Annotated in this window: 45 protein-coding genes (2 of these 45 only partly in view); 18 read left to right on the top strand and 27 right to left on the bottom strand. The window is 49.1% G+C overall.

The window, feature by feature from the left end; all coding sequences use genetic code 11:
* The 3 genes in view from O3276_RS08835 to O3276_RS08825 are tightly spaced (at most 6 nt apart) and all read left to right on the top strand, a layout consistent with a single transcriptional unit that may run on beyond the window.
* Nucleotides 1-166: the end of a transporter substrate-binding domain-containing protein gene (locus O3276_RS08835; protein ID WP_269675311.1), read on the top strand. Its footprint begins 644 nt before the window's first position; the window shows 166 of its 810 coding nt (coding positions 645-810); its start codon lies off the left edge, out of view; the stop codon is at nucleotides 164-166.
* A 6-nt stretch (nucleotides 167-172) separates the two neighbouring features.
* Entirely contained in the window at nucleotides 173-1,162 is a 990-nt protein-coding gene (locus O3276_RS08830) for an amino acid ABC transporter permease (protein ID WP_269675310.1), read from the top strand.
* Nucleotides 1,146-1,907: an amino acid ABC transporter ATP-binding protein gene (locus O3276_RS08825; protein WP_269675309.1), complete on the top strand. Its 762-nt coding sequence runs from the start codon at nucleotides 1,146-1,148 to the stop codon at nucleotides 1,905-1,907. Before O3276_RS08830 ends, O3276_RS08825 begins: the two co-directional genes overlap by 17 nt.
* Nucleotides 1,908-1,926: 19 nt before the next feature.
* Here O3276_RS08825 and O3276_RS08820 read toward each other — a convergent pair whose 3' ends face one another.
* Entirely contained in the window at nucleotides 1,927-2,391 is a 465-nt protein-coding gene (locus tag O3276_RS08820) for a VanZ family protein (protein ID WP_269675308.1), read from the bottom strand.
* Nucleotides 2,352-3,008, bottom strand: coding sequence for a pseudouridine synthase (locus O3276_RS08815; RefSeq protein ID WP_269675307.1), 657 nt, complete (start codon nucleotides 3,006-3,008; stop codon nucleotides 2,352-2,354). The genes O3276_RS08820 and O3276_RS08815 overlap by 40 nt, the downstream gene beginning before the upstream one ends.
* 89 nt (nucleotides 3,009-3,097) lie before the next feature.
* On the opposite strand from O3276_RS08815, the gene O3276_RS08810 reads away from it, so the two are divergent.
* Entirely contained in the window at nucleotides 3,098-4,546 is a 1,449-nt protein-coding gene (locus O3276_RS08810; protein WP_269675306.1) for a DASS family sodium-coupled anion symporter, read from the top strand.
* Between the two features lie 46 nt (nucleotides 4,547-4,592).
* On the opposite strand, the gene O3276_RS08805 is transcribed toward O3276_RS08810, so the two are convergent.
* Complete coding sequence (locus tag O3276_RS08805; protein WP_101748002.1) at nucleotides 4,593-4,790, bottom strand: DUF2788 domain-containing protein; 198 nt, start codon at nucleotides 4,788-4,790, stop codon at nucleotides 4,593-4,595.
* A gap of 269 nt (nucleotides 4,791-5,059) precedes the next feature.
* On the opposite strand from O3276_RS08805, the gene O3276_RS08800 reads away from it, so the two are divergent.
* Both O3276_RS08800 and O3276_RS08795 read left to right on the top strand, forming a co-directional pair.
* The gene (locus O3276_RS08800) at nucleotides 5,060-5,422 is read left to right on the top strand and encodes a hypothetical protein (RefSeq protein ID WP_269675305.1); all 363 of its coding nucleotides are present in this window, start codon (nucleotides 5,060-5,062) and stop codon (nucleotides 5,420-5,422) included.
* Nucleotides 5,423-5,474: 52 nt separating this feature from the next.
* Nucleotides 5,475-7,514, top strand: coding sequence for a hypothetical protein (locus O3276_RS08795; RefSeq protein WP_269675304.1), 2,040 nt, complete (start codon nucleotides 5,475-5,477; stop codon nucleotides 7,512-7,514).
* A 50-nt stretch (nucleotides 7,515-7,564) separates the two neighbouring features.
* Here O3276_RS08795 and O3276_RS08790 read toward each other — a convergent pair whose 3' ends face one another.
* From O3276_RS08790 to efpL, 3 genes are all read right to left on the bottom strand, one after another.
* Nucleotides 7,565-8,173, bottom strand: coding sequence for a DUF416 family protein (locus tag O3276_RS08790; RefSeq protein ID WP_269675303.1), 609 nt, complete (start codon nucleotides 8,171-8,173; stop codon nucleotides 7,565-7,567).
* A 74-nt stretch (nucleotides 8,174-8,247) separates the two neighbouring features.
* A complete protein-coding gene (locus tag O3276_RS08785) occupies nucleotides 8,248-8,628 on the bottom strand; it encodes a hypothetical protein (protein ID WP_269675302.1) in 381 nt (126 codons plus the stop codon).
* A 449-nt stretch (nucleotides 8,629-9,077) separates the two neighbouring features.
* A complete protein-coding gene (gene efpL, locus O3276_RS08780) occupies nucleotides 9,078-9,644 on the bottom strand; it encodes an elongation factor P-like protein EfpL (protein ID WP_269675301.1) in 567 nt (188 codons plus the stop codon).
* Between the two features lie 352 nt (nucleotides 9,645-9,996).
* Between efpL and O3276_RS08775 the strand changes: the two genes are divergently transcribed.
* Together O3276_RS08775 and ggt are read left to right on the top strand one after the other, a co-directional pair.
* Complete coding sequence (locus tag O3276_RS08775) at nucleotides 9,997-10,575, top strand: hemerythrin domain-containing protein (protein ID WP_269675300.1); 579 nt, start codon at nucleotides 9,997-9,999, stop codon at nucleotides 10,573-10,575.
* Between the two features lie 239 nt (nucleotides 10,576-10,814).
* Complete coding sequence (gene ggt, locus O3276_RS08770) at nucleotides 10,815-12,563, top strand: gamma-glutamyltransferase (RefSeq protein ID WP_269675299.1); 1,749 nt, start codon at nucleotides 10,815-10,817, stop codon at nucleotides 12,561-12,563.
* 234 nt (nucleotides 12,564-12,797) lie between these two features.
* On the opposite strand, the gene O3276_RS08765 is transcribed toward ggt, so the two are convergent.
* From O3276_RS08765 to O3276_RS08700, 14 genes are all read right to left on the bottom strand, one after another.
* On the bottom strand, nucleotides 12,798-14,675 hold the full coding sequence (locus tag O3276_RS08765) for a hypothetical protein (RefSeq protein ID WP_269675298.1): 1,878 nt from the start codon (nucleotides 14,673-14,675) through the stop codon (nucleotides 12,798-12,800).
* Between the two features lie 260 nt (nucleotides 14,676-14,935).
* Nucleotides 14,936-16,225 carry an ankyrin repeat domain-containing protein gene (locus tag O3276_RS08760; RefSeq protein WP_269675297.1) on the bottom strand — a complete coding sequence of 430 codons (1,290 nt, stop codon included), beginning with the start codon at nucleotides 16,223-16,225 and terminating at the stop codon, nucleotides 14,936-14,938.
* A 315-nt stretch (nucleotides 16,226-16,540) separates the two neighbouring features.
* The gene (locus tag O3276_RS08755) at nucleotides 16,541-18,529 is read right to left on the bottom strand and encodes a hypothetical protein (RefSeq protein WP_269675296.1); all 1,989 of its coding nucleotides are present in this window, start codon (nucleotides 18,527-18,529) and stop codon (nucleotides 16,541-16,543) included.
* A gap of 297 nt (nucleotides 18,530-18,826) precedes the next feature.
* Nucleotides 18,827-20,788, bottom strand: coding sequence for an acetoacetate--CoA ligase (locus O3276_RS08750; RefSeq protein ID WP_269675295.1), 1,962 nt, complete (start codon nucleotides 20,786-20,788; stop codon nucleotides 18,827-18,829).
* 56 nt (nucleotides 20,789-20,844) lie between these two features.
* Nucleotides 20,845-21,783 (bottom strand): hydroxymethylglutaryl-CoA lyase, encoded by a 939-nt coding sequence (locus O3276_RS08745; RefSeq protein ID WP_269675294.1) that lies wholly within the window; start codon nucleotides 21,781-21,783, stop codon nucleotides 20,845-20,847.
* 23 nt (nucleotides 21,784-21,806) lie between these two features.
* Complete coding sequence (locus O3276_RS08740) at nucleotides 21,807-23,789, bottom strand: acetyl/propionyl/methylcrotonyl-CoA carboxylase subunit alpha (protein WP_269675293.1); 1,983 nt, start codon at nucleotides 23,787-23,789, stop codon at nucleotides 21,807-21,809.
* Nucleotides 23,782-24,672 carry an enoyl-CoA hydratase-related protein gene (locus O3276_RS08735; RefSeq protein WP_269675292.1) on the bottom strand — a complete coding sequence of 297 codons (891 nt, stop codon included), beginning with the start codon at nucleotides 24,670-24,672 and terminating at the stop codon, nucleotides 23,782-23,784. The genes O3276_RS08740 and O3276_RS08735 overlap by 8 nt, the downstream gene beginning before the upstream one ends.
* A gap of 13 nt (nucleotides 24,673-24,685) precedes the next feature.
* Nucleotides 24,686-26,287 (bottom strand): carboxyl transferase domain-containing protein, encoded by a 1,602-nt coding sequence (locus O3276_RS08730; protein ID WP_269675291.1) that lies wholly within the window; start codon nucleotides 26,285-26,287, stop codon nucleotides 24,686-24,688.
* A gap of 17 nt (nucleotides 26,288-26,304) precedes the next feature.
* Nucleotides 26,305-27,474 carry an isovaleryl-CoA dehydrogenase gene (locus O3276_RS08725; RefSeq protein WP_269675290.1) on the bottom strand — a complete coding sequence of 390 codons (1,170 nt, stop codon included), beginning with the start codon at nucleotides 27,472-27,474 and terminating at the stop codon, nucleotides 26,305-26,307.
* A gap of 52 nt (nucleotides 27,475-27,526) precedes the next feature.
* Nucleotides 27,527-27,910, bottom strand: coding sequence for a MerR family transcriptional regulator (locus tag O3276_RS08720; RefSeq protein ID WP_269675955.1), 384 nt, complete (start codon nucleotides 27,908-27,910; stop codon nucleotides 27,527-27,529).
* Nucleotides 27,911-28,041: 131 nt separating this feature from the next.
* Complete coding sequence (locus O3276_RS08715; protein ID WP_269675289.1) at nucleotides 28,042-29,127, bottom strand: hypothetical protein; 1,086 nt, start codon at nucleotides 29,125-29,127, stop codon at nucleotides 28,042-28,044.
* A 134-nt stretch (nucleotides 29,128-29,261) separates the two neighbouring features.
* Nucleotides 29,262-30,017 carry a thiopurine S-methyltransferase gene (locus tag O3276_RS08710; RefSeq protein WP_269675288.1) on the bottom strand — a complete coding sequence of 252 codons (756 nt, stop codon included), beginning with the start codon at nucleotides 30,015-30,017 and terminating at the stop codon, nucleotides 29,262-29,264.
* 209 nt (nucleotides 30,018-30,226) lie between these two features.
* Nucleotides 30,227-30,472 (bottom strand): hypothetical protein, encoded by a 246-nt coding sequence (locus O3276_RS08705; protein ID WP_269675287.1) that lies wholly within the window; start codon nucleotides 30,470-30,472, stop codon nucleotides 30,227-30,229.
* 109 nt (nucleotides 30,473-30,581) lie between these two features.
* Nucleotides 30,582-31,604 carry a CobW family GTP-binding protein gene (locus O3276_RS08700; protein WP_269675286.1) on the bottom strand — a complete coding sequence of 341 codons (1,023 nt, stop codon included), beginning with the start codon at nucleotides 31,602-31,604 and terminating at the stop codon, nucleotides 30,582-30,584.
* Between the two features lie 276 nt (nucleotides 31,605-31,880).
* On the opposite strand from O3276_RS08700, the gene O3276_RS08695 reads away from it, so the two are divergent.
* Both O3276_RS08695 and O3276_RS08690 read left to right on the top strand, forming a co-directional pair.
* On the top strand, nucleotides 31,881-32,171 hold the full coding sequence (locus O3276_RS08695) for a hypothetical protein (protein WP_269675285.1): 291 nt from the start codon (nucleotides 31,881-31,883) through the stop codon (nucleotides 32,169-32,171).
* Entirely contained in the window at nucleotides 32,168-32,872 is a 705-nt protein-coding gene (locus tag O3276_RS08690; RefSeq protein ID WP_269675284.1) for a hypothetical protein, read from the top strand. Before O3276_RS08695 ends, O3276_RS08690 begins: the two co-directional genes overlap by 4 nt.
* A 47-nt stretch (nucleotides 32,873-32,919) precedes the next feature.
* Here the strand turns inward: O3276_RS08690 and O3276_RS08685 are convergent, their stop codons facing one another.
* The 3 genes from O3276_RS08685 to O3276_RS08675 all read right to left on the bottom strand — a co-directional run bounded on the left by O3276_RS08685 (nucleotide 32,920) and on the right by O3276_RS08675 (nucleotide 34,815).
* Complete coding sequence (locus O3276_RS08685; protein WP_269675283.1) at nucleotides 32,920-33,543, bottom strand: hypothetical protein; 624 nt, start codon at nucleotides 33,541-33,543, stop codon at nucleotides 32,920-32,922.
* A 273-nt stretch (nucleotides 33,544-33,816) separates the two neighbouring features.
* The gene (locus O3276_RS08680) at nucleotides 33,817-34,494 is read right to left on the bottom strand and encodes an START domain-containing protein (RefSeq protein ID WP_269675282.1); all 678 of its coding nucleotides are present in this window, start codon (nucleotides 34,492-34,494) and stop codon (nucleotides 33,817-33,819) included.
* 123 nt (nucleotides 34,495-34,617) lie between these two features.
* Nucleotides 34,618-34,815, bottom strand: a complete 198-nt coding sequence (locus O3276_RS08675) for a hypothetical protein (protein WP_269675281.1) — start codon at nucleotides 34,813-34,815, stop codon at nucleotides 34,618-34,620.
* Between the two features lie 47 nt (nucleotides 34,816-34,862).
* Here O3276_RS08675 and O3276_RS08670 point away from each other — a divergent pair, with 47 nt between their 5' ends.
* From O3276_RS08670 to O3276_RS08660, 3 genes are all read left to right on the top strand, one after another.
* The gene (locus O3276_RS08670) at nucleotides 34,863-38,009 is read left to right on the top strand and encodes a glycoside hydrolase family 2 protein (RefSeq protein ID WP_269675280.1); all 3,147 of its coding nucleotides are present in this window, start codon (nucleotides 34,863-34,865) and stop codon (nucleotides 38,007-38,009) included.
* 230 nt (nucleotides 38,010-38,239) lie between these two features.
* Nucleotides 38,240-40,945: an SEL1-like repeat protein gene (locus O3276_RS08665; protein ID WP_269675279.1), complete on the top strand. Its 2,706-nt coding sequence runs from the start codon at nucleotides 38,240-38,242 to the stop codon at nucleotides 40,943-40,945.
* Nucleotides 40,946-41,034: 89 nt separating this feature from the next.
* On the top strand, nucleotides 41,035-41,973 hold the full coding sequence (locus tag O3276_RS08660; RefSeq protein WP_269675278.1) for an LDL receptor domain-containing protein: 939 nt from the start codon (nucleotides 41,035-41,037) through the stop codon (nucleotides 41,971-41,973).
* 161 nt (nucleotides 41,974-42,134) lie between these two features.
* On the opposite strand, the gene O3276_RS08655 is transcribed toward O3276_RS08660, so the two are convergent.
* The gene (locus O3276_RS08655; protein ID WP_269675277.1) at nucleotides 42,135-42,362 is read right to left on the bottom strand and encodes a hypothetical protein; all 228 of its coding nucleotides are present in this window, start codon (nucleotides 42,360-42,362) and stop codon (nucleotides 42,135-42,137) included.
* Between the two features lie 513 nt (nucleotides 42,363-42,875).
* Between O3276_RS08655 and O3276_RS08650 the strand changes: the two genes are divergently transcribed.
* Both O3276_RS08650 and O3276_RS08645 read left to right on the top strand, forming a co-directional pair.
* Nucleotides 42,876-43,358 carry a hypothetical protein gene (locus O3276_RS08650; protein ID WP_269675276.1) on the top strand — a complete coding sequence of 161 codons (483 nt, stop codon included), beginning with the start codon at nucleotides 42,876-42,878 and terminating at the stop codon, nucleotides 43,356-43,358.
* Nucleotides 43,359-43,534: 176 nt separating this feature from the next.
* Entirely contained in the window at nucleotides 43,535-46,147 is a 2,613-nt protein-coding gene (locus tag O3276_RS08645; protein ID WP_269675275.1) for a hypothetical protein, read from the top strand.
* 118 nt (nucleotides 46,148-46,265) lie between these two features.
* On the opposite strand, the gene O3276_RS08640 is transcribed toward O3276_RS08645, so the two are convergent.
* The gene (locus O3276_RS08640) at nucleotides 46,266-47,177 is read right to left on the bottom strand and encodes an HAD-IIA family hydrolase (RefSeq protein WP_269675274.1); all 912 of its coding nucleotides are present in this window, start codon (nucleotides 47,175-47,177) and stop codon (nucleotides 46,266-46,268) included.
* A 250-nt stretch (nucleotides 47,178-47,427) separates the two neighbouring features.
* On the opposite strand from O3276_RS08640, the gene O3276_RS08635 reads away from it, so the two are divergent.
* Entirely contained in the window at nucleotides 47,428-48,933 is a 1,506-nt protein-coding gene (locus O3276_RS08635) for a S1C family serine protease (RefSeq protein WP_269675273.1), read from the top strand.
* A 12-nt stretch (nucleotides 48,934-48,945) separates the two neighbouring features.
* Here O3276_RS08635 and O3276_RS08630 read toward each other — a convergent pair whose 3' ends face one another.
* Together O3276_RS08630 and O3276_RS08625 are read right to left on the bottom strand one after the other, a co-directional pair.
* On the bottom strand, nucleotides 48,946-52,026 hold the full coding sequence (locus tag O3276_RS08630) for a DUF4116 domain-containing protein (RefSeq protein WP_269675272.1): 3,081 nt from the start codon (nucleotides 52,024-52,026) through the stop codon (nucleotides 48,946-48,948).
* A 230-nt stretch (nucleotides 52,027-52,256) separates the two neighbouring features.
* The gene (locus tag O3276_RS08625; protein WP_269675271.1) at nucleotides 52,257-53,384 is read right to left on the bottom strand and encodes a hypothetical protein; all 1,128 of its coding nucleotides are present in this window, start codon (nucleotides 53,382-53,384) and stop codon (nucleotides 52,257-52,259) included.
* 419 nt (nucleotides 53,385-53,803) lie between these two features.
* On the opposite strand from O3276_RS08625, the gene O3276_RS08620 reads away from it, so the two are divergent.
* Both O3276_RS08620 and O3276_RS08615 read left to right on the top strand, forming a co-directional pair.
* Nucleotides 53,804-54,559: an enoyl-CoA hydratase-related protein gene (locus O3276_RS08620; RefSeq protein WP_269675270.1), complete on the top strand. Its 756-nt coding sequence runs from the start codon at nucleotides 53,804-53,806 to the stop codon at nucleotides 54,557-54,559.
* A 520-nt stretch (nucleotides 54,560-55,079) separates the two neighbouring features.
* Nucleotides 55,080-57,671, top strand: the 5' portion of a protein-coding gene (locus tag O3276_RS08615; protein ID WP_269675269.1) for a hypothetical protein. It continues 921 nt past the right edge of the window; 2,592 of the gene's 3,513 nt are visible here — the first part of the coding sequence; it begins with the start codon at nucleotides 55,080-55,082; its stop codon lies off the right edge, out of view.

Below are 57,671 nucleotides of genomic sequence, written 5' to 3'. Positions count from 1 at the left end.
CACGCCTTTCACCTATGAGCCGCTGGCCTGGGGCGTTCGCAAGGGGGACCCGGACTTTGTTAATTGGTTGAATAACTTCCTGACCCAGATTCAGGGCGACGGTACTTACGATAAAATTTATGCCAAGTGGTTCGAAAGTTCCGCATGGCAAAAGACCCTGAAGTAACGGCTGATGCTGCAGGGTAAACCCGTGAAAGGCCAGCCTCTGCAAATGGAAAAGCCGCCAAACCAGGTTCTGTGGAATCTGGTTTTTGCGGCAATATTGCTGCTGTTGGGTCTGGGTATCTACAAGTCCAGTCAGGCGATTGACTATATCTGGCGCTGGGATCGAGTCCCCCAGTACATTGTTTATCAGGCCCGCGATGAACTTCGTGCGGAGTTTGATGGCACCATAGAAAGCAATGAAACAGGAGAGCTAATCCTCATCAATGATGTTGACGACAGTGAGCGTATGACTGTTGTCGGTTATCAGGAAATGGCTGTCAGTGACGGAGATCTGATCTTTGCCGGTGACCTGTTGGCGGTCAACTATCACTGGCAGCCTGGGCCGATGGCCAATGGACTCTGGATGACCATCAAGCTCTCCCTGGTGTCTATTGTTTTTGCCATTGTTCTTGGGGCTCTGGCTGGTCTGGCACGCATATCACCCAATCCGGCACTGCGTCACCTTGCGACTGTTTATGTGGAGCTGGTGCGGGGAACGCCCCTGCTGGTGCAAATCTTCATTGTCTACTTCTTTATTGGCACTGTTATGGATCTGGAGCGATTCACCGCGGGTGTGGTGGCGCTGTCAGTATTCACCGGAGCCTATGTGGCAGAAATCATCCGGGCCGGTATCGAATCTATCAGCCGGGGACAGATGGAGGCCGGACGAAGTCTGGGGATGAGCCGTGGCATGACCATGCGCTATATCATTCTACCGCAGGCGTTCAAGAGGGTGTTGCCACCACTGGCTGGCCAGTTTATCAACTTGATCAAGGACTCTTCGCTGGTTTCCGTTATCTCGCTGACAGACCTTACCAAGGCTGGACGGGAAGTGGTCAGTGTGACATTCAGTCCGTTTGAAGTGTGGTTCAGTGTTGCCTTGATGTACCTGGTTCTGACCGCCACGCTTTCCTGGCTGGTCCGTCGTTTGGAGGTGAGATATGCCGTCAGAGACTGAAGGTTCTTTGTCCTCAGCGGTCATTATCCGGGCTACCGGGGTTGAGAAGATCTATCCCAACGGGGTACATGCCCTGAAGAATATTCATCAGAATATTCAAGAGGGTGAGGTCGTTGTGGTCATTGGCCCAAGCGGCTCCGGTAAGTCGACATTTCTGCGAACCCTGAATCAGCTGGAAACCATTAATGCGGGTGACATTGTTATTGATGGCATATCCCTGACCACGCCCGGGGATGTGAATAAGCTCCGGGAAGAAGTGGGAATGGTTTTCCAGTCGTTTAATCTGTTCCCCCACCTGTCGGTATTGGACAATATCTGTCTGGCACCCATGAAGGTTCGTGGCATCAGCCGCACTGAAGCAGAGGAACGGGCAAAAGCCCTTCTGCGGAAAGTAGGGCTGTCGGATAAGGCCGCCAGTTTTCCTCCGCAACTGTCGGGTGGACAGCAACAGCGGGTTGCCATCGCCAGGGCACTGGCCATGCAGCCACGGATTATGCTGTTTGATGAACCCACCAGTGCCCTTGACCCGGAAATGGTTGGCGAAGTGCTGGATGTCATGAAACAGCTGGCAGGAGAGGGGATGACCATGGTGGTGGTTACCCATGAAATGGGGTTTGCCCGGGAGGTGGCTGACCGGGTCCTGTTTATGGACGGCGGTGAGTTACTGGTGGATAGTGAGCCGGAGGCTTTTTTTCAGGCACCGGAAAATGAACGTTTGCGGGTTTTTTTAAGTCAGGTAATTTGACGAAATCTTTGGTCGGTAATTATCCGTTGTTATCTCCTGGGCATGTTTCCTTAAACGCCCAGCGAACCCTTAAAACAGGCGTTCTTTTAAACGCAGGAATCAATAACCAGTACATAAAGATGCCCAAGCAGTTGGCGACGATATCCCAGAATGATGGGTAGCGATAGTCAGTAAGGGATTGCAGGCCTTCAATCCAGATACCGTATATAGCTGCGATAGCCACTTTTTTCAGGTTGAAACGGTCCTGGTAACAAAAGCCATCAAGCAGGCCGGAAATAACCAGAAAAGCAAGGCAGTGGGCTATTTTGTCAGCAGCCACCGGCAGCCTCCAGAATGTCAGGTCAACACTTTTGAAGTTATCTATAGGCAATAGAGACAAAATAGTGATGGCGGTCAGGGTAATGGCTAGTGCCGCTCTGCTGACCGGTAAATAGTGCTGAAGAATTACGTCTTCCAGTGACGGGGCTTTCCTGAGGTTTTCCACTTTACACGTTTGGATCTGTTTGTATTGAGTTTGTCTTTCAGTGAAGCAGGCATTTCCAGCTCACGCCAATGACCCGGCTGCAGGTCGTCAATTTTCCATGATCCTATCTGGCAGCGAATCAGCCTGAGTGTTGGATGGCCGATAGCCGCGGTCATTCTTCTTACCTGACGGTTTCTTCCCTCCTTTATAGTCAATTGAATCCAGCAATCCGGAATCGACTTTCTTTCCCGTATGGGTGGCACTCTGTCCCAGACATCAGGAGCGTCAATGATTTCTGCCCGGGCCGGGAGAGTAGGGCCATCGTTCAGAACTATTCCGGTGCGAAGATGGTCTAAGGATTGAGCGTCCGGGATTCCTTCCACCTGAACCCAGTATGTTTTCGGCATTTTGTGCTCAGGTGAGGCAATCAGGTTTTGCAACTGGCCATTATCCGTCAGCAGTAACAACCCTTCGCTGTCTCTATCCAGCCTGCCCGCTGGATAGATGCCGGGAATGTTAATGAAATCCTTCAGGGTTTGCCGTCCTTCCTGGTCCGTAAACTGGGTCAGGACACCGTAAGGTTTATTAAAAAGCAATAATCGGCTTTTTTTGGAAGGGCGTATAACAGAGGCCTGCATGGGTAATCACTGATGAGAAAAGTCAGAATTATAAATGCAGGAGAACCTGTGGACTAGACTATGGCCTTAATCATTTAAAAGGGGTTTGTGTGAGTACACCACCAGCAAGCTGTGATCACCCTCAGCAACGGGCAACTGATGTGAAATCAGTTATCAGTTATTTAGCTCCATTGCTATTGGGGGGGAGTCTGTGGGTGCTCCCTGCACCGGAAGGTCTGGATCTTCAGGGGTGGCACATGCTGATTATTTTTATCAGCACCCTGTTGGGGGTGATGGTCACTCCCATGCCCATGTCGGCAATCACCTTGATGGGGGTGACAGCCCTGGGGCTGACCAAAACCCTGACCCTCAAGCAGGCACTGGCGGGTTATGGTGATCCTGTAACCTGGCTGGTGGTGCTGGCGTTTTTCATCTCTCACGGGTTTATAAAAACCGGACTTGGGCTCAGAATTGCCTACTGCTTCATGCGTATCATGGGGAAGAAAACCCTGACCCTGGGTTATGGACTGACCCTGACGGATATGCTGCTTGCCCCGGCAATGCCCAGTACCACGGCTCGCGCAGGTGCCGTGGTATACCCCATTATGCAATCCATCGCCACTGTTTATGACAGTAAGCCGGGAGCCACTGCCAACAGGATAGGGGCCTTTCTGTTGATGATCGTCTTCCACGCCAATGCCATCACAAGCACCATGTTTCTGACTGCCATGGCGGGTAATCCGCTGGTGGTCAAGCTTGCTGGCAATCAGGGTATTGAGTTGAGCTGGGCGACGTGGGCTTTGGGGGCATTGTTACCCGGTATGGTCTGTCTTATCTTGATGCCAATTTGTCTGTATCGCATTACCCCGCCGGAATTGAAAGAAACCCCCATGGCCGTCAAGGTGGCACAGGATGAACTTCATCGCCTGGGCTCCCTGACCAGGGATGAATGGATTATGGCCGGTACATTCCTGGCGCTTCTGGTGCTGTGGATATTTGGTCAGCAGCTGGGCTTTTCAGCGACGCTGGTGGCTATGGTGGGTGTGTGCATTCTGCTGTCAAGCGGTGTTCTGAACTGGGATGATCTCCGTGGTAATAAGGGAGCCTGGGACACCATGATCTGGTTCGGGGCATTTATTACCATGGCTCATTACCTCAGTGCCTATGGCGTAGTGAACTATGTCAGTGATCAGGTTGGCGTTCTGTTCGACGGTTTGCCCGCCTGGCTGGCAATGATTACCGTCTGTGGACTTTACTACTTTTTCCATTACTTCTTTGCCGCATCCACAGCACAGATCAGTGCCATGTATGCCGGTTTTCTACTGATCATGCTCGGAGCTGGCGTTCCCCCTCTGGGAGGTGCCCTGATGCTTGCCTATATGAGTAATATTTGTGCTGTTATTACCCACTATGGGAATGGACCGGCACCAATCCTTTATGGTGCTGGTTATGTCTCTCTTTTCAACTGGTGGAAAGTCGGGTTGATCATGAGCTCGCTCTATTTGCTGGTATGGCTGGGGCTGGGTAGTGTCTGGTTGTCTTGGTTAGGCTATTTATAGCCAATAATTTGTAACTAATCCGGCCATCTGCCACGGTGCGTATGGCCTAAACAATCACCTCAACAAGAAATGTTTTGATCAGAAAACCCAGGACACCCAGGCCGAGAGCTCCAAAGAGTACAAATGTACCCCATTTTCCCGCATTGGATTTTTTGGCCAGGTCATAAACGATAAAAGCCATAAATAAAACCAGCCCGCTGATTAAGACCTGTAACATGATGGATTCGAACTCAGCAATATCCATAGAACCTCCAGAAGTTTTGCCGACTTTTTTTGGCAACTTTTTTTGCCTGCTTTTTTTCGCCAACTTTCTTATGCCGGTATTTTAGGCATTTTCTGCTGAGTCGCCAATATCGCCTATAAACACAGTACAACTCCCATCAGTTGATGCGGTATTGCCAAGGCGCTGCAATCCTCAACCGTCAACAGACCCTACACAGATTTGTTACCAGACCGATATAGGTATCCAGAGAGTTTCAAAATGATCTGGTCAAAGGCTATCCGGGGGTAGGAATGGCGCTCAAACTCAGGCTGGTAGATGTCACCAAATTACAAAAAACCAACTATCTGACGTCGGAGGCATCAAAGGCGGCCGTCCGGGAGGCAAAGGTACTGCTGGATAAGCAGGAAGAGTTTATGAAAAATGGCGGAATGGACCGGCAAAAGTTACGTGCTTTTATCAATAGTGACTTTTGGACATCTCGCCAAAAGCAGAAAGCCAGGGAAGAACTGCTCAATTTTCATAATGAGTTCAAAAGTAATATGGCCAATGAAGCAACGGCTAAGCGCAAAGAGCTGAATAGTGCCAGCCGTCTGCTCACGCAACGTAAAGTGAAGAAAGCAAGTACCGTTAAAAAGCGCTCCGGATATGTATAGGGCGTAAACAGATCCATATAAAAAATAACTGCTTTTCAGGGATGAGTTCAGCATGAATAACGTTAACGGCGTTTCCACGACGAATGACATAAAAACTCTAAATCCGGCAGATATGAGTCAGCAGGACTTCATTGCTGCTGTTTATCTTGAACGTGGAGAAATGCTGGACTCAGAAGTTCGACGAATTATTGGTGAAATTGATAAAAGTAATCAGTATGTAGATACCATTAATAAGTTGATTGGCAAGGCAAATGTTGCCGAGTATGGATCAACACATTATTCCTCCACCACATGGCAGGTTAAAGGCAAAAATGTTGTGCTTGATAATGGTTACGGGTTGAGTTTCCAGCCAGATGGTAAGGGTGGAAATACCTTCACTCTGCTTGACGGTGATGGTAATCAGTTAATCTACCAGAACCGGGCTCTGATACCTGTTCCTGCCGGCACCACGGTGGATGCACTGGAAGTTGGCATTCCCGTAATGAATGACATGACTTATATCCTGGATGATGGTACTGAGATTACCTTTCAGACCGGAACCCCGGATAAGGCATTCAACTCTTCAGACTTTTCCGGAGGGATGGCGGATATCACCTCGATTATCATTACCCGGGATAATCAGGGAATGAAAATCAGTGATGTCAATGTTGCCGGATCAATGACCATCGGATCCCCTACCATTGAGGGTGTAACTGACCCGGTAGCAACCCAGCCAAAGACAACCACGCATACGGTAAACGTTGCTGCTGACAGTCTGAAGACATTTGGGGACTACAATGGAAACGAAAATTACGACACCATTAGTGTCACCCATGCTGGCAAAGTACTCTCCATGTGGGAAGGGGTTATTAATGATAAATCGCCAGCGGAGCAGGCCGCCATAATGGCCCAGATACAGTCGAACGGCGGGATGTCTATTTTCTGGGGGCTCGGTGATGCGGATGGGGATAAGAGTAATTATGAGAAAGAGTTTACTTATCAGCCCTACGCCGGTGAAACGCTCTACAAATTTATTGAACGTGCCGTGAATCGCTCCAAACTGGATTTCCGAAACTATGTCAATGATCAGGAAGGCGAGATAGAAATACATGATATCGAAACCGCCATTAAGCTTCCTGCTTATAGTTATCAGGAAGTGATACCGGCAACCAGTAAAACAACGGGCACTGTTTCATCCCATTATATCAGAGAAGACCGGAATTTTTATGGCTCTGAGGATTATGGAAGTATTAAGATATTAACTGATGATTATCTGTTACGGTTAAAAAGTGACTTGGCGAAAATGGATTTTAGCGACGAAAAGATGAAGGGGTTTGAAAGAGAGTTGCAGACCAATGGCTATACCGTTACCTTGCACCTGGAGGATCTTGATGGAGAAAATAACACTTATAATCGGTCTTATAACTACAAAATGATTTCCGGAGAGAGTACGGATGAATTCTTTGACCGGGTGATGGAACAGTCCGCAACCCGATTTAAATCACATATAAACTACCATAGGGATGAGGGAGAAATTGAAATAAAATCAATGGCTGTCATAAGTACTCTGCCCGGATTCTCTTATGATAAGTATGCGGTACCTCAGCAGGTTCAGAATCCCACTCGCCCGAAAAACCAGCACAGCCTGGATACCAACAGTCATGATGGTCACATCCTGTTTGAAGCCGGAGGCATGCACCAGTGGGAGTATGATGGCCGGGGTACCCAGGCGATCAGCAAAACGAATCCCAATGATTCCAGCAGTCAGGTATCCGGTTTTTTTGCCAGGAAGCTGGCATTCAGCCAGGCAAGCAGTGATGATTTTAGCGGGACCACGCCGTTTATGACCGAGAAGGAGAAAGAACTCCTGAGTGATATATTGAGGATTACCTATCCCGATGCCAGCGGCAGTGGCAAGCTGACCCCGGAAGAGTGGGTCACGTTAAAGAAGAGCCTGATTAATGCCCGGGATAACCTCAATGGCAACAGTCAGATTCAGACCGTTCAGCTGCAAAGGGCGATGCAGACGTATAATCAAAACTTTGAGGCCATGTCCAACGCCCAGCAGAAGATCTACTCCCTGCTCAGGGATATCATTTCTAATGTGAAGTAATCCGGGGCAACCGGTAAGGCTGTGCAGCAGCGAATGCCGGTCAACCTGACTTAATCAAGACTGATCCCCAGTTGACTGACACCATCGTTGGCAGAAAGTAGCCGAAGCTCTTTGGTAAACTCTTTTGATGGTTGCTTTTGCTGACAGACCATGCTGATCAACTCACTGATAAACCGACGTTGAACCTCAAACAATTCATGCTCTTCAGTGTACTGCGCCAGCTCGGTTCCTCTGAGCTCTTGAGCTTCAGTGTATTTTATGAATTTACCAATGGTGCTGAGTGACACGGTTAATGCACTGGCCGTTTCATCAATGGATGCTTTCATGGCACAGTTGATGGCACAGTTAAGACCTGCCGAAAAGTCCAGTGCCGGTTCAACACCAAACATATCAAAATCTTCAGGGGCTGGCGTATTTTCATCCAGTCGTTCAAGCAGACGTTCGAAGTTTTTTGCCGATTGAAGTCCGGCAGTATAGTCCCAGAGCATGTTCAGACAGTGCCTCACATCGGCAGCATGGCCAAATTCTGCCAGCTCTGAAAACAGTGCAAAGTTGGGCCAGGCTCTCTCAGTGACAGCCGTAGCCAGTGTGGCCAGTTGCCAGGGAGCGAGTAATTCAATTTGGCGGGAATATTGAGCGTATAGTGTGCGGGTGTTCAATGATGATTACCATAAGGGTTGATGCCGCTGGCATTCTAGCATTTCTTATTAACAGCGACATCACTACTTTAAATTTACAGGGGCCAGGTAAACTGCAGTCGTACAGAGTTGAATTTATAATTGGAATTTAACTCAACAGCACCACCATCCGGTAAGCAGCTGCCCGCAGTAATTCTATTGGTCCTGAGCTGGACTTCCCCGCAGTCACTGAAAGAATAACGGGTGTTCTGCCTGATAAAGTAAATACTTTCTTTAACGCTTTCTCCAAGACCGATGCTCTCCAGTCCGTAAAGAATGGCTGAGCCTGCAACCCGGTCCCGGACCTTATCCGGGTCGTCAATGGTTTTGTAAATGAATGAGCCAATGCGCTCTTCATTGATCTCTATTGTCTGTTTGAAAATAAATTCTGCTTGTTTGTGGTCTGTTTGATAGGTCGGTGCCAGAAAGTCATTCATGGATGAAACATCGTTTAAAAACGGAGTCCTATCATTTGATTCCATCAGCAGGGAATGATCAGCTGATGAATAGGATATAAAGCCCATTGCCATAGATAAGTAAATCGTTCGAAAAATGTTTTGGGCAATATTAGTTATTTTCATAGCTTTAATCCTTGAGTTGATTTATGTCTGTTTGTTCTTTTTCTCCGAAAGAGATTTTTTGGTTTTCGATAGGAAGAGAATGTTTTTAATTCTATTTAGATAATCAAAAACCAAATGCTTAAAACATATTGTTTTAAATACATATCATCACATTAGACACCTTAGGAATGAAAATAACTTGAACAAAGGTATCATATTTCTATTTGATCTATGGTTTTGAGTGTTTTAATTGTTTTTGAGAATAAAAATATCTTTTTATATTTCGAATATGGCTTCCAAGGAACATCCCCGGAAACCAATGGCCATCAGGCGCGGGACATGAACTTCCCGGTTTCTGTATTGATTTTAATGATTTCCCCGTTACTGAGATACTCTGGAACCTGGACTTCCAGGCCAGTGCTGACCCTGGCCGGTTTTGTTCTTGCCGCGGCCGAGGCTCCTTTTATGCCAGGGGCTGTATCAACGATTTCCAGGGCAACGGATGCTGGCAGGTCAATCGCCAGTAGCTGGCCTTCAACCAGCAGGGCGGTCAGGCCTGCCATATTGTCAGCGATATAGAGAAGCTGGTCCTCAATCGTGCTGGCATTGACGAGATACTGGGAATAATCCTCAGAATCCATAAACGTACACTCATTGCCTTCACGATAGAGAAGCGTGACGGCTCTTCTCTGCAAGTCCACATCAGTGAGAAGAATATCGCCGGTCAGTGTCTGCTCAAGTTTCTGGCCGCCGGGAACAGAATTGAAACGAACCTTATACAGGGTCTGGGCACCGCGGGCAGATGGGCTTTTCGCCTCAACCTGACGAACCTGATAATACTGGCCTTCAATGTCTACAATCTGGCCTTTTTTCAGTTCTCGAGCGTAAGGCATTGGATTCCTCGGAATAGCTGGTGTGCAGATAAATACGGTTGGAGTGATGATTGTGCTCTGGTCTGAACTGCTTTGACCCGGACAGCCAGAGTAAAGCATCCATCGGGGCATTTTAAATTGATTATGTCTGCTGATAAAGAGAGCAGTAAGTGAAGTACTGCGCAATACTAGATTGAGGTTTAAAGTTGAGTCTTACCAATGCAAATGTCGTGGGTTACTTGTTGTCTGTCAATTTCATGAAAAATATTGCATCGCGCTCGCTAACATAGATAAGTTTGACTTATATCAATGCTTGAAAAAGGCTGGGCCTATAAAAAAGATTATTAGAATAAATATCCAAGGGCGATGCCATATGACGACAGTGATTGACCGAATCATCAAAGACCATCAGCATATGGCACGCTTGCTGGACTACCTCGATTACGAGGTCTCTGGTTACCGGGAAGGCAGTGAGCACAATCCTCAGCTGAACATTATTATTGAAGCGCTGGATTATATGCATAACTATCCAGATGCATTTCACCATCCTCTTGAGTCCAGGCTGATGGCCCGGCTTCGTCCACGGTTGGCCAGTAAAGAAGAACGGATTCAGTTTGATATGATTGAGGATCAACACCGGCAGATTACGGCAATGACCCAGAAGCTCGTGGAGGCTTTCAATACCGTTGTTTCTGACCAGGTTATCCCGATCAATCTGCTACTGGCTGAATACACGCTCTACAGTGAATTGCAGCGGGAGCATATGGAACTGGAAAACCAGTATATGATTCCGGCGATGCAGTCCTTATTGAGTGTTGATGATCTGGTACTGGTTGATAATGATCTTAAACAGATGTCTGATCCACTTTTTGGTTCTCATTTATGGGAGGTATACCAAAATCTGTACCAGTATATTACTGAGCGGGAAAACGGGGTTGAGCCAGTTGTTTGATATTCAGCTCTACCCATAACCTTTACTCTCCAGCAAATTGAGTGTTAAGAATTTGCTGGGAGTCCTGTCCAGACCGTAACTCAGTTTTCTGCTTGCCTCTTCGCCTTTATCTTCTTCATCCAGCCTGCAAAGTAATAGCACTGATATTCATAAAGTGATAATTGTATAGTGCAGTTTTTTATTTCGCTATCTATCAGCGTACAGTGTTGACATCTGAGTCATGAAAGAGAGGATGGAGCGTGGGTAAACCAATAACATGGATTGTTGCAGGCATTTTCTGGATACAGGCTCATTTCGCTCTTGCTGATGCCATTCCTCCCGGAGAGATTGCGCCCGAGCCGGGGACAGGTAATAAGGAACAGGAACTGGTCAGGGCCTCTGACTATATGGTGGCTACTGCAAACCCCTATGCGGCGAGAGCGGGTTATGAAATTCTCAAACAGGGCGGTTCTGCTATTGATGCTGTCATCGCTACACAGCTGGTGCTGAACCTGGTGGAACCGCAATCTTCAGGTATTGGGGGGTCGGGATTAGTCGTTTATTTTGATAATAAGGCCGGGCAGTTATCCTCCTGGGAAGGGCGTGAGACTGCGCCGGGGCAGGTAAAGCCGGATCACTTTCTTGATGAAACAGGAGAACCCCTGGCGTTTTATGATGCGGTTGTAGGAGGGCGATCCGTAGCAACCCCCGGTCTGCTCAAATTGATGTATGAAGTGCATCAAAAGCATGGAAAACTGGCTTGGAAAACCTTGTTCAAGCCAGCGATAAAACTGGCCCGGGAAGGGTTTATTGTGTCGCCAAGACTGGCCATGCTTGTTGCCATGGATCAGACTCGTCTGGGGCGTTATGAAGACACGAGAAACTACTTTTATCCTGATGGACGTCCTGTGCAGGAAGGTGATCTGCTGAAAAACCTGCCATTTGCCAATACTTTGTCTCTTATTGCCAATCGTGGGATTGATCCGTTCTATCAGGGAGAGATTGGTCGCGATATCGTCACAACGGTGAACTCAGTAACCGATAATCCTGGCTTACTGACGATGAGTGACCTGAACCGTTATCAGGTTCAGGAACGTGACCCTGTCTGTATGGACTATCGGAGGTATCGGGTGTGCAGTATGGGACCACCGAGTTCGGGTGGGCTGACCATGGGGCAGATTCTCGGGATGCTGGATCACTACAACCTGCCTGAACTGGGCAAGGACAACCCCATTAGCTGGCAACTGATTGGCGATGCAACGCGTCTGGCTTTTGCCGACCGTGGCATGTATATGGCGGATCAGGACTTTGTTCATGTGCCGAAGGGTTTGCTGGATAAGTCCTATCTTCTTGAGCGAAGTCGGCTGCTGCAAACCGGAAAGCCGTTGCAAGGGGTTGCTCCGGGCTTGCCACCGGGCATAGACGAAATACGTCAGGCTTCCGTTGAATCACTGGAACTCCCGGCAACGACGCATATCAGCATTGTTGATGGTGATGGCAATGCGGTGGCAATGACCTCCAGCGTAGAGAATGCTTTTGGTTCACGCCTGATGGTCCGTGGTTTTCTATTGAATAACTCCATGACGGATTTTTCCTTCCGTCCATTCATTGATGGCAAACCGGTGGCCAATCGCATAGCACCAGGAAAACGACCAATGTCATCTATGTCTCCCTCTATCGTGTTACGTGAAGGCAAGCCCTATATGATTCTTGGCTCAGCCGGTGGCAGTCGTATCATTCTTCATGTTGCCAAAACGGTCATTGCTCATCTGGATTGGCAGTTACCCGTGGATGAAGCCGTTAGTCTATCTCATCGAATCAATATGGAGGGCTCTTATGAACTTGAGTCCGGAACGGATGCGGAAAAGCTGGTAAAACCGCTAAAAGCAATGGGGTATAAGGTCTCTGTCCGTGATCTGAACAGCGGTCTGCATGCCATTGTTATAAAGAAGTCAGGTCTGGAAGGGGCTGCCGATCCACGGCGGGAAGGTCATGTTATGGGGGACTGAATACCCGTATTTTCCTGATGAACAAGATCAAAGTCTGAGGCGGTGCAACCACTGGTACCCTGAAAAGCACTTTTTCGGAACTTCCAGGTTTAAAGCTTGATCTCCGTTCATCCTGAAGCGGAGTCGAAGGGTGACTGGTACAATCCAGACTAAATTATTCCACGCACTTTATCCCTTTTTGGGCGCGAGCTGCGTTCTGAAGTATATTGCTCGCAGAATTGCCGCCGCTGGTGGCTATACCGACCGGAGTAACGGCACCAATTCATCATCATCGCTTTCTTCGGCAATATCGGGCAGTGAGTTCACGGAGCCTTCGGGGGATCTGTTCACGGGATTGTCCCCTGCACTCCCGGCCAATATGGGGCTATAACCAGCCGCCGATGATGCCCGGTTGCGACAGTAGCGGTAGATGCACAAAACCCCCACCAGCACAAAAAGCACACCGCCCAGGGCAATACCGGCTATAGCGGCTTGACTCAGGTCCAAAGCTCTTGAGCTGCTATTGCTGGAAGTGGTTGGGGTTGTTGCCGGGACGACAGGGAAGAACCCACACTGACGAACAGGATTGTTTGCCAGTGCCTCACCAGGCCGACAATCTGGCGTCAGCAGACCAGGGTCAATACCTGCACATAAATTATCCAGCCAGGGCTGACAACCAGGGACGGTATTGTTTTCCCAGTGTCCATTGATACGGACATTACAGATATCAGGGTCAGAACCACCCGTGACAGGAGACACTGCATATTCACTGTCGATTTCGCAATTTATCGCTGTGGTGCTGGCAACGATGGCTTTAGAATCTAATATTCCCGCTCCGATGCCAGCACATGCGTCCTTTCCGGAGGATGCCACGGTACAGTTCAGTGCGGTGGTGTCAGCAATCTTGGTAGAATCAAGTCCAGTTAAAAGCGTGCCCGCCCCGATGCCGGCACCCCCGCGAGTGCCGGAGGTTGTCACATTGCAGTTTACCGCTGTGGTGTTGGCAACAGTTGCCAAACTAAAAACGCCTCCCCCCACGCCGATGCCTGCACTTCCATCCAGGCCGGAAGCTGTCACGTTACAGTTCACGGCTGTCGTGTCGGCAACCATACCAAAAAAAGCAGCTCTGCCTGCGCCAACACCTGCGTAGCCATAATCTCCGGAGTTTTCGACTGTGCAGTTCACCGCCGTGGTGTCAGCAAGCGTGCCAGTCCCAGAAGCCACACCCGCGCCGATGCCTGCACTTCCATCCCTGAGGGAAGCTGTCACGTGACAGTTCACCGCAGTGGTATCGACAACATTACCATTACCACGAAGTAGCCCGGCACCAATACCTGCGTTCCCGTTCCCGCTCTCTTCGCCACTAGCGGAAGTTGCCACGGAGCAGTTGACTGCGGTGGTGTTGAACACCGTTCCCCGGACATCCCCGCCGGCAATTCCCGCACTGTCACCCAGGGCTACTACATTGGCATTGTTAACGCGGATATTTCTGACCATGGCCTCGTCTTCAATGGTACAGGCCGCTACCGCGACCGGGCCTTTGTCTTTTATATTGGCACCGTTAAAGCTCAGGCCATCGATCTGGCCTGTAGCTCCCAGGGTTTGCACCAGACAATGGCTGAGATTACAAATGGTGCCGTTTTCGCCACGGAGGCTGCCGGTAAACGGATGAGTATCATTACCAATGGGCTGGCTCAACTGGCTGCCATCAATATCCCCGGTCTGCCGGTAAGTACCATTGAGTGGATAGTCAGGGTCGTGGCCGATCTTGCCCAGGGTTGCAGCATCCGGCACCGCTATCCACCGGTCGCTGTTATCGTCGGCTGTGGCTGTCCCATTGGCAGCAGTGAGGCAGGAAGGAGCACCTGGCACCACGGCCGGGTTCGGCAGCTGGCGAGTCTGGGGTGTTGTGCTGGCCGATTTACGATGTAGGTCTTGCTGTCTGTTTTTTATTGCACTGTGGTCGTTTACCGGGTTTGCCTCCCGGGTATTGTCCGGTAACAACGGTATTACGTCAGATTCTGAACACACACCCAGTCGTCCCCACCGTCCCTGTGGCTCGGCAGACTGGGTTGTTGCAGGTCGCGAGGCGCTGGCAGTAACGCTACCGGGCATGGCTGGTGGCTGTATCAAAATCACTACCTCATGATGGCGTTAATTATTGTGCTGGTTTCCTATCGCTCATATTCCCGGGACCGCCACAGGCAGTCATGGGTTTTTGCAATTTGATTGTCCGGTCATCCAGCATAATGAAAAACCTTTTCAACCTGGCGATAAATCCCGGCAGTACCAATGCGGACACCTCCCGGATTTAATACGGCATCGGCCCGGCCATGGAATAGCAAGAAAAGAACGGTTTTTTCTCTTGTCCAAACCAAAGCAGCCAATCTGGATCAGGTTAAAGAGCATTGTCTTCTATCGTCCAAAGCGTCTGCAGCATCTAATGGATTTAACTCCCAGCTGTACTTGGCTCCGGCTCCGATAAGTGCTCGCTTGCATTGTGCATCACTGGCAAAATCCAGCGCCGTCTTGTCCCTGTAGTTTTTGACGTTAAGATCTGCATTGGCATCAATAAGGGGCAAAATGTATCTAATATTGTTTTTTCTGGCAGCCGCAAAGAGTGGCGTTTCACCGGAGCAGTCTCTGGCATTAATATTGGCCCCAGCCCTGATCAGAGTTTCGGCACATTCTACATTGTCAGTCCGGCTGCCCAGGTGGAGGGCTGTACGGCCCTGTTGATCTCTGGCATTGCAATCCGCCCCAGACTCAAGGAGTTTTCGCAGGTAGGTAATATCATCAAGTCCAGCGGCGATATGAAGTGCGCAGTCGCCAAACTGGTTTTTAATATCGACATTTGCCCCGGCGAGCATAACTGCATTCATGAGCTTTTTGTCTTGACAACTAACCGACCGGGTAAGAGGCGTGTGATAAGCAACGTCGAGTCCTTTAAGTCTGCCATTAATGTCAGCACCTTCATCAATCAGAGGTTGCATGCACTGGGTGCTGCCATGCCTAATGGCGTTGAACAAAGCATCATTGAGATCAAGACGACCAACGAGTCTTAGTCCCTCCTCGAGCAAAACTTGCACACTCCCGGGTTGATTTTTGTCGATGGCGTATGTCAGAGACTTATTTAAAATCTCAGTATGTCGTTTACTGTCGAGGCCCTTAAAACTGTCACATGATTTCAGCAGAAATCGGATTGCATCAGTTTGGCCTTTTAGCGAGGCACAATGCAGAGCGCTAACAGCTGCGTTTGCCCCCTCTTTCAGCAAATACCGCATAGACTCTACCTGACCTTCTCTGGCAGCTTCACGCATTGCCTTATTAAGTTTTTCGGTAATGTAATCTCGGCTTATCCTGTTGACCCAGGTGCTTAATACCCACTCCATACACTCAATCCGGCCATTGGCAGCCGCTGCATAAAAGGCATGGTTAGGCTTGGGGAGTGACCCTTGCCCTTTTGATTTTTCCCACAATAATTGCAAGCACTCAACCTGACCGTATTTAGCGGCCATCCGTCCCAGGTCGCTAACTCTGCTCTCCAGATTATCGCCATAAATGGCTGCTGTGGGTTGTTCCCAGCCTATATTGTTGATATCAAGATCCAACACCTTTTCCAGTGCTTCCAGATCCCCATAACGACAGGCATGTTCAGCGACAGGCTGAGAGTCGCGAAGCAACGGCAGGACAGGTTGCTCCGAGCAGACAGTACAATGCAATTTACTCCGCCTGGCCCCAGCCCTGGCTTGATCAAGCAATGGTTGAAGAATGCAGTCAAGATGGAATTGGTGGGACTTGCTGCACGACGCGGTGACTACCGATCGCCCGCCAAATGAACTGGTTGTTGGGTCGTTACAGAGAGCACAGGTGGAAAAATTACTCAAATTGTTGATCGAATTTGTGACGCTATTCATGATAAACGCCCTTTCAGTAAGCAAATGACTTTCACCACCTTCGGTGGCTATACCAACCTGAGTAATGGCACCAATTCATCATCATTCATCATCATCGCTTTCTTCGGCAATATCGGGCAGTGAGTTCACGAAGCGTTCGGGAGATCTGTTCACGGGATTGTCCTCTGTGCTCCCGGCCAATAGGGGGCTATAGCCAGCCGCAGGCGATGCCCGGTTGCGATAGTAGCGGTAGATGCACAAGCCAACCACCAGCACCAAGAGTACACCGCCCAGGGCTATAGCGGCTAAAGCGGCTTGATTCAGGTCCACATCCCTTGAGCTGCTTTTACCCGAAGTGGTTGGGGTTGTTGTTGGGATTGTGGTCGGGATTGTGGTCGGGAAGAACCCACACCGTTGAATTTGATTGTTGGCCAGTGCCGTAAAATTATAAACATCGGGTTGATAATTCGGCGGCAGCAGACCAGGGTCAATACCTGCACATAAATTTTCCAGCCAGGGCTGACAACCAGGGGCGGTATTGTTTTGCCAGTGTCCATTGATACGGACATTACAGATACCCGCTTCAGGACCACCCATGACGCCAGCATCTCCATATTCACTGTCGACTTCGCAATTGATCGCTGTGGTGCAGGCACGATTGCCATGAGATGAAAATCTTCCCACTCCGATGCCGGCACCTGCGCTCTTGCCGGAGGTTGTCACTGTACAGTTCAGCGCGGTGGTACCTACAACTTTTTCAGATTCAAATCCGCCACCAACCATGCCCACCCCGATACCGGCGTTCCCGCCGGGGCCGGAGGTTGTCACAGTGCAGTTTACTGCTGTGGTGTTGGCAACATTTGCCAAAGCAAAACTGCCTCCCCCTGCGCCGATGCCTGCATTGCCAAGCAAACCGGAAGCGGCCACGGTACAGTTCACCGCTGTGGTGTTGGCAACCATGTCAAAAAAAACAGCTTTGCCCAGGCCAATGCCTGCGTCGCCATCCTCACCGGAGTTTTCCACTATACAGTCCACCGCCGTGGTGTGAGCAATCGTGCCATCATCAAAAGCCGTACCCACACCAATGCCAGCACCTCCATACCGAGCGGAATTTTCAACTTTGCAGTTCACCGCCGTGGTGTTGGCAACCATGCCATGACCATCACGACGCCCCCAGGCTTTGGAACCTGCCATAAACCTCCCTGCACCAATGCCTGCTGCCCCTGAATATTCAGAGCTGGCCGATGTGCAGTTCACCGCAGTGGTTCCGACAACCCTGCCATTATCACGAAGAAACCCGGCACCAATACCTGCTGCTCCAGCCTCTTCCACACCAGCGGAGGCTGCTACTGTGCAGTTCACTGCGGTGGTGTTGAGCACAGTTCCCCGGACATTTCCCCCGGCAATCCCCGCACTGCCACCCAGGGCTACTACATTGGCATTGTTAACGCTGACACTACTGACCCAGGCAGCGTCTTCAATGTTACAGGCTGCGACTGCGACCGGGCCTTTTTCTCTTATGTTGGCATCGCTAAACCTCAGGCCATTGATTTGCCCCGGACCACCGAGCGTTTGCACCAGACAATTGCTGAGATTACCAATGGTACCGTTTTCGCGACGGAGGCTGCCGGTAAACGGATGAGTATCATTACCAATGGGCTGGTCCAATTGGCTGCCATCAATATCCCCGGTCTGTCGGTAATGACCATTGAGTGGATAGCCAGGGTCGTGGCCGATTTTGCCAAGGGTGGCAGCATCCGGCACCGCTATCCACCGGTCACTGTTACCGAGGGTTGTCGCACCGGCGGCAGTAAGGCCGGAAGGAGCCCTAACGGCGGCGCTCGGCAGCTGATGAACCCGGGGCGTTGTGCTGGCCGGTTTACGATGCTGCGGCGATACGTCTGGCTGTCTGTTTTTTATTTTACAGCGGTCGTTTTTCTGCCGGGTATTGTCCGGTAATAACGGTCCGACGCGAGATTTCGTGCACACAGCCATTTGCCCCCACCGTCCCTGTGACTCGGCAGAGGGGGTTGTGGCAGATCGTGGGTCGTTGGCAGTAGCGCTGCCTGGCATGGTTGATGGCTGTATCAAAATCACTACCTCATGATGGCGTTAATTATTGTGCTGGTTTCCTACCGCTCAAATTCCCGTGACCGCCACAGGCAGTCATGGGACTTGGTAATTGGATTGTTCGGTCATCCAGCATAATGAAAATGCCACACGGGTAGTGAAGGCCTGTTCGTGCCTGACTCGGGGATTCTCACGCAAAGAGCAAACAACCCGCAGGGTAGAATAGTCCTGGGTGCGTTACTTTGCTGTGAAAATTCCCGAGAAGCGCATGACACGGGCCAGCCTGAAATGCGTGAGCCCTTCGGTACTTTGAAAAGCTCAGGAAAAAAGCTCCTGACGGTGTCTGAACTGATCCAGGGCATCCGGGTTGGCCAGGGCATCGGTATTTTTTACCGGCCGGTTATGAATAACTTCACGCACCGCCAGCTCGACGATTTTACCGCTGATGGTTCTTGGAATGTCGGTGACCTGCAGAACCTTGGCGGGAACGTGACGAGGCGTAGTGTTGCTGCGAATGGTATGGATGATTTTTCGGATCAATTGATCATCAAGTGTCACGCCATCACGAAGCTGCACAAACAACACAATGCGTGTGTCGTCTTCCCATTCCTGTCCTACCGCAATGCTCTCAAGTACTTCTTCTACCTTTTCAACCTGGCGATAAATCTCGGCAGTACCAATGCGGACGCCTCCCGGATTTAATACGGCATCGGCCCGGCCATGGATAATAACACCGCCATGCCGGGTCAGCTCGCCGTAATCGCCATGAGCCCAGACCCCGGCAAACTCGTTGAAGTAGGCGCTGTGGTACTTGTTGCCATCAGGGTCATTCCAGAAGCCAACGGGCATGGACGGGAAACTGGACTGACAGACCAGCTCTCCCTTGGCTTCAGTCAGCGGAGACCCTGTGGCATCCACAAAGTGAACCTCCATACCCAGCCCCCGGCATTGCAGTTCACCGCGATAGACCGGCAGTATCGGGCAGCCCAGGGCAAAGCAGGAGATGATGTCCGTGCCACCGGATATGGAAGAAAGCCGGACATCCGCTTTTACCTCCTGAAAAACATAGTCATAGCTTTCGTGCAGCAAGGGAGAGCCTGTCGATAGAATGGCTTTGAGATGTTGAAGGTTATGACTGCTGGCAGGTTTGACGCCGGCTTTTTGCAGGGCGGCAATGTATTTGGCGCTGGTACCAAAAATGGAAACCTTCTCCGCCTCTGCCATATCCATCAGGGTTGCAGGTTCGGGATAAAACGGTGAGCCATCGTACAAAACGACAGTGGCCCCAAGGGCCAGTGATGAAACCAGCCAGTTCCACATCATCCAGCCACAGGTGGTAAAGTAGAAAATCGTATCCTGGGCTTTCAGATCGGTATGAAGGCCCAGCTCTTTCAAATGTTGTAGCAGCGTTCCACCATGACCATGAACAATACACTTGGGAACGCCAGTGGTACCTGAAGAGTACATAATGAACAGTGGATGATTAAACTCGACAGGGATGATACTCACCGATTCATTGGATGGCTGGCAGAAATCAGCCCAGAGTATCGCATTGCTGTTTTTATTGAGAGTGTTGAGTTGCTCGATATCCGGCTCCGGATTGGCAAAAGGCACAACGACAGTGGTTTCCAGCGATGGGATGTTTTGCTGAATCTGTGTTGTTTTTGCCATACAGTCGATGGTTTTACCGCCATAAAAGTAACCGTCAACCGTGAGCAGGAGCCGGGGCTCAATCTGTCCGAAACGATCCAGAACGCCCTGAATACCAAAATCTGGCGAACAGGATGACCAGATTGCCCCGAGCGCTGTGGCGGCCAGCATCAGAATAATGGTTTCCGGGCAGTTGGGCATAAAGGCCGCAATACGATCCCCTTTTTTGACACCGGCTGCAATCAACCCCTGTTGAGCTGCGGCTACTGATTGATAGAGTTCCCGGTAGCTCAGGGTTCGGCGACGGCCATTCTCACCTTTGAATACCAGGGCTGTTTTATTATCTCTTCGTTGCAGCAGGTGTTCTGCATAGTTCAGTGTTGAGTCAGGAAACCATTGAGCACCTGGCATATTGTCGTTTATTAAGGGCGCGGAGGGTTGGGCATGAAATTGTACGCGGTAGAATTCTGCCAGCCGTTGCCAGAAGACCGGGCGCTCTTCAATGCTCCATTGGTATAGATCAGAATAATCCTCCAGTGGCAAACCTGTGACTTCTTTTATGCGGTTGATAAACGCCTGAAGATTGGATGATGTTATTGTGTTTTGATCCGGTATCCACAGTGCTGTCATTGGCTTTCTCTTTTGGCTTCTTTTCTGGGTTCTTCTCTGGATTCGCGAGTTTAAATTCAACCGGAAGAATGACTCGACCGGCTCAATGCCAACCCGGCATTTGATCTTGAGGGTATGCCCAGCTGGTCACAAATGAATGTAGCCGCTTTGAGCAGTTCCTTCATATTTATCCCGGTTTTTATGCCCATGCCGTGCAGCATATAGACTACATCTTCCGTTGCCAGATTGCCTGATGCTCCGGGGGCATAAGGACAACCTCCCAGTCCGGCAACCGAGCTGTCAATTACCGAAAGCCCCTCTTCGAGCAGTGCTAAAACATTGGCGAGCGCCTGTCCATAGGTATTGTGAAAGTGTGCCGCCAGGGCTGAGACGGGAATATGTCGGGAAGTGTGCTCCAGCACTTTTTTGGCGTTGAGTGGCGTGCCAACGCCAATGGTGTCGCCCAGGGATATTTCATAGCAGCCCATCTGCCAGAGTTGTTCGGCCACCCCGGCAACGGCAGAAGGGCGGATATCGCCCTCATAGGGGCATCCCATCACACAGGAAACATAGCCTCTGACGTTTAAACCGTGTTTTTTTGCCGCTGCCATAACCGGTTCAAAACGGTGCAGGCTTTCGGCAATGGAACAGTTGATATTTTTCTGACTGAAACCTTCTGAGGCTGAAGCAAATACCGCCACTTCATCAGCACCAGCGGCCAGGGCTGCCTCAAAACCTTTGAGGTTTGGGGTCAGGGCACCATAGGTGATCCCCGGTTGTCGATGAAGAAGATCAAAAACTTTGTGGGAGTCTGCCATTTGCGGAACGGCTTTTGGTGACACAAAGCTGCCCGCTTCAATGCGCTTCAGCCCTGTTCTGGCAAGACGGTTGATCAGCTCAGAGCGAATCCCGGCAGAGAGTATCTCCGGCTGATTCTGCAGCCCGTCTCTGGCACCCATCTCAACCAGCGTTACCCGGTCAGGCAGTTGCTGTGAATTGGCGGTATCACTGGACATCCCTTTACTCCGTGTCGTTGTTTTTATGGTTGTTCGATGAACGTCAGTAATGGTGAACCTGCCCCAACCTGGTCTCCGGCCTGATAAAGTATCCGCTCAACGGTTCCGGGCTCTTTGGCAGTGATGCAGTGTTCCATCTTCATGGCTTCCATCATCAGCAGCGGGGTTCCCTGCGCTACAGACTGGCCCTCATTGACCATCACGCAGGTGATGGTGCCACTCATCGGAGCAAGAGGTACATTATCCTGATGGTCTTCCTGTGCCATGGGGTGGCCGGGGAGTGCAACTTCATGGCTGATTTTTTGAAGAATGACTTTCAATAATTCCCCGGGTTGGGGAATGATACGGCAATTGTTTGGCTGTAATTTCTCTGCGTCTGTGGTGTCAAAACCGAGGCTCATTGATGCGCCGCAGGTTTCGTGGTTAACGTTGGCGGTTACAGTCAGTGATTTATCTCCGATACGCAGTAGATAACGGTTGGACTGTTTATCGACCCTGACCAGCCAGCGCTGTTCATCCAGATAAAGCTGAACCAGGGATTCTGTGCTGAAAGTGGAGCCACACGAGGTTGGCAGTAACTTGTCCGGTCTGGCGAGGTTGCCACATTCAAACTGATAAATAGCTGCAACCGCTAACAGCTGCTCTCTATGCTCCGAAGATAAAGCGGGAAAAGGGTGATGATCAATAAAGTCAGTACTGAGTTTGGCATCAATAAATGCCGGCGTTGCCAGCAGATGCGCCAGGAAGTCCCGGTTATCGCAGATCCCTGCCTGATAGTACTGAGCCAGCGCCGTCTGAAGCTGGGCTATTGCAGCTTGTCGGCTGGGGCCTCTGGCAATGATTTTTGCCATCATGGGGTCGTACCAGGCGGTGATGCTGTCACCGGCCTGAATGCCGGTATCAATACGCAGGTTGCCATGGGTCTCTGGCCATTCCAGGGCCAGAATGCGTCCGGAGGTGGGCAGAAAATCCAGCCTTGGGTTTTCTGCATACAACCGGGCTTCAATGGCATGGCCATGGCAGTGTAATGATGCCTGATCCAAGGGCAGAGGTTGGCCGGATGCCACGGTTAACTGCCACTCAACCAGGTCCAGATCAGTGACCATTTCCGTTACCGGATGCTCCACCTGGAGGCGGGTATTCATCTCCATAAAGTAGAATTGATCACCATCAAGCAGAAACTCCACGGTACCCGCCCCTTGATAGCCGATGGCTTTGCCGGCGGCGACGGCGGCATTGCCCATGGCTTCGCGCAGTTCGGGAGTCAGGCCGGGGGCGGGGGCTTCTTCAATCACTTTTTGATGTCGGCGCTGCAAAGAGCAGTCCCGGTCAAACAGAAAAACACCATTTCCCTGTTGGTCAAAGAAAATCTGAACTTCTACATGCCGCGCTGTTGTGACAAAACGTTCAAGCAGCAGTTGGTCATTGCCAAAGGCTTTTTCTGCTTCACGCCTTGCCGACTCCAGCTGCTGCTCCAGCTGCTCTGAATGTTCAACAACACGCATCCCTTTACCGCCACCGCCAAAAGCAGCCTTGATCAGCAGGGGGTAACCAATGTGTGCGGCTTCAGCCATCAGCTGCTGGTTACTCTGGTGCTCGCCGTGGTAACCGGGAACCAGAGGGACTCCCGCCTCTGCCATGATTTTCTTGGCTTCACTTTTTGAGCCCATGGCATCAATGGCCGAAGCTGGAGGGCCTACGAAGATAATGCCTTTTTGCTGGCAGGCTAAGGCAAACTCGGCATTTTCCGACAGGAAGCCATAACCGGGGTGAAGGGCATCCGCCTTTTCCTGTTCTGCTATGGACAATATGTTCTCAATATCCAGGTAACTCTCAAGAGCAGGGCTTGGGCCAGCATAGACTGCTTTAGTGGCCATGGTCGTATGGAGGGCCCGATGGTCGGCATCGGAATAGAGGGCAATGGTTTCCATACCCATGGCATGGGCGGTTTTTATAATTCGGCAGGCGATTTCCCCACGGTTGGCAATCAGCAGGCGTTTAATCATGGTGTTGCTCCTTTGCTGATGGCTTTTTATTGGCTGATGGCTTTTTATTTGCTAATGGCTTTTTATTTGCTAATGGCTTTTTATTAGCTGAAGGCTCTCCCCAGTCCGGAGCACGCTTTTCCAGAAAAGCGCTCAATCCCTCCTGACCTTCCGGTGAAATACGAATACTGGCAATCCGTTCGCAGGTCAGATTAATGAGGTCTTCATCAATCAGCTGATGATTGACGTCATCAATTAATCGTTTTGCTTCAGCCATGGCAACGGGGGCGTTCTGAATGATTTGGTCACAAAGTACTTCGACTGTCGACGATAAATCCTGCTCTTTACACCGTTCATGAATCAGGTTCAGGCGCAGCGCCTGTTTGGCTGCGATGGTTTCTGCACTGAGAAAATAGCGTCGTGCCTGGCGTGCTCCCATGGCTCGAACAACGTAGGGACTGATGACCGCAGGAATAAGCCCGAGCTTGACTTCGCTCAGGCAGAACTTTGCTGATCGACTGGCGATGGCGATATCGCAGGCGGTGATCAGCCCCAGGGCACCACCAAATGCTGCACCCTGCACCGCCGCTATAGTAGGGGCAGGGAACTGGTCCAGCCGTTGAATCAGGCTGGCCAGTTGTCGTGCATCCTGATGATTTTCTTCTTTGCTCAGTGCTTTCGACTGTTTCATCCAGTTGAGGTCAGCACCGGTACAGAAATGTTTACCATTGGCTTTGAGTATCAGCAGGCGGGTGGGCGTCTGCTCAATCTGATCAAACGCCTGGTGCATTTCGGCAATCAGCTCTTTATTCAGGGCGTTGCCGGTTTCAGGCCGGTTGAGACAGAGCGTAGCGATCTGACGGGCTTGGTCACTGATATCAAGGGTCAGGTTTTTATAGTTCATTGTGATGTGCACCTTACATCCTGAATATGCCAAAGCGGGTCTCTTCAATGGGAGCATTCATTGCCGCAGAAAGACCCAGTCCAAGGACGGTACGGGTATCCGCCGGATCAATCACACCATCATCCCAGAGTCGTGCACTGGCGTAGTAAGGGTTGCCCTGGTGATTGTAGTTCTCAAGAATGGGCTGACGGATGGCCCGGGCTTCCTCTTCACTTAATGCCTGCCCCTGTTTGGCATCACGTTTGACCTGGACCAGGACATTGGCGGCCTGTTCTGCGCCCATCACCGAAATACGGGCATTGGGCCAGCTCCAGAGAAACCGGGGATCGTAGGCTCTGCCACACATGCCATAATTGCCTGCACCAAAGCTGCCGCCGATTATCACCGTGAATTTGGGGACTCTGGCACAGGCAACGGCGTGGACCATTTTCGCGCCATGGCGGGCAATACCTCCGGACTCCGCCTGGGATCCCACCATATAACCGGTGGTATTCTGGAGAAATACCAGTGGCATTTTGCGCTGACAGCACAGTTCGATAAAGTGTGCACCTTTCTGGGCGGATTCGGAAAAGAGTATGCCGTTGTTGGCAACAATCCCCACCGGATGCCCATGGATTCGGGCAAAGCCACACACCAGCGTTTCCCCAAACAGCGCCTTGAACTCATCAAAATCGGAGCCATCAACAATACGGGCGATGACTTCCCTGACGTCATAGGGTTGTCTCAGGTTCGAAGGGACAACCCCGTAGAGCTCTTTGATGTCATACAGTGGTTCAGTACTCGGGCGAAGATCGTAATAACTTTTCTTTACCCGATTCAGGCGGGATACCGATTGTCGTATCAGGCGGATGGCATGGGCATCATCATTGGCGTAATGGTCGGCCACGCCGGATTGACGACAATGAACGTCTGCGCCGCCCAGAGCCTCTGCGCTAATCTCTTCACCGGTGGCAGCTTTCACCAGGGGCGGGCCAGCAAGGAAAATGGTGCCCTGACCGCGGACAATAATGCTTTCATCCGCCATGGCAGGAACATAAGCACCGCCGGCCGTGCAGGAACCCATCACCGCAGCAATTTGTGGAATCCCCCTGGCCGACATATTGGCCTGATTAAAGAAAATCCGGCCAAAGTGTTCCCGGTCAGGAAACACTTCATCCTGTCTGGGCAGGTTGGCACCACCGGAATCCACCAGGTAGATACAGGGCAGGTGATTCTGCTCGGCGATGGCCTGGGCTCTTAAATGCTTTTTAACGGTGAGTGGAAAGTAGCTGCCGCCTTTGACGGTGGCATCGTTAGCGACAATCATGCACTCACGGCCTGAAACCTGGCCAATACCGGCCACCACGCCAGCACAGGGTACTGCTTCGTTGTAGACCTTGTCGGCCGCAAAAAGCCCGACTTCCATAAATGGGGAGCCGGGGTCCAGCAACAGGGCAATTCTATCTCTGGGCAGCAGTTTGCCTTTGCTGATGTGTTTTTCCCGGGCTTTTGCAGATCCCCCCAGTTTCAGGTGATCAGACTTCTGCAGCAGTTCATCAACCAGTGCCTGCATTTGACGACGGTTGTCATTAAATTCTGCGCTGTCTATGGCTATTGTTGTGGTCAGTGCCACCATGACAATCCCCCCTCCGTTTAATGTCCGGTTTCCTGAAACAGCTCCCGGCCGATCAGCATACGACGGATTTCCGATGTGCCGGCACCGATCTCGTACAGTTTGGCATCCCTTAACAGGCGTCCGGTGGGGTAGTCATTGATATAGCCATTGCCACCGAGTATCTGGATGGCATCCAGTGCCAGTGCCGTTGCTGTTTCGGCGCAGTAGAGAATAACGCCTGCCGCATCCTTGCGGGTTGTTTCGCCACGGTCACAGGCGGCAGCGACAGCGTAGAGGTAAGCTTTGCAGGCATTCATCCGGGCGTACATATCGGCAAGCTTGCCCTGAATCAGCTGAAATTCACCGATGGACTGGCCAAACTGTTTTCGGTCATGAATGTAAGGCAGAACCACATCCAGGCAGGCCTGCATGATGCCGGTGGGGCCTCCTGAAAGCACCACCCGCTCGTAGTCCAGTCCGCTCATCAGCACTTCAACACCGCCATTGAGGTTACCCAGCACGTTTCGGGCAGGCACTTCACAGTTCTCAAACACCAGTTCGCAGGTGTTTGAACCCCGCATGCCCAGTTTGTCCAGTTTCTGGGCCCTGGAGAATCCGGGGAAGTCCCTTTCGACAATAAAGGCGGTGATGCCACGGGATCTTTTTTCCGGTTCCGTTTTGGCATAGATCACGTAGGTGGAGGCATCAGGGCCATTAGTGATCCACATTTTGTTACCGTTCAGGATAAAGCGGTCGCCTTTCTTTTCGGCCCTGAGCTTCATACTGACGACATCGGAACCGGCTTCCGGTTCACTCATGGCCAGTGCGCCAACGGCCCGGCCACTGATCAGGTCAGGCAGATATTGTTCTTTTTGCGCATCGCTACCCATGCGGAAAATCTGGTTGACGCAGAGGTTGGAGTGGGCACCATAGCTGAGCCCAACGGCAGCAGAAGCCCTGCTGATCTCTTCCATGGCGATAACATGGGCGAGGTACCCCATGGCTGAGCCGCCATAAGGTTCAGATACGGTGATACCCAGCAAGCCCATATCCCCCATTTTCTGCCAGAGGTCCATGGGGAACTGGTTGGTCTGGTCGATCTCCATGGCCCTTGGCGCAATCTCTTTTGCTGCAAATTGCCTGACCTGCTCCCTGAGCATGTCGTTGGTTTCTCCAAGGTTGAAATTCAGCTCTGAGTATTGGCTCATTGGGGCTTCCTCACTTTTTATTGTTATTGCTGTGGGCGTTTTATCTAACGGTTTACTGATCGCTTTCCTTCAGGGCTTTAACACAGCGCTTTCTGGCTTCGGTAAGTTCATCCTGCATTATGTGAATGTCCTGCAGCTGTTGCTCAAGGCGCATACTGGACGTATCAATGGCATCCAGCATTGCCCGGAGCTGCTTTTTATTTCGGGAGGTCGGGTCATACAGCGCAATCAAATCCCTGGATTCAGCCAGGCTTAAGCCAAGACGCTTGCCCCGGACAATAAGCTTAAGATGAACGCGGTCCTTCTTGCTATAAACGCGCTGCAGACCATTACGCTTTGGGCTGAGTAGCCCCTGATCTTCATAAAAGCGTATCGCCCTGGGAGTGAGGTCAAACTCCCTGGCGAGTTCTGAAATAGTGAACGTGCTCTCGGACATGGTTCTGTGCTCGTTATTGGCAGCGTGTTGAAGACGCTTCTTTCTAATCACAACTTGAGTGTAGCTTCCCCTTACGTAAACGTAAATCTATCTACCGAACCCACTGGCTTTTCCGGTTTGGTAGCTGTTTTTTAGCTTCGATTGCTTACCACTCTGGGTGAGGAGAGCTTCATCAGAAATGTTAATATTTCTTCAGTCAGGGGGGCTGAAGGCGGGGGAAGAGAGGGAAGTGATGATAATTCTGCTTTTTTTGCATTCGCTGCCAGCTCTCCTTTTTCCCTCGCTAGTTTTTCACTAAAGCCTTTTTTAATGGCTGCTTTATAGGCGTTTGATCTTGCATTACATATAGCTTTTATTTTCATCCCTTTAGCAGTTTGGGCGTATCTGGCTATGCATCTGGAATTACTGGCTCTGCCTTTTTGGGATTTGGCGTATCTGGCCCTGCTAGCCTTGCCTTTATCGGTTTTGGCGTATCTGGCCCTGCTAGCCTTGCCTTTATCGGTTTTGGCGTGTTTGGCTGCGCTTCTGGCCATGCTAGCCCTGCGTTCATTGGATGTGGGATATTTGGCTTTACTTATTTCCTGCTTTGGCATACTACTTGCTAAAGTGCAGTCATCTTTGGGTGAAACAAGCAGAGGTTCACCAGAACCGGATGGTTCAGTTAATTTCAACCAGCCAGCTTCTTTACACGCTTGCTGTTGTGTAGCTGTATTCAATGGACCAATGACAGCCACTGGACGCGATGATGACTGAGCAAAACTGACTGATGCATTTTGTGAGGGTAATTGCTGAGCTATTCGTTGAGAGCTTCTTGGGGTTAAATCCGTTTTTGTAAAATCATCAGCGGCTGTCCTGGTTACATCATAAGGGACAATGGCATCAAGATCTGCCTGTACATAGAATCCAGGAAACGGTGGTTTGTTTTCAGTGGGTGGTGAATAAGAAATAGAAAAATCATTAAGGAAACGTGTAGTAGGAGTTGGCATGCCCTGGTTGGTTATGTACTTATTTATATATCTGACATGGGGTGAATTGACTATCTGTACATAATTGCCAGCCATACCTCGATGTGTGCTGATAGCATAAGGGTCTGCTAAAGGCGTTCCTGACCAATCCTGAAAGCACGGATAAACAAAACCGAAATTTGGGCCAGCGTTGGAAGTGTTCATTGAATTAAAGAAATATTGAATTTCCGCTTGAGACTGTCCCTTCTTCAAAAAGTTCCTGCTTACAGCCCAATCAATCACAAAAAACGTGTGGATGGTAGATAAAAAAGTAGAGGTTAGACGACAAGAACCCGCCTGGTGATATCAGGCAGGAGAAGGGATTGGCATTGCTGGCCCGTTAGAAACTACTTCCGGTCAAGTTTGAAAACATGCTCCGTAATTACCTGCAAACCCTGAGCCTGTTTTCGTGGTGAGGGTTTGGTGTCCCGTGTCTCAATCAGATCGATCTCGAAGTGGTCACCGTAGAGTGCTTTTACCCGATTGGGTGGGATACTGAATGGTGGCGCTGCTGCGGCAGTATCATCATATTCGACCGTGATCAGCAGGATTTGCTCAACATCCGGTGCAATGCGCAGAAGTTGTTCTATGTAAGCTTCCTGCTTGCCGGGAGGGAGTGCAACCAGGGCTGCCCGGTCATAAACAAATCTGGCCGGAATACTCTCTTCTGCCAGGGTAAAAAAATCCCCCCGAACCAGGGCTAACCGTTCGCTGGACCAGTACTCATGTTCACCGGCGGTCTGCCTTGTGTAATCGCGGTTTTGCTCGGAAAAAAAGGCTTCCACAGCTACCTCACTCAACTCGGAGCCAATAACAAAGTGTCCCTGCTTATGGAGCTCAACCATATCCAGGCTCTTGCCACACAGCGGAACGAACACCATATCCTTTGGAACTGCACGTATTTTGGGCCAGTGTTTAACCAGCATAGGGTTGGCCTGATCAAGATGGAAGCCAATGTTATTGTTCTGCCAATGAGACTGCCAGTTAATCTCGTCCATTGCTATTGATATCCCGTTACCATGGTCGGACACTGAATTGGATGCTTTGCAATTATTAACCATACCGGCTGCCAGTAGGAAGATAAATAGCTGAGTGTAGTTCATGATCAGCCTTACTCTCTGAAGTCGTGTATACAAGGTAGCAGAATGCCACTGGTTGTGATTGAAGCGATGCACGGGGCAGGAAAATCTGCGCTGTAATAAAATGCCCCGGCAAAGAAACAGGAATGATTCACTGTTCGAATATGACCGGCCGCTCTCATTGATATCCGGTCTGCCAATATGATACGCAAGAGCCCGTTTGCGCAGGGAGGTTATTTATTGATCACCTGCTGACAAAACTTGTCCAATAAGTCGGGATCTAAAACTATTTTTAATTTATCACGCAGATCAGCTTCAGTTGAAGCGCCACCTGCTTGAGACAAATGAGTGTCAGCCGGGTTTGGGGATATATCTACACGAAAGGGGCCGAAATCGACTTGCCCGCTTTCAGTATCTTGAGAATTTGCGCTGAAATCATTGCCAGAATCAGGGCGGAGGTTTATTTTGTCGAAATTCATCACAACTACCCTCAGAATTTATTCTCAATATGAAAATATGTTGTTGACTCAATTTTTTTTTGCTAACAAATCCTAACTGAAATAATGTGAGTTTACTGAAAAAACCGGCTTATGCTGCCGGTTGGAAAATAATGGTTTCCTGTAGTCTGGTTTCAAAGTCATCCCAGTCCATAGGTGAGCTGCTGATGATTTCCAGGCGGCTATCTGACGTTTCTTTAATCTCTATCACACTGACAATGCCATCCTGCATATTAAAACCTTTCACCCCCCGGTCTGTTTTTGCCACCGCTTTTAAACGCTGGGCAGTTTGCGCATGAATCAGTGAAAACAGCCGGTCAAATGAAAACGAAGTGCTGTCAGAAAACAGCCAGCCACAGCTGAAATGATGCTGGCCGGTGTTTTCCTTGCGGAGGAAAAGCTGGCCTTCAGCTAGCTTGAGGCCCATGGCTTCCGTGGTCTGGAGCTGATCAGAGCCCTTGTGGTGTGCATGGTGGGCATTGGGGTTAACCGCCACACGATCACGGCGAGGAAGGTCCAGCCACTCTACGGAAAGTGCCCCCTGCTTTACCCAGGCCGTTTCAGGTTTTGGCAACGGTAGCTGGTCTGCAAACTGCTCAAAACGCCTACGGTCAGTTTCGCTGGATAAGTCAGTTTTGTTGGCTACCAGAACATCGGCCAGATGAATCTGATCCCGAAAATTGTCATTCTCAAGGTATCGGGTATCTTCAAGGTTGCGCGGATCCACCAGGCAGATACTGGCTTCCAGGCTCAGAATCTCACGGTAATACTCTCCTTGCAGTGTGTTAATAATTTCCTGGGGATGGCCCAGCCCGGTGGGCTCAATCAGCAGCCGGTCCGGTTTGCTGCGGGCGATCAGCATATTAAGGCCAATCTGCATGGGGAGCCCGGCCACGCAGCACATACAGCCACCGGGCACTTCTCGCACGAATACATCATTACGTGCCGAGGAGCCCTGTAACAGGGCACCATCAATACCGACTTCGCCAAACTCATTGACCAGCACAGCCCAGGTTTCGTTTTCCGGTTTCTGCCTGAGTAAATGCACAATGGCAGTGGTTTTACCGGAGCCCAGGAAGCCGGTGATCAAATTGGCAGGAATTTTTTTCTCCATTGTAATAACACAGCCTTGCAATTTTCTGGAACTGGAACTTGAAATAGTATCGTGAATTATAAATGTAAATGAATAAATTGGTGGTGATATCTGCACGTTGGCTTTTTGCAGAAGAGCTTTCACTTTTACAGGAAGTGCTATCTTGGTTGCTCAGAAGCTTATTGATCAGCCTGGCGTTTCTGATCATGGGTTCCTGAAAACCAAAACAGGACTTCTAACAATGATTAACACCGGTGTGGAAGCTGGAAGTTGTTGTCTAGGCATTGCTCACCATGCTTGAATGGTGAGTGGAAAGACACTGGAGGGGCTTTCGGACGGACAATAAGATTAAAGACAGATGCAGAAGCACATATTGCTAAAGAGAAAGAGATCGAGGTGCAAAGCGATATAGAAACAGAGCTTTTTTCAAAGAAAATCATCTATCGAACTTTTGACAGACTAAATGGACAAAAAATAAAACCCGCTTTTCGAGACAAACTGGATGAATTTAAAAAAGATCTTCATGTTTTTGATGATAATCTGGCCGATCTTGTGGGGAGTAACTCCGGCCCTTCCGAATTACGATGATGCCAAGCGAAGATAATGGTAAAAAATACAAAGAGGCGATGAAGGCTGCTGTTGATGCTGTTATTGCTGATATTCGAGGCACCTATGAAGAGTGGGTCGTTGAAGGCCTCGAAACGATATCCTCCGATATTGATGAGTTAGATTCTTATTTCTTTGCACTCATGCTGCAACGAATAGATGAGGGGTGGCAGAACCTGCCAGATGAGGATAGTTTTTTTGTCAATCCTGAGCTGATTGACAAGTATCCGGAAAAATATCAGATACAGCGTATGGGAATGCAAGTAAGCCAATGGTTGTTTGGCGTAGGGATCGTTGCTGCAAGCTCATACACCCTTGGGGCTAGAGGGGTTATGCAGATGGATAAAGGAGATACCAGCAGCCTTTTTGGTTGGCTGATAAGTACAGCAATGAACCGGTACAATATCAGTCAGGATGAAGCTATTGCAAGAATTCTATCTCAGCCGACATTTGTCACGTCGTTAAATGATGGTCATGAGCCTAAATTCGACGGATCGATTCTGGGGAATTTTGAAGGAGGTGGAAAAGTCCTTTATATGTCAGCAATAGCATTAGCAAATCGGTTTCATCTTAGTGAATATGCGGGTATGGCAACGGCCATGTTTTTAGCAAGGGTCAAAAGAGCTGTTTGCTCCCTGCCTGAATGTTTTTCTCAGGTTTTTTATCGTCATGTTGATCGATAAAGTAATTCGTCAGTTTATTCAAGGTTCGAGACCTGAAACCGGGACGTTCACATCGCATATAATTCATTAATAAAGTTTTCTGTGAACAAACCTGCCGCAATGCATTGGCGAATAAATGGTGTCAGTGGTTTTAAAGATTGGCTAAATAGCTGTGAAAGTTCCAGAAAATTCGTGCACTCCCGAACTGAGCCAAGACTGAATTGATCCAATACATAAGGTATATTTTGACAGTTTGTAAATGATTTATCGAAGCGTATTTGATCGTGAAGTGCCAGTATAACTTTATTGACCTTCTCCTGTGATAGTGGGCAGTAGCAGTCTTTCCCCGACCAGGAGGGTCTATAATGTTTCTCTTGCCATAGGTCCCATCTCCAATCATCGGGTTTATTGGGGTTTCTTTCAGCGGTACTGGCCTGCAGACGGTTCGGTCCAGGCAGTTGAAAACGTTCTATAAGATGATCAATCAGTGGGCTGACAATCTGGTCTGCCTGACATTTATTCTGCTCAGCGGCTTGTAAAACAAGAGTAACTACATTCTGTTTAACGGTTGTTAATGACTTATTAAATGTCGCACTTTCCTGTGCCATTCCTGCCATGGCAGCATTGCCAGTGGGAGGGTCGGACAATTGCATGGTATAAACAGTTTTATTATTTCCTATTGGATCAAGCATAAAAGGACCTTTATGTTGAGACGTAGATATTGCTGTTCATAGGGGCTGAATAACTTAATCACTCTGCACAGACAGAAAACTTATGCTGTCAACGTATAGTCTGTTTAATCCGCCAATAGTTCCCTTCCTGACCAAATGAAATATACAATTCCATTTCACTCACTACTGAAAGCCACTAATCACGACGGGTGAACTCCTTGTTTGCCAGCCAGATAAACCGGCTGTGACATGGCAATGACTTATGCGCTGTTGCTGTCACAGCGGCAAAGGGCTTTATACATCGTTTTGAATATAGTTACGTTGCGCTTTCTGGTAACGCCCGGCCTGAATAATCATCTGCATATTTTTCAGTGTGTGATACGGTGTATCAACCACAATACTGTTGGATAACCAGGCCGGGAGAGCGCCGCCCGGCTCGGCATGCACCTGATAAACAACATCAATCTGGCCGTCTGCTGCTGGCGTAAACAACCAGAAGCCATTCATTCTGGTAATACGTACATAATCGTTATTTGCAGGTACCTGATCATTTTTGGCCGTCAGGTCAACACGAACAACTTTGCTGGTTGCATCCTGACGGGTACGGGAGTGTACTACGGTATCACGATCCGATACTGGCCAGGGGGCTTTGGTGATCATATAAGTAATGGCTTCACCGCGATCCTGGTGGTATTCGAGAGCATCAATGCCACCGCAGTTATGCATCCACTCTGTTGCGACGGCAACATCTTCAATCAAGGCTACCGGCGCTGTCAGCGTGGATGAAATGGTCATTTCACCACGAAACTCCCGCAGCTCTGAACCGGCAACGTTTCGGGTAAAAACTTTAATGCCTGAATCACTGTCGTCTTTTACCAGCTGCCATTCGAAGTGCTCGCTTTTCTCTTCGGCCAGAGCCAGAGAAATCCAGGCTAACAAAAGCGAGATACCACAGGTAATCAAATGCTTCATTCATGTTGCTCCATGACATTATTATTGGTGGAGAAAGTGCAACCTGTTCACGACAGGCAGCACCATTGTTGCAAAGTTAATCCACTCTGACACGGACAAAAAATACCAAACGTTCAGGCTAAATTATAAAAAACCGTGAGATAAAAAGTCACACACCGTCATCCGGGCTTCAATTGGTTTGAGCAGCACCTGCCATTCAAGATCAATTATTGGTCGATGCGGTAAATTGCTGATCATTTTTTCAACTTGTGTGTTATCTTTTTTAATTGGTCCGACATCATGCTTGACATAAGTCAGTATGATGTCAGGCCAATGGCCCATGATGCGCCTTCAATATCTCATTCCGCTAACAATAAAGGAATAATTGAGTGAAGAAGCATCATTTGTTGATCCCGGCTCTATCGCTGGCCCTGATAGCCGGGTGTAACAACGACGATAACGAGGATACTTCCCCTCCAGTAGTCAATCCCGAGCCCGGGTTTACCTCCCAACCGAGGGAGAGTGACCTGATCAATAATGACTGGCAATTCCGGATGGACTACATTTCCCCGGAGTCTGTCATCAGTGGTTATGATGACAGCAGCTGGGAGCAGATCAACATTCCTCATGTCTGGGATATTGATAATGGCCAGGACGGGGGGAGTTATTTTTATGGGCAATCCTCCTATCGCAAAAATCTTGTCATAGACCAACTGGTTCCGGACCAGCGTTACTACCTCGAGTTTGAAGGGGCTGCCCTGATCTCCACAGTCTACGTTAATGGTCAGGAAGTGGGTGAACATAACGGTGGCTTCTCCACCTTCCGTTTTGACGTCACTGACTATTTGCAGACCGGTAATAACCAACTGGCCATACAGGTTGATAATCGCCTGAGTTCCATGAATGCAGCGGAAGATAACAATTTTGGCCGGGACACCTTTTTGCCACTGGATGCCGGGGCTGACTTTACCTGGTGGGGCGGCATTTACCGTGATGTGCATCTGCTGAAACTCAATAACGTCTCCATCGACGCTGAGGATTTTGGTGGCCCCGGAGTCTATATCAGCCAGAAGAATGTTTCCACTGCCTCTGCTGACCTGACCATTGCCGTTCACCTGTCCAACAAATCCACAGAAGACTTTGCCGGTGAAGTCCTGGTCACTATTCAGGACCCCATGGGTAACACTGTAAAAACAGTGCGCATGGATGCTGAACTCGCCGCAGGAGAAAAGAGAACCATTACCGAGGATATGGTTATGGACTCGCCGACACTGTGGCACGGCACCAAAAATCCCTACGTCTACCAAACCTACACGCAGCTGATTGAGAGTGGAGTTGTAGTGGATGAAGTAAAACAGCCACTGGGTCTGCGCAGCTTTGAATTTGACCCTGAACAGGGCTTTATCCTCAATGGCGAGCCTTACCCATTGCGAGGTGTGGCGCTGCACCAGGATTATATCGATGTGGGCTGGGCCACCACCTATGAGCAGCGCAAGGAGAGTATGGACCTGATCAAGGAGATGGGGGCCAACACCGTGCGTTTCTCCCACTACCCTCATAACCTGGATATGCAGGACTACTCCGACCAGCTGGGCTTCGTTAACTGGGTGGAAATCCCGATGATCAACGCTGCCTCTATGGACCCGAGCTATGAAGAGAGTGCCAAACAGCAAATCACAGAAATGGTTAAACAGGCCTATAACAACCCTTCCGTCGGTCTCTGGGGGATGACCAACGAGATCAGCATGAGAAACCCGGAAACTCCAGAAGATACTGCCGCATTAATCAAAAGGCTGTCTGATCATACCAAGAGCCTTGATGGCGATGCCTATCGGAAAACCACTCAGGCAGCGGTATTCATTGACCCTACCATTTCACCGCTGCACGAGGCGGTAGAGGTCAACGCCTATAACCGCTATGACGGCTGGTATGTTGGTACAACCGAGGATTTTGGCAAGTTCATCGATCAGTTCAGGAAAGATAATCCCGGCCATATCGTTGGCGTCAGTGAGTACGGTGCCGGTGTCAGCCCGGATTGGCATACCGATACGCCCAAAGCCAATGACCACACTGAGCAGTTCAGCCAGCTCTATCACGAGTCCTACCTGCAACAGATTGAGGATCGTGATTTCCTCTGGGGGAGCCATATCTGGAACATGTATGACTTTACCGCGCACCGCCGTGACGAAGGTGATACCAAGGGTCGTAACGACAAAGGTCTGGTAACCATCGACCGGAAAACCAAAAAGGATGCCTTCTATCTCTATCAGGCGGCCTGGTCAGAAACCCCGATGGTATACATTGCCTCTAAAAAACAGAAGGAAACCAGCCTGTCCAACATTAAGGCTTACTCCAACCTGGATGCCTTGACCCTGTTCATCAACGATCAGGAGATCAGCACCCTTAATACGGCAGATAATGCCCGGCGTGTGGTTTTTGAATGGAAAAATCTGGCTGAGCTGACTGTTGGTACACACAAAATCAGGGTGGAAGGAGGTGATAATGGTACTGTGGTTTCTGACACATTTGACCTTACTCGTGTAGAGAATGAATCAAATGAGCTGACATCCTCGTTTATCAGTGTCATGTCCAGCGGTGAGGACGCCGGTGTACTGACTCAGATGCCTGTGGATCTGACGCTCGGTGGTTTGAAAAAGCTGGTTCTGTTACCACCCGGCGCGACCATGGAGATTGTTGGCAAGGGCGGCGATGCCAATCTGGTTATTGAACCATCCGATGAAATCAACGTTACCGCAGAATCCGGCGATTCCCGTGTCTATAAGCAGGAACAGGCAGAAAGTCTGTCTTATGGCCGACCTGTGAGCGACAATGCTGTGAAAGGGTTTTATCCTGACGTTATATCGGCATGGGAAGACACCCTTAATCTAGTGGATGGCAAGAAGCGGACTCCCTGGGCAGGTTTTACCATGGATGGCAACACCTTTGCCGAAATTGATTTGCAACATAGCTTTTATGTTGATCAGGTAGAGTTGAGCCAAGGCTTAATGGGTATTGGGTATCCTGGAAAAATAAATTTTGAGATTGGTACCAACATTCTGGCCGTTGACCATCAAGATCATGTAAAGGAAAAGGAATGGAACAAACTTAGCCAATCATTCAAGGTACACAAGGACAAAAAGCCTGTGGAGGCAAAATATGTCCGGATTACTATTTCCGAATCCAGTAAGAAGATTACCCATCCCAGCATGGGGCACACCGTCGAACTGGCATTTTTCGATGAAATAACAGTCCATGGTGGAATGATTGCCAGTAACAGTAATCAGGTGGACATTGACTATGGCAGAAAACAAATCACTCTTCGCAGAATTAGCACTAACGTTAGTGATTTAAAAGAGTCATTGGACACACCAAGTGGTCGGTTTGAACTCACGGTTATTGGTATCAACGGCGAACCTGTAGAGGACGGTCTGGTCATACCGGGCCATAAGCTCAAGGTTGAGCGTATCACCGATACAGCCCGGTTCGCTGAAGTCTATACATTGACCCAGGGGATTCCAGTACCACCGTTGCCATAAGCTTGCCAATGACCCCATAACATAGCAACACGCCTCCCTTGCGGAGGCGTTTTTCTTTATTCATAGAACGATCTCTTCTTCATCCTGTCTACATGTCTACATGATTGTTAATCCGGATATTTCATCAGCGAGATCGGGAGCATGTTTATGAAATATCCGGGTTAATCCAGTTAGCTTTCTTATTTTCAGCAGCTTTTTGTACTCCAAGCTGTTTTGAACGGGACTGAACTGTGCAGAGACTGAGTTATAACAAACTCGTGGACAAGACGCTTATTGACCGGGGCGATACAGTATATGCGAGTGGCGAAGCGCACTTTTTTGCGGGCAGGAAAGTCAGTGTTGATCATGATGTCGTTCGGTCAATGTGCCTGGCAAACCAACACTGGTCGTTTAATGATCAGGCCAAAACACTGCTGGACATTGCTGTTAACAGCAACTTCTCTCCAGCGCTTGATGATAAAACCGGAATAAGAAGGTTTAACCTGTGGTTCTGGGGTGATTGTTGTCCGTTAGAGGATATAAAACCACCCTACCTCTGTACCTGCAGGAAAGTGCATCAACTCTATCCAAGGCAGAAGGTGGGCGGTACCCTGATTGAAAACGAGCGCAGGGTTGTTAAAGTCGGCCCGACGGATACGCCTGTCAGCCTCAATCCCGTAGCGCTGCTGGCACTGGGCGCATGCCACCTGATTGAGTCAGAAAGGTTGCTGAAAATGCATGAGCAGCACCTGGAAAAGGCACCGGCTGATACCTCATCATCACTGCTGGAAAAGGCCAGCAGCAAACGCAAGAAGGCTTATAGGCATTGGGCGGCTGCCAACATACTGGATGCCGGGCAAACCCGGAATCAGTTAAGATCCTGGTTGATACAGTACGCTTTAAACAACGGCGCAATCAGCCAGGCCAGTGATGTAGAGAAAATAAAACAGTTTCGCTCTGGTCAGCAGGAACGGCTGTCGGATCAATGGTTCAAACTACTCATCGACAGTGGCCTGTATCCCAACACCGAACCTTTGGCATCTCCCTTTGCCATAGCGCAACGGCTGGCTGATATAGCCCGTCAATCCACAGTAATCAATAATCTTTACCCTTACTCAGCCTGTGATTCACCGGTTTTGCTGTTTTCCAGATATGAATTTCTGCTGTGGCACCTGCGTGAAAAACCCGGTTATCTTCCTGAGCCAGACGATGAACACGCAGTGCTGTACAGGGCATTACATATTGCTATTGCTTATGACTACGCCCGCACGACTCATCAGTTAACAGCAATAAACCTGGGTGTGTCAGACGATGCATTTGCCGACCAGCCAAGCTCTACCCCAGCCAGTAAAGCCGCCAGTATCGTTACCCAGAGAGCCGATGTGGCATGGTTTAAGGATGTGGAAATGACCACTCAAACCGCTCAGGCAGTGTTTGTCAGAAACGAAAAAGAGGGCCAGGCTGCTTCCTCTGCTACCTGGGTTAAGGGCGAGACACCGTTTCCAAAACCGTTTCCGGAACCTGAGGACCTGGTGACGGCATTCGCTTATATTTTCAACGTCATGACCTACCCCAAACCTAATGACAAAACCCGCATTTACAACATGCCCCGGCATCGCCAGAAAGTGATGGAGGCTTTTCAGCTGCTGAAACAGGCCGTGGGCAGCGAACCGCCCTTACCGGATAGTCTCCATGGTTACGCCTGTTTTCTAATGGGCTGGCTCCATGAGCAGCAATTAATTAACCATCCATCACCGGAGAAGGCGGCGACATGGTATGAACAAGCCGCCAGCCGGGGAAAATTCATTCCATTAAATCTTCGGGCCGGTGATCTGTTTGCAGAAATTGGCGACTACTGCAATGCCTGTCGATGTTATGAGCAGATGGATCAGCAACTGCAAACGCTGGTGGATGCCCCCGACGAGAACCCGGCAGCGGAGGACGGCGGTTATCTCAGCCGGTCATTTCAGGATTATTTGCAGTCAAAAATTGAATATGTCCGAATCAAGGCAAAAGATACACGCTACCTGCGTCGCCTGACACCAGAGGATATTCAGCAATACATCAACGGAGAGAAAGATAACCGTCACGGAACATGTCAACGGACAAATTCCCCGACCGAGCACCAGGGGCGTGAACCTGCCAGCAATCAACCACAGTGCCCGGCAAGGCACCTTCAGCCAACGGATGGCAGTGCGCTGTTTCAGGATAAGGGCGTGGATAATGATACCGGCAATGCCGACTGCAACATCGCTGCACCTGCAGCCGATCAAACCCCGGGCAGCCCCGGTGCTCCAGCGAGGCAGCCACCGGTTCAACAGGACAGGGCCCAACCACCGTTCCTGAAAGACGCTGACCCTGTTGCCAATAAACAGTGCAGGGCAGACCTGCCCCGTCTTGTCAGGAATCGACTGACGAGTCAATGGGATCGTTCGGTACACAGCCTGTTAAAGCAGTTTTTCAACCGGAAAAAACAATTGATTCACACCCATGAAGAGCAGATCGCCTGGCTCAGCCCAAAGCTGGACAAAATCCGCAAAAAGCACGGCAGCGAAGTTTTGATGGAACACCTGGCATGGGAACATATTTATGCAGCAGAGCAGCCATTGTTTGAGGATATTGGGCATGGCCAAAAAAAGGCTTGTAACTCCTGCGCTGTGCATCTGAACCAGGCTCGTGATCTACTGTTGCAGAGCATTATTCGAAAAACAGGTATTCACTACCAGCAGCTACCGGATCCGGAAAACTTTGAGGTGGATGTATTGAGCATTGCTGAACGGGTCACCCCGAGCCTGACCCCCATTGAAATCACCGAATGGCTATTCGGTATTGTCTGTCAGGCCAGAAGCCTCGGGCATGTTTTCAGTACGTTCAGGCTGTTGTATCCCGGAAGTGAAAATATTGCCTCCCTCAACCGGGGCTGGTTCTCACTGAAGCGCCTCTATCGAACACCTTGAGGCTCCGGTCATATCGAAGGTAAAAACCGGGAACTTAACCACACACAGGTTGTCAAAAGGGAGGTCATGAACAACCGAAATTACTATCTATGCTGACCTCTGGCTCTGCGTCACCATTACTTTCATCCTGTACACAGATTGTTGCCAATGGCACCGGCTGTTGCCGCACAACAAGCTTTAAGGATAGAGAGGTTTGTGCGACACAGCCTGGCCTGCATATAGGTGCGGATTACCGTTCCGTGATCAAATCACTGGTTGACTACCGGGTGTGCTCATTCGCTGGGGAAGCGCTGCAGGCCGGTACTGGCCTGATGCGTAATGCCGCAGGCTTTGCCTTGCGCCAGATACTCGGTGCCCCCGACGTTGTCAGGCTATGGCCTGGCCTAAAAGAGAGTCTGGTACTTTTTTCAGCGTTACCCACCACCATGGCTACCAGGAGCCTCAATTGCTCGATGGGCTCTTCGCCCTGTGACCTGAACTACACAACGCCTGCCTGTTTTCCTGAGGTTCTGGAATGCAACGTTGCACGCTTTTGCCTTGATGGGACGGATGCAAAATCCTGCAATCAGACCCGGTGCGAACAATTAAGGCGTCCCTTTCTATGTGACAACAGTAGATGCATTCCAGCCCACTGGGTATGCGATGGCTCCATCCAGTGCCATGATCAATCCGATGAGGACGCCTGTGGCCTGTCGCCGGAAATAATTGCAGCAATCACTACTGCAACCGTGGCCATTGGGTTCACCATTGTTTACGGTACCTGTGTCTATAAAAGTTTCAAGGCGCTGAGACATGGCAACAGTGAGGCAACAACCTGTCAGCTACTGACCATGGCACTGAAAAAACCAGGGTATTTTCGACAATACCAGCAGGCCGTTGACCACAGGGCGGCCCAAATTGAACTGCCAGATATGACCGGACGAAGAGCCCGACGGTTTCAGGAGCAAGTGTCGACCGAACTGCGGGGCGGCCAACCTCAGGAGTTAACAGCCACCACAGTGGAAAGGCAAAACTCGCTGTGGGTCTGAGCGGCTGACAGGAGCTGCACAGTGCCACCCAGACAGCCTGTGCCATGGCCCCGGAGCCATAAAATCATGTGAACCTGGCTGTTATCGGATGATCAAAAGATCACTCAAAAATCCACCCTATTCAGGCTATCACACTCATGCAGCCGATATCCCAGCTTCCATCATCCCCGACCAACCCACAGACCGTTGCCCAAGATACTGTTGGTTGCAGTTGTAGCTGTTACCAGAACAGAACCGTCTCGACGGTACCGGCCAGTCCAGTGGTATACCCGGGTAACAAGACCCGGGCATGTACTCTGTCTGATTACCGGATCTGCCAGTTCACTCAAGGTGCCATTCAGCTCGGCAATAGCCTGATACGCAATCTGGCAGGTTTTGCCTTTCAGCAAATAATGGATTCACCGGAGATTGGTCTCGTCTGCCCGGGGTTAAAACAGAGCCTGGTGGCGCTGTTGGCATTGCCGACGCTGGTCTCGGGCTCTCTTCTGAAGGAATGTGGATATGGAAAAGTGCAGTGCTACAATCATCATCACGAATGCATTCCAAAAACTGATGTGTGCAATGGCTACCCCGACTGTGATGATAAATCAGACGAAATCGCTTTCTATTGTCCACTAAGAACCAAATGTGAAGTGAAGGGTGCCTTTCTTTGCAATAACAGTAAAATATGTGTCCCCTTAAGTCGGCAGTGCAACGGTTATAACAATTGTGGGGATAGGTCAGATGAATTCCCGCCTTTATGTCCACCCACCAAGCTGACACCTGAAAGCAGCACTGGGGACACATCGTTACCACCGTACGATAGATACTTGCACGCGTCTCCCTTATTCGTGGTGCTTGGTTTATGCTGCGCATCCGCAGCTACTTATTACTGTATTTCCGTTTATCGAAGCGTTAAGGCTATGCGGTCTACCAACCCTGAAGCCTCAACCCGTCAGCTTATACAAATGGCCATAAGACAGCCGTATTATTTCAGATATCCCCACCAGCCTGTTCCGATTGATACATGCCAGGATGATATTACGCCATCAGCCCCAGAGCGCCCTGAACAACGGCCGGAGGCTCAGCGGGCCGTCCACCTGCAGGCAATGCATTTGCCCACCTTCAACCAGCAGGCAGCTGAATTGCCTACCTACCAGCAGGCAACGGAGCTACCTACTTACCAGCAGGCAACTGAGTTATCTACCTTTCAGCAGGCAGCTGAGCTACCTACCTACCAACAGGCAACTGAGTTATCTGCCTTCATGCAGGCAGCTGAGCTACCTACCTACCAGCAGTCAATTGAGTTATCTACCTTCCAGCAGGCATCTGAGCCACCTGCCTACCACCAGGCAACCCGGGGGCTCCCAACCTATACAGAGGCCATTGGCGAGACTTTGGTTTGACCAGTGGGAAAACCATGCCATACCAATGTGGGCAGGCTTGGGAAAGGCAGTAAACCGCAGGGTATGGAAGGCAATACATTTCTCTGACGTTTTTGCAACTTTAAACCAGTGACATGAACTCCAGTTGATTTCAGCCGATGATGAAATACAGGAATCAAAAAACACAGGATATAAACATGCCACCAGGGATTGAAGGCCAAAGACCGGTTGGGGGTAATACCTCAAGCAGTGAAGGTGGTGCAGTAAAGCCGACGGAAGAAAACAGTAACGCCACATACCGGGGGACACGGGTTTCCAAGATTAGTAAAGTCGCTAAAAAGAGTCAGGTATCTCAAGATGAATTGAGTGAAAAAAATGACACACTGATTGAAAATAGAGACATCAAAAAAGAAGACAGCAGCACTGGCGCGTCAGGTCCTTATAGTGCTGCCAGAATGCGCAGACGGGCGAAGCTACGTGAGGCAGAAGAGGGTATGAAAAAATACCTCTCTGCTGCGGATAGCCAACATCAAGACAGGAAGATAAGCGAAGAACTCCCCGAGGTTGCTGAGGATTCGGGTATCAGTGAGGATGAAAGTACTGATAGCCTGCCTCTCCCTCCCAAAGCCAGCAATCGGGAGCGCGAGTACGATAGCGGTATTGAGGATGACGCAAGCTCGTTGAGTGGTCGGGCCATTCAAGCGATAGAGCCTGGTCCCATAGCCGAAACCGGGGCGCATGCTCCAGATCTGCAACAAGAGCGCCCACTACTGGCACGAACTGAAAGTACCAGCCCCCTGAAAAAGGTATCTAAAAAAAAGAAGCGGCCAAGGCAAAAAACGGGCATTGATAAAGGCGGTGCCAATCAACGGGCGAACTCTGACCCTGGTGTGCAAACCTCCAGGCTGCCAAATCATGATGCGTTGCTTGCTGGCTGTCAGCGCCAGGCGAAATCAGTAGAAAAACTTGATGAAAATAAAGGCAAAAGGGAAAGTGAGCATTTAGAAGAGCTTGGCAGGCTTGAGGCGGTGTATGCCGAAAATACCCATAATGATGACCGTGGAATTGAACATTATCTGTTGAGTGGCAAGGCTGCCATGGGGATTTCAAGGGGAAAAAAGAGACTGCAACAGGAACTGAAACAAAAATCCCGAAAAGAAGGCGTGGAGTCGGTAAAGCTGGGAGCGGGTAAGATTATTCAGGAAATGGTAGACCGGGCTATTCACCGGAAAAGACCGCTTCACCCGGTACGACGAAAGCAAAAAACACCGGAAACGGAACCTGTAAAAGATATTGTAATGGATCCTGTCATGGCAAAGGTTGAAGGAGATTTCAACGGTACTGTTGACCTGGTGAAAAGCCTTGAGTCTGAATTGTCGTTATCCACCGCCAGCCAATATGCTGCGGCAAAAAAATTATTTGTGGAACAACTGGATAGGGCTCAGTGGGCAAAGGAGGCTATGGAGGAAACCCACTCTTTACAGAAGCAGATCCAGACATTAAAGGCCACTTTGTTTGAGGAACTGAGTATTCTGGGACATAACGGCAGTGAGCCAATGGTTGATCCATATATTAACGACAGTGCCTATGTGTCTGCCCTTGAAGCAGCCGTTGAAACAATAGGTATGGGGCCTTCTGCAGCACGGGAGCATCTGGAAAAACACCCGGCACTGCAAAAACATCTGGAAAAAGCAGATTATCAGGAAGATCGGGATTCTTCAGAATACCTGGAGCATCTGGACAAGCTGGATGATATGGAGCATCTCAGTGACAGGGATTATCTGCAAACGCTGAAATACCTGAAAGATCCACAATATGTGTACGGTTTCCGTAAAGAATTAAGGGTTGAATGGCTGGCAAAACATCTCTCACAAACATTTCGACGTTATTCAGATGCAACAAAATGGCATCTGGACTTCAAAACAAATATGAGGGGCTTGCTGGATACGCTCAATGCCCGGGAGCAGAATGTTGGTAACAAGCTTAAAGATGCGGCAGAGCATTATGAACAGCGGTGTAAGGATTTAAAGGAAAACAGAAAGCATTTAGATAAAGTGATGAAAGCTTACGAGGAAAATGGTAGCGATGGTGTTGATATACTCAAGCACAGAAAAGTGTTAGCCAGGGCCAAAGCGCTCAAAGAATTGATGAAGCCGGTACATGATCAGATCAAGCTGGTCACCAGCTATGACGACCCGGAGATGCAATGTGCCTATCTGCTGAAGCAGTGTAATGACCTGGATAAACAACATGCCTCTGTTCTGAAATCGATTCAGGAATGCCAGAAAAAGCTTGATAAAGCTGAAAGTAAAAATAAAGGCAAAAGTAAAAGCAAACCTCTCGATGATGTTCAGAATAAAATGAATGACCTGAAAAGAGAGTCTGCTGACATTGCCAGGCAATCTGATGCACTAAAACAGGAGTATATGGATTTTAATAAAGCGTTAAACAGTTATTATAAAATTCAATTCGATATGGATATTAAGCTGGTTAACCAATATTCAGATCCCAAAAGGCAGTGTGCCGACATGAAGGTGCAATATACCGCTAAGGATAAGCAGTATGCCTCTGTTCAAAAATCCATGAAAAAGTACCAGGGAAAGCTTGATAAAGCCACAAGCAAAGGCGGTGATCTGGAGGGTATTCATAATGAGATGGATAATCTTGAACGTCAGTCTGCTGAACTTGAAACCGAGTCTGCTGATTTGAAAAGCAAGCATGCAGAACTTAGTCAAGCAATAAAAAGATTAGATACCCTTCAAATGGGTTTGAATAATGACAAACAATCGGACGACAATGGTGACGAATAATTTCTCACTAACCTCCTGGTATGAAAGAAGCCATCATCCGGGATGTTATGTCGCTTGCTGATCGTTATCAGGGATGGTTCGCTGGTCACGGTTAACCCATTCCCTGATGTTCAGTGCGTTACAGGCCCGGCGCTACATAGTGAGGACTTATTCCCGTGCTGGCAATCACTTCCATAATATCCTCATTCTGGTAAACCCCGCACTGCAGCAGCAATGTTTTGAATCCCATGGCATTGCCTCCCAGAATATCGGTATAAAGGGTATCCCCGACCATCAGGACTCTGGATGGATCGGTAATCTGATGTTGCTTGATAGCCATTGAAAAAATGACAGGATCGGGCTTGCCGAACAGCACAGGTTTTGCCTTTTGAATGGTTTGCTCTACCAGGTCAGCGATAAAGTAGCCCGGTGTTGCGGTGACATGGTCACCATGGGGGGCACCGATGTCCGGGTTGCCGACCAGCAGTTCAAACTGACGCCCATTGGCCGTAGTGACCATGTTTTCCTGCATTTTTGCCGTCCAGCCTGCACCGGTCAGGAACAGCAGGGTAGCAATATTTTCCGGAATCTCGCCATTACAGCCATTCAGCCGGACCATGCCTTCCAGCAGGTGGTTGGCAGGGTGCTCCAACGGTGCAATGACGCCAACACGGTTACGGTTCGTGAGCCCTTGCAGGTACTGTTCAGTGATATCAAGACTGGTCAGTACTTCATCTGCAGTGAAATCAAACCCCCGGGATTGATACTTTTCTGCAGCAACGGATCGGTTGGTCAGGGTGTCGTTGGAGACAACGCAGAATGGGATATTGTTTGCCCTTAGCTGCTGAATGGCCTCAGCGGCACCAGCAATAGGCGAGCTGCCCCGGCAGAGGACGCCGTAGGAGTCCAGCAGGATCAGATCAAATTGCGCCATGATCTCTGCCAGTCCATCAATAAACACCGGGGCAGACTGCGGGTTGGCAATGGCTGGATACCAGTCAGGATGACGGGCGTATATCTCGTTCAAAGAGTCGGGAGAAAGAACAATCATGGAGCGTTGCCTGATGCTGAAAATGAACGTCACTCAATGCATCTGATTATATCAGATGCCCGACAGGTAAATATCTATAAAGCATTTCATACGTTAGCCCCGGACAAGCAGGATATTTTTTTTGTGCTAATTTGAAATGTTCTTTCTTAAGCCCTTGAGGTGTTTGGTTGTGAGGCTGAATTGCATTGTTAAAGCCCTTTGTTTTCTGTTGCTTGCCGTCTCGATATCTGGCAATGCGGCCGGTCCGCTAATGACGCAGTCTTTGCCGGTATATTCAGAAGATCAGGGCGTCAGGGATTCGATCATCAAAATCTATACCTCATTCAACCAATATGACCACCAGAATCCATGGAGCAACGTTGGCCCAAGGCAGAAATATGGTTCCGGTGCCATTATCCAGCTGCCAGACAGTGGCCAGAGGGTTGTGCTGACCAACAGCCATGTAGTCAGTGCCCATACCTATATTGAAGGCAGGAAAAATGGTCAGACGGACCGTTACAAACTCAGGCCCCTGTGGGTTTCCCTCGAGTTGGACCTGGCCTTGCTGGTGCCTTTCCATGACCATGAGAATGCGCTGTTTTTCAGCGGTACCAACCCTATCCCCCTGGGTAAGCTTCCTCCTCTGCAAACGGATTTGATGCTGCTTGGCTATCCCATTGGTGGCGATACAATCAGTGCAACCAAGGGGGTTCTGTCCCGTCTGGAATACCAACCTTACAGTAATTCCGGCTTCTCATTTCTGGCCGGACAAATTGATGCCGCCAGTAACCCGGGCAACAGTGGTGGCCCTGCCGTGGTTAATGGCGAGATCATTGGCGTGTTAATGCAGGGTTACAGTCCTTTCGAAGCCAGTAATATCGCCCATATTGTGCCGGTGAATATCATAAGACACTTTTTACAGGATATTGCTGATGGGCATTACAGTGGGATTCCCAGCCTTGGGATCGAAACGGAAGAGCTTGAAAATGGCTTTTTTAAAACTGTCTATGGGGTAAAGGAAAACAAGGGCGTTCTGGTTCGCCATGTCATACCGGGTTCTGCGGCTGACGGTGTACTGCAGCCGGATGATGTTATCCTGGAGCTGGACGGGTATGCCGTTGGCCATGATAAAACCATTGTGTTCCGGGGCAGTGAGCGGGTTTCCATGGATTATGTGGTGCACTCACGGCAGGTTGGAGAGGAACTTGGCGTTCGGGTCATTCGTGACCAACAGGTGCTGGATCTGACGGTTACCCTCTCTCAGCCGGTCAATAATGATTTGTTGCTCGGCTTTGATGGTCAGTCTGCTCCTTCATACTTTATCTACCAGGGACTGGTGTTTACCAAAGTGACCCGGGAGCTGCTGATGGGGGCTGGCCATGACCTGATTTCCTACGCAGGCCTGACGCCGGTATTACTCAATAATTTCCGGTTTGCCAATGAAGATGAAGTGGTTGTCATCCTGAAAGTCCTGCCCCATGAGGCCAACCGGGGTTATCACAATATCTTTCTGAGAAGGGTTGACAGTGTTGGCTCGGAAAAAGTCAGAAACCTCAGGCAGCTGGTCAACCTGATCGAATCGACAGAGGAGGATTTTCTGGAACTCAACACCGGCTACAGGGGGCTGGAGAAAATTGTCCTGAATACTCACCTGGCAGATACCGTTAATGGGGAGGTCATGTGGCTTAACGGTATTCAGCATGATCGCTCTAAAAACTTCCGGACAAAAAATGCAGTGCTGCAGGTGGTAATACCTGCAAAAGTGAGGAAGTTATGAATGTTTAACATTTTATCGCCTGCCTGAATGATTCAGCTGTTTCAATATATCAGTACACATTTTGGTCAGCCCATTCATTAACGATATCAGTGGAAATGTCGAGTAATCGGCTCCAAAGATTAACCGGCCATAAATATCATAAAAATTCGCGTAATGTGTGCAAGTATAAGCGTCATCAGGGTAGAGCGCTTCGCTTAGGTGCTGATTGTTTATGTGGTTCATATAGCAGTCAGTCGGGTCATACTCATCCAGAGGGAGCTGGGCAAAGCCGGGAGCATCCGGCTGCAATGCGGTCCAGTAAAGTATTTCCTGCGCGACCCGGACAAGCCAGGCCTGATACTCGTCATCGTCCCGTCCAAGGAGAAACCGTAGGTTGATCGGCGTGTCTGCTGAGGGCATAAGCCCCAACAAAAACTGGTTGCAGGCCAATTCAACAAATGCGGCTGTTTCGTTAAGTGCCTGAGGGTTTTTGTAGTGATAGCCGACAAAGCCCTGACGTAAGCGTGACCTTACCAGTACCGCCGACACAATGATTTCGCAGATACTGTTGGCCAGGGCAATGCGTTGTGAGACCTTGGGCATATAACAGGTTTCAAGCGTGTCTTTCTGCTGTAAGCAGCTGTGGATATGGCCAAAGGTTTCATAATCACCCAGGTCGCGCATGCCACAGTGACCAAAATCAATCTTTTCGGTGGCCAGAGTGTTCCATGCTGTCAATTTGCCCGCGTGTACATTGTCAGTGATCAGATTCATGGCCGAATGCAAGGCGACCCAGCCCCGGCCGTCCTCAGTGTTGTGCAGGCACTGCAGCATACTGGTCGGCACCAATCCCATGCTGGTCATGTAACCCGCATCGTGACAGGCCCTGAGGATGCCCTGCTCCGGGCGCTTCCAGGGGCAGTCCTCTGTTGTGTCTGGCGAATGGGCATACCGGGCATAGGCAACGGGTGCTGTGTAGCAAAAGACATTGATGCATCGCTGGCCATGGCTTTCGGTGATTTCCACCGGGTCATCGAACTGGTTAATCAGGTACTCCAGGTCTTTGCCCAGGGGGAGCAGCATAAAGTCGCGGTACTCTGGTAGCACGCTATTAAACTTACCTGCCAGCTCGGGAGTATTGGCGATGACTTGATAAAGCAGGCCTTCCCTGGCCAGCGTCTCAAGGGGTTCCCCGGCTCTCTGGAATTTAAAATAGATGGCCTGGCCACCGGCTTGCAGACATTGCATCGTCCGCCCTCCGACTATCCGGATTGCTGGGTTGTTTGCCAGGCCAAGTTCTTCGGGGACATCCTTCAGCCCGAACGATGACGGCATATTTTCGGCAATATACCGGTTGATGTGCTCCCCATCAGCGGCATTGGGCAGTGCAAATCCGGTAACCTGGTGAGCGGTTGAAATCAGGGGTATCAGAAATAGATTGGTGCATGAGATCGCTAAAGGAGACTGCTGGCTGATCAGTGGTGCCGCCAGGACCTTGTCTGGAAAGGTATAAGTCGGGGCATCTAATGATTCAATGAAGCTTATTTTGTCTTCCAGTGAAATATCGGGACAGGTTAAAAACTTCAACTGAACATTCGTTGGTACATAGGGCAATTGATTAAGCTTGATCAATCTGAATAACAGGCTTTCCTCCTTCGAATCTGACGGTTTAACGATCTCTTTGGTAACGGCTGCCATGAGACAAAGCTCATTGAAACTCAGGTGTTCCCGGGAAACATGTTGGAATGCCGACAGATTATTTTTTAACGCCGCATCAAGGATTGCTCCTTTTTTAATGTCGCTGGGTACATATCTCAGCGCTTCGGGAGACAGGCTAACGGCCAGGGCATACAGCTCAGACGCCTTATCATTACCTACCCACTTTGAAAGGTTTTCAGTTGCAGCGAACTTAAGAGGGTTGGCCCTGCGCTCTTTGCTGGTAATGACTGATTTGAGGAAATGATCAGTAATATATTGTTCTGGAATAGCATCCAATACTAAGTATCCACCGATACAGGCAGTACGGTATATTTCCGTTCGTTGTGTTTCCGTTAGAAATTTGGGAAGCGTCTTGGATAATTTTCCACCTTTAGCCGCTGCCAGATACATATCGAATGTTTTGACGGCTTCCGGAATGAATTCGAGGGCTCTGGCATTATTATCAACAGCCAGTTGGCATAATTCGGTGGTCTTCAGATGTTCAGGAACATACTCTAATGCTAATCCATTACGTCGACAGGCTACCTCACAAAGTTCTGCTGTTTTTTTATGGTCCGGGTAAAATTTCAGGGCACCGGTGTGTTCGATGGCAATGGTTAATAATCGGTCACTAACGGGCTTGTTCTCCGGGTAATAATTCAGCGCACCGTGGGATTTTCTGCAGGCAATTTCAAAGTGTGCATCAGTTCTTGCTGCTTCAGGAATGTGTTTAATGGCTCCTTTATATTTTTCAAGGAGGAAGTCAAAAAAACCATCGTTCAGCCATTGTTTGATTATCTCACCAGGTACCTTACCAATGGTATCAAACTTATCAATGACCAAAGCTCGACACAACTCGTTGGTTTTCATACTGTTGGGTATGTACTGTATATTCGAATAAGGCGCTTTTACAAATGCCTGTATACACATTTCTGGTGTTAACTTTTCCAGGGGTACTTCACTAAAATAACCAGGGTCCTTTTTGATTTTTAAAAAGTAATCTTCACTATCAAGCTGATCCGGCCTGGCCCCGGGCGGAAACTCCCCGAAGTATTTGATAAATGTTTTATAGTCACTGACCGGCAATGGCTGCTGTTTGTCCGTGCATTCGGCAACGCTTTGCAGCAATGCTTTTAATTCATCACCAAGATTGCCTTGTGGCAGGTCATGGGTGGCACCGGGGCAGGCTTGCACACGAGACCATGCCATAGGGGGGACTGTAGTGGCAGAAGGATAAGGCGTATTTCCGACAGATAAGCCGTCCTGTACACAAGCCCCTGAAGCCTCTTTAACAAGGTGTTTGCGCCAGAGTTGACCTGAAGAATCCCCGAATCGATCCATCAGCTGGGGTTGATGTTCCCGAGTTTCTTTCGGGTTTTGATCATTAGGGGGAGATGGACACCCTGAAATATTCATTTGCTGACAGCCTTGTAATAATACGCTTTCTGTTTATCTGGTATTTAAATAAACTAGGATCTCAAAGTTAGCAAAAAGTTCCAGAAATCATAGTTGCATCTGGAAATAGCGAGTGAAAAACAAGGGGTGAGGCTTTACCGGTAGCATGGAAATTCAGCAGGTCGCTATTCTCAGCAAGTCTCTCAGGGAAGCGCCGCCCCTTTAAGATAGCAAGGGGAGCACCGGCAAGTTCAGGCCATTTTAGCCATATCTTCAGGCAGTGGCGTCAAGCTTTTAAGCAGCGTATCAGCAGCACTCCGGGCGGCTGCGCCACTTTTATAGTGCCCTCGAACCATGGCATCACTGCGCTCTAGTCCCAATGCCACGGCAGTGTCATCTGAAAGTGCGGGATCGTCTTTCTGTGCCTGTGTTTTCAGCGACAAAATCTGGGCAGCTTTCAGGTATAACTTCAGGTTTTCCTGTGAGGAGTCCGTGATGATTGCAGCCAGCACCAGTGCCTCTGTGCTCATTTCTGATACCCGGCGGGATAATGCCTGTATTACCTTTTCCATCTTATCTTCCGGGATTTTGCCTGCTAATACAGTGGGCAGTTGATCATTCTTGACAAAATGCCGTTCCAGTTTGCCGGATTCAAGCAGAAATTCACCCCCTGCCTTGGTAAAAACGAAATGGTTAGGGGATTTTAAATAAATGGCAAAATGGGCCAGGTCCTGCGCCTTTCCAAACTTTCGATCCGTGATGATTTTCGGGAGTGGGCCTATATCGGTACCCGATGTCATCTGGTTCTTCAGGAGGATCAGTGCATCTTTAACGGACTGTCTCAGGTCTTTCGGAAACCATTCTTCGACATGCTGTTCTACAAAACCCTGCCGTTCAACGCCCATACTAAAGAAACCGGAACGCTCGTTGTTGTCTTTCCTTGAGATTGCCCCCAGATCTTTTACCAGATTTTCCAGAAGGTGTTCTTCGTTTTGTATGTATTCTGAGTCACCCCCTTTTTTTACGAAGGCGGAAATTTGGTTTTGCAGACTTACGACTTGTTGGAGTTTTTCAATGCTTCCCTGGTCGGCAAGATTGCACTGGGCCAGGGCAATGGACAGGAAATTCTCTTTATTCTCCCTGTCGCTTTCACTGTCGCGAAAAATGCCAAAACGGTCCACCAGTGCTTCGGTGAGTGCCTGTTGCGCCTCAGGGTTCTTGGATAACTCACTTTTTGCCGCGCTTAACCGATCGGCAAAAGAGTCTTGAAGCTGTTTTAGTTCCGGGGGGACGGGGGGTTGTGAAGTTTGAGCGTCGCTTGCGGTGCTGAGCTCAGGTAGAATTGGGCTTGCGGGGATTTGGGTGGATTGTGGAATCATTGCAGGTGCTCCTTGAATTCATTGTGTAAATTGGTGTGTAGGTATATCCGCATTCATGGTAATGCTCTAATATGACCGGACAGATACTGATAAGTTCAACAAAATAGCCCATTCGAGCAACCAGCCACCACGTTCATAATCATTCCCCGCTAACCACACAACAGATGGCTAGGAGGCTGTCCGAGAATAGCGCCCGTAGCGAGGATGGCAGAAAATTGAGGATAAAAATTCCGTTTTGTGAGGTGAATAGCGGGGCTATTTGCCGAACAAAACGGAATTTTTAGACCAATTTGCTGCCACCGCAGTAGGGCAGTCTATTCTCGGACAGCCTCCTAGGTTCTCTACTGCCAATTGGCAAACAGCTGTAATAGAATATGAACGACAGAATAATGACAATAAAGTGTTAGGGAGTTTGCGCCATGTCAGATCCGCAGAAGCATATACTGATCGAACAGCAGGAGGGTATCCTGACGATACGCTTCAACCGCACTGAGAAAAAGAATGCGCTGACCACAGCGATGTACGCAGCCATTCTTGACGCACTGATCGGTGCTGATCAGGATGACAGTATTAAAGTGATTCTCTTTGCTGCCCAGCCTGATATGTTTACTGCTGGCAATGACCTCAAGGACTTTCTGACCCGGGACACCTCTGAAGAACCGGCAGCCATAAAGATGCTACGCCAGCTCGCGGTACAGAAAAAGCCGATTGTGGCAGCAGCCAGCGGTATTGCCGTGGGTATCGGCGTGACGTTATTGCTCCATTGTGATTTGGTTTATGTGGGGGAAAACACCCGGTTGCGTTTGCCTTTTGTGAATCTCGCCGTGGTGCCGGAAGCTGCCTCCAGTTTGCTGTTGCCGGATATTATGGGACGACAGCGGGCTTCAGAATTGCTGATGCTGGGTGATTTCTTTGATGCCCGGCGCGCCCATGAATATGGCATTGCCAATGCGGTAATAGCCAATGAAGAAGTCTTTGAATTTGCCCTGGCAAAAGCAAAAGCGCTGGCAGCAAAGCCCCGTGAAGCACTGTTGCTGACCAAACAGCTGATTACCCGGAACCGTCGCAGCGATGTTCAACAGCGCATTGATGATGAAGCGATCGTCTTTGCTGAGCGAATGGTGTCCGAAGAAGCCCGACAGGTAATGGCGGCCTTTTTTTCCGGTAAGTCTTAAGTCCGACAGGCTCCTTAGCTGACAGGGATTCTGGTTGCCATGGTATCGCCACTAGGAGGCTGTCCGAGAATAGACTGCCCTACTGCGGTGGCAGCAAATTGGTCTAAAAAGTCGGAAATTTTTAGTAAATAGAACCACTATTCACTAAAAATTTCCGACTTTTTATCCTCAATTTTCTGCCATCCTCGCTACGGGCGCTATTCTCGGACAGCCTCCTAGTAGCCAGCAGTGCGGGAGCTGCCAGTCATCACCATTCCACCTCCCAGGTAAACTGTGCAGCCATTTTGAGCAGCAGGATTTTCATTGGAATGCTTCGTAATACCCGATGACTCAAAATAGTCCTGCTATTATAACAAGCGAAATTTCTAATTCCCAAATGGTATGGCTCCTCATTCTATCTTGATCAAATGTCCAAAATAGCTATCAGGAATGCGGTATCAATAATTTCAAAGTGAACTAATGGAAAAATAGTTTATCTAAAATATGTTCTTACCGCTAAAATTTCAGGAGCCTTAGTGTTTTGCCTGTTGATTCATCTATTAAGCCAATGACGGTGTTGGAACAGTCGGTTCTGGCGAATGACACCTTATTAATCCGTGATATTAAAAGATCCAAATCACGCTATGTGATTGATGGTTTGTCGCATGTTGTTTTGCAACTCCCCGATAAAATTCGAGATCCACTGTTGCCCCCTTTGCCTTTATTAAAGTTAGAGCAACGGCACAGTGTAGGGCGAATAACATATACAAATGATCCTGAACAGCAATTTTGGTCTATTGATCGAGTAATGACCTTGCTTCTGGATCAAAATGATAATGCTGCATTTAAATGTTATCTTGAACCAGTGATGGCTGATAACGTTGATTTACCAACAACGAAAGGGAGTGGAGAGTCAGAGTGTCTGGATGCTTCTTCAGTTGTCACTGTGCTTGGTGCCCACTCTGCTCATGCCAATGTCAACGAGGTACGATGCTCAACCAGCCAGAAACTGAAGAAGGGCAGCTATCTTGGGGTTTATCATCCAGATTTAGCAACTCATAACAAGACGAAAGTTCATTACAGGGAGGGGCAATTCATCGCATTATCATCCGGTGAAGGTGTGATATTGGAGTATAAATCCTCTGATGAGGGTTTACCCTACTGGGAAATAGTGGCTACCTATCAAAATAAAGACCTAACGGTTCAGATGAACCCTCTGCTCCAAGAGAAACTTGATTTTAAAGATATAGCGATAAGTAATGGGCAATACCATCTTCCGGTCAGAGCGATTGAAGAACTCTCTGTGCTTAAAAGAAAACATGGAATCTGCCCTGAGGTCTTTAATTGTGGTCGTAGCAGTGATAAAAGTGCTTTAAATGCGTTAAAAAAATACACTTCTGAACAGCTTGAAAATGGTAGAGGGCAGGCTGTTTTCAGTATGCTTGTTGTGAATGATTCTGCTGCACACATGATTGCCGTCAGATTTATCCAGACAGGTAATAAAATGGTTGTTTATTTGCATGAAACAATACAGCCGAAAAGCTGTGTAGCCAGGGAGATAAGAAATTTTATCATTGCCGCGATATCAGATTCTGTACAAAATATTCGAGACAATAGCCTGTACTTTTTGACCACGCCAGCGTCAGGATATCTCCAGAAAGACTATAACAGCTGCTCAATAACAGCATTTAAGGTGTTGCTGTCCTTTGAAAAAGAACACAATGGACTTGACCCGTTTTTTATCCGTTTGGTGGAAAATTCTGATTCGGAAATTTCTCTGGTTGATTATCAGGCATTCAATGAAGATGCAGGTGAATTCAGTAAGGAAGCAAAGGTGCTTCCGGTAAATATCAAAGTGGGTAGTCTGCCGTTAACATTATTACCTGCAGTTCTTCTGAAGTTTTATCAGGGTAGTCAGGCTCTTCTTTCTAATCAGCAAAAAAAAACCATTGTTAGTCATGCCAGAAAGTTAACATTGGAAGACTATTACCTGAGGTACAGGTTTTATGAAACGGAAACTGATAAGGTGTTTAATGTGGCCGCCTTTTGTAAAACCAATAAGTCTTTTGCCTTATGGAAAGATATGATCAGAAATTTCATACCTTTGTTTGTCAGTATTTTCAGGGCTGATTTTGATCGGATGAGAAAAAATGTGATAAATCGATGGTTAAAGGATTCAATGTATTCAGATATAGAAATTAATGCCAATGATTTGAAAATATTAAAGCGATACAAAAAATTCATCACCATGGAGGCCGATTTAAATACATGGTCTGAAGAGGCTGTTTTAAAGTGGCGAAATCAAATCAGGGAGTTGACAGCTTGGTTAAAGCAGATAAGGCCCGTTACTACGACTATGAATAGGAATAAACTACTGTGGCGCTGGTGCCAGTTTTTAAATAATCATCTTGATGCCTGTTCCGATGTTGGGAGCTTGTGGGTTGGCAGGGATGTTGGCTATGTTATTGAACGGCTTGATGCCCGGTTGAAATTATTGGAAAAGACCGTGAGATCTGATTTTCCCTTTCACTTTGGTGAGAGGTTCTACAGAGAACCAGAGTCTCTGCCAGCAGAGCCTGCGTTTGAGGGTGAGCCCATTGATAGTTGCAACGTCAAGACTGAAGTCATGGAGTCTTTGATGGAGCCGGGACGTTTTAACAGGATTGTCATGACCTTTCCGAAGCCATTACTTTTGGCTTCTGCTGACAATGAAAGAGCATGCCATGATTCTGGCTCAAATACATCGCATTGCAAGGATGAGTCGTTATTATCATCGGCTTCAGGGGAGTCCTGTGAAGAAGTCTCTGCTGCTATCGCTGATGTAACAAAAGCTTTCTCAGTGCTGGATTCAGGTGAGAAAACACCCTGTGATTCACCTGTGGCTATATCGGATTCCTGCAAATCAATGGACCTTGAATTACAATGTGATGAAAAGCTCACTGATGAACTCCTGTTTTCTCAAGACGATAGCCCATCTCATGCATCAACACTCGGTCAAAATTATTATTCAATAGTGGCAAAAGAGGCTGCTCAAAGTAGTAAAGTTCATACTTCATCTGTTCTGAAAAGAAAGCAAGCAGCACTGGAAACGGGTTTTTCTGGCCCTCCCATAAAGAAACAACGATTGATGGGT

Source organism: Endozoicomonas sp. GU-1 (assembly GCF_027366395.1).
Taxonomy (GTDB): domain Bacteria; phylum Pseudomonadota; class Gammaproteobacteria; order Pseudomonadales; family Endozoicomonadaceae; genus Endozoicomonas.
Note: the sequence above shows the minus strand (reverse complement) of the source record. Positions and strands in the feature narration are given on the sequence as shown.

Coding starts and splice junctions, on each gene's coding strand:
- O3276_RS08730 (WP_269675291.1), bottom strand. CDS start 26,287: ATGGTGGCACTGACCACAACAATAGCCATAGACAGCGCAGAATTTAAT.
- O3276_RS08750 (WP_269675295.1), bottom strand. CDS start 20,788: ATGACAGCACTGTGGATACCGGATCAAAACACAATAACATCATCCAAT.
- O3276_RS08630 (WP_269675272.1), bottom strand. CDS start 52,026: ATGAATATTTCAGGGTGTCCATCTCCCCCTAATGATCAAAACCCGAAA.
- O3276_RS08620 (WP_269675270.1), top strand. CDS start 53,804: ATGTCAGATCCGCAGAAGCATATACTGATCGAACAGCAGGAGGGTATC.
- efpL (WP_269675301.1), bottom strand. CDS start 9,644: ATGCCTTACGCTCGAGAACTGAAAAAAGGCCAGATTGTAGACATTGAA.
- O3276_RS08650 (WP_269675276.1), top strand. CDS start 42,876: ATGCGGTCTACCAACCCTGAAGCCTCAACCCGTCAGCTTATACAAATG.
- O3276_RS08815 (WP_269675307.1), bottom strand. CDS start 3,008: ATGCAGGCCTCTGTTATACGCCCTTCCAAAAAAAGCCGATTATTGCTT.
- O3276_RS08805 (WP_101748002.1), bottom strand. CDS start 4,790: ATGGATATTGCTGAGTTCGAATCCATCATGTTACAGGTCTTAATCAGC.
- O3276_RS08625 (WP_269675271.1), bottom strand. CDS start 53,384: ATGATTCCACAATCCACCCAAATCCCCGCAAGCCCAATTCTACCTGAG.
- O3276_RS08690 (WP_269675284.1), top strand. CDS start 32,168: ATGATGCCAAGCGAAGATAATGGTAAAAAATACAAAGAGGCGATGAAG.
- O3276_RS08710 (WP_269675288.1), bottom strand. CDS start 30,017: ATGAACTACACTCAGCTATTTATCTTCCTACTGGCAGCCGGTATGGTT.
- O3276_RS08830 (WP_269675310.1), top strand. CDS start 173: ATGCTGCAGGGTAAACCCGTGAAAGGCCAGCCTCTGCAAATGGAAAAG.
- O3276_RS08720 (WP_269675955.1), bottom strand. CDS start 27,910: ATGTCCGAGAGCACGTTCACTATTTCAGAACTCGCCAGGGAGTTTGAC.
- O3276_RS08775 (WP_269675300.1), top strand. CDS start 9,997: ATGACGACAGTGATTGACCGAATCATCAAAGACCATCAGCATATGGCA.
- O3276_RS08640 (WP_269675274.1), bottom strand. CDS start 47,177: ATGATTGTTCTTTCTCCCGACTCTTTGAACGAGATATACGCCCGTCAT.
- O3276_RS08745 (WP_269675294.1), bottom strand. CDS start 21,783: ATGTCCAGTGATACCGCCAATTCACAGCAACTGCCTGACCGGGTAACG.
- O3276_RS08825 (WP_269675309.1), top strand. CDS start 1,146: ATGCCGTCAGAGACTGAAGGTTCTTTGTCCTCAGCGGTCATTATCCGG.
- O3276_RS08725 (WP_269675290.1), bottom strand. CDS start 27,474: ATGAGCCAATACTCAGAGCTGAATTTCAACCTTGGAGAAACCAACGAC.
- O3276_RS08685 (WP_269675283.1), bottom strand. CDS start 33,543: ATGCTTGATCCAATAGGAAATAATAAAACTGTTTATACCATGCAATTG.
- O3276_RS08635 (WP_269675273.1), top strand. CDS start 47,428: ATGACGCAGTCTTTGCCGGTATATTCAGAAGATCAGGGCGTCAGGGAT.
- O3276_RS08785 (WP_269675302.1), bottom strand. CDS start 8,628: ATGAATGACTTTCTGGCACCGACCTATCAAACAGACCACAAACAAGCA.
- O3276_RS08705 (WP_269675287.1), bottom strand. CDS start 30,472: ATGAATTTCGACAAAATAAACCTCCGCCCTGATTCTGGCAATGATTTC.
- O3276_RS08740 (WP_269675293.1), bottom strand. CDS start 23,789: ATGATTAAACGCCTGCTGATTGCCAACCGTGGGGAAATCGCCTGCCGA.
- O3276_RS08680 (WP_269675282.1), bottom strand. CDS start 34,494: ATGAAGCATTTGATTACCTGTGGTATCTCGCTTTTGTTAGCCTGGATT.
- O3276_RS08800 (WP_269675305.1), top strand. CDS start 5,060: ATGGCGCTCAAACTCAGGCTGGTAGATGTCACCAAATTACAAAAAACC.
- O3276_RS08675 (WP_269675281.1), bottom strand. CDS start 34,815: ATGGGCCATTGGCCTGACATCATACTGACTTATGTCAAGCATGATGTC.
- O3276_RS08735 (WP_269675292.1), bottom strand. CDS start 24,672: ATGAACTATAAAAACCTGACCCTTGATATCAGTGACCAAGCCCGTCAG.
- O3276_RS08660 (WP_269675278.1), top strand. CDS start 41,035: ATGCTGACCTCTGGCTCTGCGTCACCATTACTTTCATCCTGTACACAG.
- O3276_RS08645 (WP_269675275.1), top strand. CDS start 43,535: ATGCCACCAGGGATTGAAGGCCAAAGACCGGTTGGGGGTAATACCTCA.
- O3276_RS08700 (WP_269675286.1), bottom strand. CDS start 31,604: ATGGAGAAAAAAATTCCTGCCAATTTGATCACCGGCTTCCTGGGCTCC.
- O3276_RS08795 (WP_269675304.1), top strand. CDS start 5,475: ATGAATAACGTTAACGGCGTTTCCACGACGAATGACATAAAAACTCTA.